This is a genomic window from Microbispora sp. H10949, assembly GCF_014161435.1.
Taxonomy (GTDB): Bacteria; Actinomycetota; Actinomycetes; order Streptosporangiales; family Streptosporangiaceae; genus Microbispora; species Microbispora triticiradicis.
This window is the reverse complement of the sequence record NZ_JABBWZ010000014.1, coordinates 1-57,671: the sequence shown is the minus strand read 5'-3', so window position 1 is coordinate 57,671 and position 57,671 is coordinate 1. Positions and strand designations below refer to the sequence as shown.

46 protein-coding genes and 2 tRNA genes (1 of these 48 running past the window's edge) are annotated in these 57,671 nt (G+C 72.3%); 34 read left to right on the top strand and 14 right to left on the bottom strand.

What is annotated here, in order from left to right; translation table 11 throughout:
* On the bottom strand, window positions 1-97 hold the 5' end (the start) of the coding sequence (locus HHX40_RS30985) for a Uma2 family endonuclease (protein ID WP_182883421.1). 596 nt of this gene lie to the left of the window's left edge; the window shows 97 of its 693 coding nt (coding positions 1-97); its start codon is at window positions 95-97; its stop codon lies off the left edge, out of view.
* Window positions 98-1,418: 1,321 nt separating this feature from the next.
* On the opposite strand from HHX40_RS30985, the gene HHX40_RS30980 reads away from it, so the two are divergent.
* The 4 genes from HHX40_RS30980 (at window position 1,419) to HHX40_RS30965 (ending at window position 7,749) form a co-directional block, all read left to right on the top strand.
* The gene (locus HHX40_RS30980; RefSeq protein ID WP_220499788.1) at window positions 1,419-3,578 is read left to right on the top strand and encodes a hypothetical protein; all 2,160 of its coding nucleotides are present in this window, start codon (window positions 1,419-1,421) and stop codon (window positions 3,576-3,578) included.
* Between the two features lie 148 nt (window positions 3,579-3,726).
* Complete coding sequence (locus HHX40_RS30975; RefSeq protein WP_182883419.1) at window positions 3,727-5,109, top strand: multicopper oxidase domain-containing protein; 1,383 nt, start codon at window positions 3,727-3,729, stop codon at window positions 5,107-5,109.
* 97 nt (window positions 5,110-5,206) lie between these two features.
* Entirely contained in the window at window positions 5,207-5,977 is a 771-nt protein-coding gene (locus HHX40_RS30970) for a YcnI family protein (protein ID WP_182883418.1), read from the top strand.
* Window positions 5,974-7,749, top strand: coding sequence for a copper resistance protein CopC (locus tag HHX40_RS30965; RefSeq protein ID WP_182883417.1), 1,776 nt, complete (start codon window positions 5,974-5,976; stop codon window positions 7,747-7,749). Before HHX40_RS30970 ends, HHX40_RS30965 begins: the two co-directional genes overlap by 4 nt.
* A gap of 43 nt (window positions 7,750-7,792) precedes the next feature.
* Here HHX40_RS30965 and HHX40_RS30960 read toward each other — a convergent pair whose 3' ends face one another.
* The 3 genes from HHX40_RS30960 to HHX40_RS30950 are packed head-to-tail and all read right to left on the bottom strand — an operon-like array spanning window position 7,793 to window position 13,640.
* Complete coding sequence (locus HHX40_RS30960) at window positions 7,793-9,013, bottom strand: type III PLP-dependent enzyme (protein ID WP_259404075.1); 1,221 nt, start codon at window positions 9,011-9,013, stop codon at window positions 7,793-7,795.
* A complete protein-coding gene (locus HHX40_RS37330) occupies window positions 9,010-12,342 on the bottom strand; it encodes an IucA/IucC family protein (RefSeq protein WP_259404074.1) in 3,333 nt (1,110 codons plus the stop codon). The genes HHX40_RS30960 and HHX40_RS37330 overlap by 4 nt, the downstream gene beginning before the upstream one ends.
* Entirely contained in the window at window positions 12,327-13,640 is a 1,314-nt protein-coding gene (locus HHX40_RS30950) for an ATP-grasp domain-containing protein (protein ID WP_182883415.1), read from the bottom strand. Before HHX40_RS30950 ends, HHX40_RS37330 begins: the two co-directional genes overlap by 16 nt.
* 117 nt (window positions 13,641-13,757) lie before the next feature.
* Between HHX40_RS30950 and nudC the strand changes: the two genes are divergently transcribed.
* A complete protein-coding gene (gene nudC / locus HHX40_RS30945; RefSeq protein ID WP_396698595.1) occupies window positions 13,758-14,672 on the top strand; it encodes an NAD(+) diphosphatase in 915 nt (304 codons plus the stop codon).
* 4 nt (window positions 14,673-14,676) lie between these two features.
* Here the strand turns inward: nudC and HHX40_RS30940 are convergent, their stop codons facing one another.
* Complete coding sequence (locus tag HHX40_RS30940) at window positions 14,677-14,916, bottom strand: mycoredoxin (RefSeq protein ID WP_150938033.1); 240 nt, start codon at window positions 14,914-14,916, stop codon at window positions 14,677-14,679.
* A gap of 104 nt (window positions 14,917-15,020) precedes the next feature.
* The gene (locus tag HHX40_RS30935) at window positions 15,021-16,055 is read right to left on the bottom strand and encodes an alpha/beta hydrolase (RefSeq protein ID WP_310738366.1); all 1,035 of its coding nucleotides are present in this window, start codon (window positions 16,053-16,055) and stop codon (window positions 15,021-15,023) included.
* A 139-nt stretch (window positions 16,056-16,194) separates the two neighbouring features.
* On the opposite strand from HHX40_RS30935, the gene HHX40_RS30930 reads away from it, so the two are divergent.
* The 6 genes from HHX40_RS30930 to HHX40_RS30905 all read left to right on the top strand — a co-directional run bounded on the left by HHX40_RS30930 (window position 16,195) and on the right by HHX40_RS30905 (window position 20,932).
* Window positions 16,195-18,261, top strand: a complete 2,067-nt coding sequence (locus HHX40_RS30930; RefSeq protein ID WP_259404073.1) for an ATP-dependent DNA helicase UvrD2 — start codon at window positions 16,195-16,197, stop codon at window positions 18,259-18,261.
* A gap of 14 nt (window positions 18,262-18,275) precedes the next feature.
* Window positions 18,276-19,172: an acyl-CoA thioesterase gene (locus tag HHX40_RS30925; protein ID WP_182883414.1), complete on the top strand. Its 897-nt coding sequence runs from the start codon at window positions 18,276-18,278 to the stop codon at window positions 19,170-19,172.
* A gap of 140 nt (window positions 19,173-19,312) precedes the next feature.
* On the top strand, window positions 19,313-19,621 hold the full coding sequence (locus HHX40_RS30920; protein WP_182875834.1) for a hypothetical protein: 309 nt from the start codon (window positions 19,313-19,315) through the stop codon (window positions 19,619-19,621).
* A 121-nt stretch (window positions 19,622-19,742) separates the two neighbouring features.
* Window positions 19,743-20,006: a WhiB family transcriptional regulator gene (locus HHX40_RS30915; RefSeq protein WP_111697892.1), complete on the top strand. Its 264-nt coding sequence runs from the start codon at window positions 19,743-19,745 to the stop codon at window positions 20,004-20,006.
* A gap of 37 nt (window positions 20,007-20,043) precedes the next feature.
* A complete protein-coding gene (locus HHX40_RS30910; protein WP_111697891.1) occupies window positions 20,044-20,226 on the top strand; it encodes a hypothetical protein in 183 nt (60 codons plus the stop codon).
* 244 nt (window positions 20,227-20,470) lie between these two features.
* On the top strand, window positions 20,471-20,932 hold the full coding sequence (locus HHX40_RS30905) for a hypothetical protein (protein WP_182883413.1): 462 nt from the start codon (window positions 20,471-20,473) through the stop codon (window positions 20,930-20,932).
* On the opposite strand, the gene HHX40_RS30900 is transcribed toward HHX40_RS30905, so the two are convergent.
* The gene (locus HHX40_RS30900) at window positions 20,929-22,272 is read right to left on the bottom strand and encodes an ABC1 kinase family protein (RefSeq protein WP_182883412.1); all 1,344 of its coding nucleotides are present in this window, start codon (window positions 22,270-22,272) and stop codon (window positions 20,929-20,931) included. The two genes, HHX40_RS30905 and HHX40_RS30900, sit on opposite strands and share 4 nt — an antisense overlap.
* A 119-nt stretch (window positions 22,273-22,391) precedes the next feature.
* Window positions 22,392-23,474 carry a ThiF family adenylyltransferase gene (locus tag HHX40_RS30895; protein ID WP_220499786.1) on the bottom strand — a complete coding sequence of 361 codons (1,083 nt, stop codon included), beginning with the start codon at window positions 23,472-23,474 and terminating at the stop codon, window positions 22,392-22,394.
* Window positions 23,475-23,674: 200 nt separating this feature from the next.
* Between HHX40_RS30895 and HHX40_RS30890 the strand changes: the two genes are divergently transcribed.
* Both HHX40_RS30890 and HHX40_RS30885 read left to right on the top strand, forming a co-directional pair.
* On the top strand, window positions 23,675-24,190 hold the full coding sequence (locus tag HHX40_RS30890; protein WP_111697887.1) for a M48 family metallopeptidase: 516 nt from the start codon (window positions 23,675-23,677) through the stop codon (window positions 24,188-24,190).
* Window positions 24,184-24,786, top strand: coding sequence for an NTP transferase domain-containing protein (locus tag HHX40_RS30885; protein WP_259404072.1), 603 nt, complete (start codon window positions 24,184-24,186; stop codon window positions 24,784-24,786). The genes HHX40_RS30890 and HHX40_RS30885 overlap by 7 nt, the downstream gene beginning before the upstream one ends.
* A 52-nt stretch (window positions 24,787-24,838) precedes the next feature.
* On the opposite strand, the gene HHX40_RS30880 is transcribed toward HHX40_RS30885, so the two are convergent.
* The 3 genes from HHX40_RS30880 to HHX40_RS30870 all read right to left on the bottom strand — a co-directional run bounded on the left by HHX40_RS30880 (window position 24,839) and on the right by HHX40_RS30870 (window position 27,787).
* Entirely contained in the window at window positions 24,839-25,840 is a 1,002-nt protein-coding gene (locus tag HHX40_RS30880) for an endonuclease/exonuclease/phosphatase family protein (RefSeq protein ID WP_182883411.1), read from the bottom strand.
* 71 nt (window positions 25,841-25,911) lie between these two features.
* Entirely contained in the window at window positions 25,912-26,454 is a 543-nt protein-coding gene (locus HHX40_RS30875; protein ID WP_111697884.1) for an NUDIX hydrolase, read from the bottom strand.
* A gap of 31 nt (window positions 26,455-26,485) precedes the next feature.
* Complete coding sequence (locus HHX40_RS30870; RefSeq protein ID WP_396788475.1) at window positions 26,486-27,787, bottom strand: zinc-dependent metalloprotease; 1,302 nt, start codon at window positions 27,785-27,787, stop codon at window positions 26,486-26,488.
* Between the two features lie 82 nt (window positions 27,788-27,869).
* On the opposite strand from HHX40_RS30870, the gene HHX40_RS30865 reads away from it, so the two are divergent.
* The 20 genes from HHX40_RS30865 to HHX40_RS30770 all read left to right on the top strand — a co-directional run bounded on the left by HHX40_RS30865 (window position 27,870) and on the right by HHX40_RS30770 (window position 52,282).
* The gene (locus tag HHX40_RS30865) at window positions 27,870-28,940 is read left to right on the top strand and encodes an NAD-dependent epimerase/dehydratase family protein (RefSeq protein WP_310738365.1); all 1,071 of its coding nucleotides are present in this window, start codon (window positions 27,870-27,872) and stop codon (window positions 28,938-28,940) included.
* 55 nt (window positions 28,941-28,995) lie between these two features.
* Window positions 28,996-29,424: a molybdenum cofactor biosynthesis protein MoaE gene (locus HHX40_RS30860; protein ID WP_182883409.1), complete on the top strand. Its 429-nt coding sequence runs from the start codon at window positions 28,996-28,998 to the stop codon at window positions 29,422-29,424.
* Window positions 29,425-29,452: 28 nt separating this feature from the next.
* Window positions 29,453-30,502 carry a PDZ domain-containing protein gene (locus tag HHX40_RS30855; protein WP_182883408.1) on the top strand — a complete coding sequence of 350 codons (1,050 nt, stop codon included), beginning with the start codon at window positions 29,453-29,455 and terminating at the stop codon, window positions 30,500-30,502.
* Between the two features lie 239 nt (window positions 30,503-30,741).
* On the top strand, window positions 30,742-33,720 hold the full coding sequence (locus HHX40_RS30850) for a UPF0182 family protein (protein WP_310738363.1): 2,979 nt from the start codon (window positions 30,742-30,744) through the stop codon (window positions 33,718-33,720).
* 83 nt (window positions 33,721-33,803) lie between these two features.
* A tRNA-Met gene (locus tag HHX40_RS30845) sits at window positions 33,804-33,877 on the top strand.
* 226 nt (window positions 33,878-34,103) lie between these two features.
* A complete protein-coding gene (locus HHX40_RS30840; protein WP_244302381.1) occupies window positions 34,104-35,036 on the top strand; it encodes an alpha/beta hydrolase in 933 nt (310 codons plus the stop codon).
* A gap of 109 nt (window positions 35,037-35,145) precedes the next feature.
* Window positions 35,146-35,655, top strand: coding sequence for a GNAT family N-acetyltransferase (locus HHX40_RS30835; RefSeq protein ID WP_310738362.1), 510 nt, complete (start codon window positions 35,146-35,148; stop codon window positions 35,653-35,655).
* Window positions 35,656-35,899: 244 nt separating this feature from the next.
* Window positions 35,900-35,976 (top strand) — tRNA-Met (locus HHX40_RS30830).
* A 105-nt stretch (window positions 35,977-36,081) separates the two neighbouring features.
* Window positions 36,082-37,611 (top strand): PucR family transcriptional regulator, encoded by a 1,530-nt coding sequence (locus HHX40_RS30825; protein ID WP_182875826.1) that lies wholly within the window; start codon window positions 36,082-36,084, stop codon window positions 37,609-37,611.
* A 112-nt stretch (window positions 37,612-37,723) separates the two neighbouring features.
* The gene (locus tag HHX40_RS30820) at window positions 37,724-38,983 is read left to right on the top strand and encodes an NAD(P)/FAD-dependent oxidoreductase (RefSeq protein WP_182883405.1); all 1,260 of its coding nucleotides are present in this window, start codon (window positions 37,724-37,726) and stop codon (window positions 38,981-38,983) included.
* A gap of 100 nt (window positions 38,984-39,083) precedes the next feature.
* Window positions 39,084-40,151, top strand: a complete 1,068-nt coding sequence (locus HHX40_RS30815; protein ID WP_182883404.1) for a DUF917 domain-containing protein — start codon at window positions 39,084-39,086, stop codon at window positions 40,149-40,151.
* A 67-nt stretch (window positions 40,152-40,218) separates the two neighbouring features.
* Window positions 40,219-41,772, top strand: a complete 1,554-nt coding sequence (locus HHX40_RS30810; protein WP_182883403.1) for a hydantoinase/oxoprolinase N-terminal domain-containing protein — start codon at window positions 40,219-40,221, stop codon at window positions 41,770-41,772.
* A gap of 16 nt (window positions 41,773-41,788) precedes the next feature.
* Window positions 41,789-43,423, top strand: coding sequence for an ABC transporter substrate-binding protein (locus HHX40_RS30805; protein ID WP_182883402.1), 1,635 nt, complete (start codon window positions 41,789-41,791; stop codon window positions 43,421-43,423).
* A 2-nt stretch (window positions 43,424-43,425) separates the two neighbouring features.
* A complete protein-coding gene (locus tag HHX40_RS30800) occupies window positions 43,426-44,442 on the top strand; it encodes an ABC transporter permease (protein ID WP_138462720.1) in 1,017 nt (338 codons plus the stop codon).
* Complete coding sequence (locus HHX40_RS30795; RefSeq protein ID WP_182883401.1) at window positions 44,439-45,296, top strand: ABC transporter permease; 858 nt, start codon at window positions 44,439-44,441, stop codon at window positions 45,294-45,296. Before HHX40_RS30800 ends, HHX40_RS30795 begins: the two co-directional genes overlap by 4 nt.
* Window positions 45,293-46,069 carry an ABC transporter ATP-binding protein gene (locus tag HHX40_RS30790; protein WP_182883400.1) on the top strand — a complete coding sequence of 259 codons (777 nt, stop codon included), beginning with the start codon at window positions 45,293-45,295 and terminating at the stop codon, window positions 46,067-46,069. Before HHX40_RS30795 ends, HHX40_RS30790 begins: the two co-directional genes overlap by 4 nt.
* Window positions 46,066-46,998, top strand: a complete 933-nt coding sequence (locus tag HHX40_RS30785) for an ABC transporter ATP-binding protein (RefSeq protein ID WP_182883399.1) — start codon at window positions 46,066-46,068, stop codon at window positions 46,996-46,998. The genes HHX40_RS30790 and HHX40_RS30785 overlap by 4 nt, the downstream gene beginning before the upstream one ends.
* A gap of 37 nt (window positions 46,999-47,035) precedes the next feature.
* Window positions 47,036-48,475, top strand: coding sequence for a helix-turn-helix domain-containing protein (locus HHX40_RS30780; RefSeq protein WP_182883398.1), 1,440 nt, complete (start codon window positions 47,036-47,038; stop codon window positions 48,473-48,475).
* 43 nt (window positions 48,476-48,518) lie between these two features.
* Window positions 48,519-50,531 carry a hydantoinase/oxoprolinase family protein gene (locus tag HHX40_RS30775; RefSeq protein WP_182883397.1) on the top strand — a complete coding sequence of 671 codons (2,013 nt, stop codon included), beginning with the start codon at window positions 48,519-48,521 and terminating at the stop codon, window positions 50,529-50,531.
* A complete protein-coding gene (locus HHX40_RS30770; RefSeq protein ID WP_182883396.1) occupies window positions 50,528-52,282 on the top strand; it encodes a hydantoinase B/oxoprolinase family protein in 1,755 nt (584 codons plus the stop codon). The genes HHX40_RS30775 and HHX40_RS30770 overlap by 4 nt, the downstream gene beginning before the upstream one ends.
* Here HHX40_RS30770 and HHX40_RS30765 read toward each other — a convergent pair.
* Together HHX40_RS30765 and HHX40_RS30760 are read right to left on the bottom strand one after the other, a co-directional pair.
* Entirely contained in the window at window positions 52,248-52,619 is a 372-nt protein-coding gene (locus tag HHX40_RS30765; RefSeq protein WP_310738361.1) for a DUF742 domain-containing protein, read from the bottom strand. The genes HHX40_RS30770 and HHX40_RS30765 overlap by 35 nt on opposite strands.
* On the bottom strand, window positions 52,616-54,622 hold the full coding sequence (locus HHX40_RS30760) for a nitrate- and nitrite sensing domain-containing protein (RefSeq protein ID WP_182883395.1): 2,007 nt from the start codon (window positions 54,620-54,622) through the stop codon (window positions 52,616-52,618). The genes HHX40_RS30765 and HHX40_RS30760 overlap by 4 nt, the downstream gene beginning before the upstream one ends.
* A gap of 174 nt (window positions 54,623-54,796) precedes the next feature.
* Here HHX40_RS30760 and HHX40_RS30755 point away from each other — a divergent pair, with 174 nt between their 5' ends.
* Window positions 54,797-56,392 carry an ABC transporter substrate-binding protein gene (locus tag HHX40_RS30755; RefSeq protein ID WP_182883394.1) on the top strand — a complete coding sequence of 532 codons (1,596 nt, stop codon included), beginning with the start codon at window positions 54,797-54,799 and terminating at the stop codon, window positions 56,390-56,392.
* Between the two features lie 32 nt (window positions 56,393-56,424).
* Here HHX40_RS30755 and HHX40_RS30750 read toward each other — a convergent pair whose 3' ends face one another.
* The gene (locus HHX40_RS30750; RefSeq protein ID WP_220499785.1) at window positions 56,425-56,817 is read right to left on the bottom strand and encodes a hypothetical protein; all 393 of its coding nucleotides are present in this window, start codon (window positions 56,815-56,817) and stop codon (window positions 56,425-56,427) included.
* Window positions 56,818-57,671 lie beyond the last annotated feature (854 nt).

Genomic DNA, 57,671 nt, shown 5'->3' with positions numbered 1-57,671 from the left:
CCTCCTGGGGCTCGTGCTCGTCGGGGACGGGACCGTCCTGCTTGTGCGGGACGGGGTGGTCGTGTCTGCCGCGACGGCTCGGCTTCGAGACGGCCATGTCGCCATCCTCTCCTACTCCTCCATGTCGATGGTACGGAACGCTCTTGTGTCGACACGGAAGGTAACCGATACGTGATGGCGTGCGTGCCTCAGGAGGCGGGCGAAGTGGAGGAAGCTTCACTCGGGGGAGGAAACCACTCCGGTGATCCGGTTATTGGTCGTGAATGTCATACCGGCAGTTAAGTGATCTTTTCTGAAAGGGATTGTCCTTTTTGTCGGGTCATGATCGGCTATGAATGGCTTATGTCTGTTTTGTGGATGGTGTTCGTGATGGCCGGTGTCGTGGCGGCGGCCGGGTGCTCGGCGCCAGCAGCGGGTCATCGACCGCGATCGTGCCCGGCTCGACGTCATCAGGTCGCTCAACGAGGCCCGCCTCGCCAACTCCGCGAAGGTTCTCGGCCCTCAGCGCAGGTAGTGGCGTAAGCGAACGCAGGGAAGCGACGACCACGCACGGGACACTCCAGATAAGGGAGACGGCTGCGGCGTTTTCAGTATGGGATGAGGTGATCAACCGGGACAGGTACATTCCTGAGGCCGCGAGGACAGGAAATGGGCAGCACGGCGGGGCCGGCACCGGGAGCTCCGGGAAGACGGAGCGCGTCCCGCACCTGTGACGGGCACGTCGAGGTCGACCCGCAGCAGCACGTCCGCGGGTCCGCGCAGGCGCCACAGTTCGGCCGGGCTCTCGACGTGCCACCGGTGTGCTGAGGGGCGCTCACCGGCCCATCGCCTCTTTCACCCATAAGACCACTGAGCGCTTGAGCACATTACGCTCGTTTTTCCAGCTCAGCGCGGTCCTTCTCCCACGCGGCCTTTGGCGTCTCATGAGTTGTGAAGGGTGCCGGTGTGTGTCACGCCGTGCGTCCGGTCGCCGGCAGTGGAGTAATCGGTGGACCCTGGCCGTCGGGTCACCTGACGCCGCTTGTTTCGGGGTTGTTGCGTCTGTTGTATTCGTCCATCAGCCGCCTGAGCGGCGCAAATTCCGCTCTGGTCGGTTCGACCTGAGCTTGGCACTGAACCAACCCCATTCACGGACCCCGCCGCGCCACGTTGAGGCGTTCGTAACCGTGTTGCGCGTGAGCGCCCGTTCACAGCGAGTTAACTGCGCCTAGCCGCGCGTGAAACATCCGGCTGGCGTCATCAATTCCACCCCACTTCAGGAGGAGTGCATGCATTCTCCCCCACGCGGCATTCTCGCCGCCCGACGCCGGGCCAATCGACGACGACTGGCTTGGCTGCTGACCCCCATCCTTGCTCTCGTAACAATTGGGGTCAGTCCTTCCTCATCCCAGGCGCTTCCGATCGGTGTAGGAACGCCGGTGCAATTCACGCTAACCGACAATCAGGGTGCGTGGTTCGACACCGGTGCGACGCTGTTCGGCACGCGGTCGCTCGGCGTCGCCGTGACGCCGCGGACCAAGCTCGCGTCGCTGCCGCTGAACACCGACACGCTGCTCAACGGCGATCTCGGCGGCGGCCTGCTCAACCTGCCGCTGCTCAACGGCGACGCACCGCTGATCGGCCAGCTCGGTGTGAACGTCAACAGCCTGCTCAACCTCGACCAGCTCAACTCGGCGGTCGACGCGGCGGGCGGCGCGCTCGGATTCCTGAACCCGACGATCCAGCGTGCCAAGACGCAGATCAACCAGCTCAGCCAGCAGCTGTCGACGGTGCCGGACAGCAGCGCCACCCCGCTCGGCAGCCTGCCCGTGGGACTCGACCTGATGCGCACGCTCAAGGAGGTCGCCGCGCTGGCGCCCTCGGACCTGAGCCTCGCGCCGAAGGCGAAGTTCGCGGTGGCGGCACCGGCGGCCGCCTCGGCCCACTCGGTGACCAGCCTGATCTGGCCGGTCGGCGCGCAGCCGATCGACCAGAACAGTGCGTTCATCGGCAACGTCGAGGCCAACCTGACCGAACCGGGCCTGTACGCGTGGGCCTGCAAGATCCACCCGTACATGCTCGGTGCTGTGGTCGTGGACGACCCGCTCACGCCCGGCCTGGACTTCGGCAAGAAGCTCAACGTCAACGTCAAGGGCGGCATCGTCGTGCCCAGCTCGGCCGACGTGGTGCAGCAGCTCGTGCAGAAGTTCTTCCGGATCACCACGCCCGACAACTGGCAGGTCTTCAGCAACACGCAGACCAAGAACTGGAACCCCTACTACCCGCCCGCGCCGATCCTGGAGTACGACGCGAACGAGCAGCCGGTGATCATCCCGAGCCTCGACGCGTACTACAACAGCAAGTTCAACGAGGGCGTCACGCTGCCCGCGCTGACCCAGCGGCCGAGCACGCCCGGCGTCGGTGAGCTCTGGGTCGACACCCAGATGGAGCAGTACGCCGGCAAGGTCAAGTCCGGCGCGGCGACCAAGGTCGACGTGCAGAACTGGACCGTAGACCGGAAGGTGGCGCTGCCACAGATCAACCTCAACAACCCGCACAATATGTGGTCGGACCGCAACGGAAAGTACATCTATCAGACGGAATGGTTCTCCGACCGCCTGACCGTGTTCGACCGGACCACGGGCAAGCTCGTGCGAACTATCCAGGTCGGCCCGGACCCATCCCATGTGATGACCCGGACCGATACCGACCAGCTCCACGTCGCCATCAACGCCGGCAACGCGGTGGTCGAACTGAGTCCGGGTGCCACGCAGATCGACAGACGCATCCTGGTGCAGGGTCCCGGCCAGACACCGGCCCACCCGCACGCGCACTGGATGAGCGCCGACGGGCACACCATGGTCACGCCGAACGTCAACCACAACAACTCGACGATCGTCGACGTGCCGTCGGGCTCGATCCAGGAGGTGCAGACCGAGCAGCTGCCCATCGCGACCGGCATGATGCCGGACTCCTCGAAGTACTACGTGGCCAACTTCCTCGGCCAGAGCGTCTCCTGCATCTCGCTGGACGGGCCGGCGTGCCACTCCGACAGCGGCACGAACGTCGGCTACAAGGCCATCAACCTGTGGGCGAACTACGACATGGTGACCGGGGCGACGACCGGGGGCTTCGGCGGACTGCCGATCCAGATCCCGGTCAGCCCTGACGGCAACGTGGCGTTCGTGGCGAATACGCTCACGAGCAACATCGCCGTCATCGACACCAAGACCGACAAGGTCATCAAGTACCTGTCGTGCGACTCCGGCTGTCACGGCATCAACTTCGGTGCCAAGCGCGGCGGCGGCTACTACGCCTACGTGTCGAGCAAGTTCGCCAACACCCTCGCCGTGATCGACCCCGACCCCAACGGCGACGGCAGCCCCGCCGACTCCACAATCGTCGGCAAGATGGTTCTCGACTCGGCCGCGGGCACCAGCGTGGACGACGTCGTGACCGGCTACAACGGCATGGGCGGGCAGGGCGTCTTCCCCTACCCGATCGTCTACAACGGCTGGGTGCAGAACGCCACGCCGGAGATGGCGGACAAGCTCACGTGTGCCCAGCTCAACCCCATTAACCAGGGGGTCTGCGAGTAACTGCGGGCCCGCACTAGCGGGGGAGGGACCGTAAAGCGGACGGTCCCTCCCCCTGACCAGGGCCCCCGATCGCGCACCACCCACGCCGGTCCATTCGGCCGCCGACACGTGGGCGCGTGCATTCCACAGTAGACGAGGAAGTACACCCATGTCTGATACGACCGCGCCGGAGCCCTTCGCGGCCCTCCGGCGTGCCCTCTCCGACGCCTCGCCACCGGTACGGCGGCTGATGCTGATCGGCGTGATCGCGCTCTCGATCCTGGTCCCCGGCGCGGCACTGTTCGCGCCGAAGGCCGCGGGCGCGACGAACCACACGATCGCGATCAAGAACTTCGCGTTCACGCCGGACGTGCTCTCGGTGGCACCCGGCGACACGGTCACGTTCGTCAACCAGGAGACAGACGGTACCGTCCACGCCATCCGCGGCGACTTCACGTCCCCGGACCTGCCGCCCGGGGCGAGCTTCATGGTCACCGTCGCCACCGCCGGCTCGTACAACTACTACTGCAGTTTCCACCCGTACATGACCGGCATCATCAACGCCGGAACGGCACCGCCGTCGCCGTCGCCGTCCCGGTCACCGAGCGCAAGCCCGTCGCCGTCCCGCTCACCGAGCGTGAGCCCGTCGCCGAGCGGCAGCCCGGGCACGAGCCCGAGCCCGAGCGTCACTCCGACGACGACGCCGCCGCCCGGCTCCGCGCCCTGCGACAACCCGGCCCTCGGCGCCGATCAGGGCGATGGCACCCGGCTGGCCGCCTACAACCTGGTCGGCACCGTCAAGGTGTTCAAGCTGTGCATGTCGCAGACCGACTGGGAGGTCTCGCCCGGGGTGGTGAAGCAGGCGTACACGTTCAACGGCATAGTGCCCGGCCCCACCATCAAGGTCAACGAGGGCGACCAGGTGCGGGTCATCGTGCAGAACGACCTGCCGGAGCACACTGCGGTGCACTGGCACGGCATGCAACTGCCGAACGCGCAGGACGGCGTGCCGGACATCACGCAGCCGCACATCATGCCCGGCAACACCTACACGTACGAGTGGACCGCCAAGTCGACCGGCACGCACTGGTACCACTCGCACATGGGTGGCGGCCAGGTCGGCCGGGGCCTCTACGGCGCGCTCCTGGTGACCCCGACGCTGGGCGACATCGCCGCCGACAAGCACTACACCATCGAGATCGGCGACGGTTCCAACGGGTTCACCTTCAACGGCAAGTCGTACCCGGCGACCGTGCCGCTGACGGCGGCGGTCAACCAGAAGGTCCACGTCCGGCTGATCGGCACGGGCCCCGAGATGATCCACCCGATGCACCTGCACGGGGTGCCGTTCCAGGTCGTGGCCCAAGACGGCAACAAGCTCGCCTCACCGTACACCGTGGACACGCTCAACGTCGGCGTCGGACAGACGTACGACATCGTGTTCCAGCCCAAAGAGCCCGGGAAGTGGTTGCTGCACTGCCACATCTTCTCCCACTCCGAGGGACCCAACGGCATGATCGGCCTCGTGACGATCATCAATGTAACGCCGTAATCGCCGGCTGAACCCGCCTCCGAACCCGTGCCGGTCAGCCGTGAGCGCACCTGACCGGCACGGGCTCCACATACCGATACGCGCAAGGAGTCCGCGCATGAAGCCCATCCGTGTCGTCGCCGCGACGCTCGTCGCCGGCGTCGCCGTCCTGCTCGCCCCCACCTCGCCGGCGTGGGCCCACGTCACCGTTTCCCCCTCGGTCGCCACCACCGGCGGCTACGGCACGTTCGCGTTCAAGGTGCCCGACGAGCGCGCGGACGCGAAAACGACCCGCGTCGAGGTCGTCTTCCCGGAGAACGCCCAGCTCACCAGCGTCTCCCTGCGTCCCGTCCCGGGCTGGAAGGCCACTGTCGCCACCCGGCAACTGCCGAACGCCGCGTCCGCCGGGCACGACGACGACGAGGAGGCCGCCAACAAGGCCGTCACGGGCATCGTGTGGGAGGGCGGCGCCATCAAGCCCGGCGAGTTCCAGCTCTTCGAAGTGTCCCTCGGTCCGCTGCCCACCACGCCCGGCCGGCTCGTGTTCAAAGCGCTGCAGACCTACAGCGACGGTGAGGTCGTCCGCTGGATCGACATCCCGGAGGCCGGCGCGCCACGGCCCGAACACCCGGCGCCGATGATCGACGTCAAGCCGGTGGACGCGCAGGCCGCCGCGCCCGCCGCGCCCGCCGCGCCTGCTGCGCCCGCCGCGGCCGCCGTGGCCACCCCCACCGGCGACGGCGTCGCTCGCCTGCTCGGCTGGGCCGGCCTCGCGCTCGGCGCCCTCGCGCTGCTGACGGCGGCCGCGACCGGGCTGCGCCGGCGCACCCCGGCGCCGGCCTCGGCGCCGCTCGCGGAGGCGGACACCGCGGCGCGGCTCTCGCGATGACCCTCACCAGGACGCGCGGCGCGGGGCTCGCCGTCCTCCTCGCAGGGTTCGCCACCGCCGTGTCCCTCGTGGTGGCGAGCCCTGCCTGGGCGCACGCGGAACTGGTCGACGCCGCGCCGGCCAACGGGCAGATCTACCAGGACTCCCCTCGGACGCTGCTGCTGCAGTTCACCGACCCCGTGACCGTGCCGCCGGACGGCCTGCGGCTGTTCGGCCCAGACGGCGCCCGCATCGGCATCGGCGCACCGGTCCACCGCGTGGGCGACGACACGTCGGTGGAGGCTCCGCTGAACGGGAAACTCGCCGACGGCGTCTACACCGTCTCGTGGCGGGTGGTGTCCTCCGACAGCCACCCGGTGCAGGGCGCCTACACGTTCACCGTCGGTACGCCGGGCAGCCGCCCGGCCGCCGTCACGCCCTCGGGCGATCGTTCCGGCGATGCCGCGACGGCGTACGGCGCCGCCCGGTGGGCCGCGTTCGCAGGGTTCGCCGTGCTGCTCGGCACCGCGTTCTACCTGGTGTGGTGCTGGCCGGCCGGTGCGCGGCGACGGCTGGCCCGGCGGGTGTTGTGGGCCGGCTGGGGCGCCAGCCTCGCCGCCGCGATCGCCTCCGGCCTGTTGTACGGGCCGTACGTGGCCGACGGCGATGTGGCGGGCGTCTTCGACCCGCGGCTGCTGTCCACGACGTGGGCCACCGGCCTGGGCCGTGCCCTCGGGATTCGCGTCGCTCTGCTGCTCGCCGCGGCGCCCGCGCTCGTCTGGCTGCTGAACCGCTACCCGGACGCGCCGGACCGCCGCACACGGTGGACGGCCGCGGCGGCGGTGCTCGCGGCCGCCGCGGCGCTCGCCGTGACCTGGAGCATCGCGAACCACAGCGTGTCGGGCGAGGCCGGCGGGTTCGCCGTGCCGGTCGACGTCGTGCACCTCGTCGCCGGCTCGGTCTGGCTCGGGGGGCTCGTCGCGCTCGCCCTGACGCACGTGCCGACCCGCGACGCCGTCACCCTGCGCGTGGCGGTGCCCCGGTTCTCGCACACGGCGCTGGTGTGCGTGGCGCTCATGGTCGCCACCGGCCTGTTCCAGGCATGGCGGCAGGTCGGGTCGCCGCCGACGCTGTTCGCCACCGCGTACGGCCGGGTTCTGCTGGCGAAGGTCGCCCTCGTGGTCGTGCTGGTCGCGTTCGGCGCCGCCGCCCGGGGATGGGTCGCCCGCCACTACGGCGCGGGCGGCAACCGGCGCCGCGGCGGCCCTGACCCGCACCAGCTCTACGCGTTCTACCGGCGGCTGCTGACCGAGACGGCGGTGGGCGCCGTCGTGCTGGGCCTGTCCGCCGCGTTGGTCGCCATGGAGCCGGCCCGCGTGGCGTACGCCGAGCACCGCTCGACGGCGGCGCCCGCGAATACGGCGGTGCCCGCGAATCGAGCGGCGCCGGTGCCGGCCGTGCCCACACCCGTGCCGTTCTCGGCCGGCTCCGGCCCCCACTCGCGCGGTGCGGTGCTGCTCGTGGTATTTCCGCCCAAGGTGGGGCCGGCGCAGCTGCACCTGTCGGTGCTCGACCCGAACGGCGCGCCGCTCAACGTGCCGGAGGTGCACGCCGCCATGACCCTCCCGGACCGGGACCTCGGGCCGATCCCGGTGGAGCTCCAGGGCGCCGGCGGGCACTACATCGGCCAGCTGAACCTGCCGTTCCCGGGTCGCTGGCAGGCCGTTCTCACGGTCCGCACCACGGAGACGGACCAGGCCACGGTTCGCGTCGTGGTCGACGTGAGCGCCTGAAGAACGCGGCCCGCCTCGCCGACTCCGCGAAGGTTCTCGGCCCTCAGCGCAGGTAGTGGAACTCGGGTTTCGGGTGCATGAGGAAGTCGTGGTGGGAGATGTTCCAGGCGTACGCGCCGGCCATTGCGAAGGCGACGACGTCGCCGACGGCGAGTGCGGCGGTGACGCGGCGGGCGAAGACGTCCTTGGGGGTGCAGAGCCGTCCCACGAGGGTTACCGGGCCGTCCTCGCCCTCCCCGCTTCGGGGCAGCACGGCGAACGGCTGGTCGTGTCCCTTCGTCACCGGGGTCCGCAGGTGGTGGGTGCCGCCGGAGAGCACGGCGAAGCGTTCCCCGTGGACTCGCTTCACGTCGAGCACGGTCGTCAGGTACCACCCGCAGTAGGCGGTCAGGGCCCGGCCCGGCTCCACACGCAGCGTCTCGCCCGGGCGGGCGAGCGCCCGCAGGCCCGCGCCGTACGCCGCCCAGTCGAACCGCTCCTCGGGACGGGTGTAGGAGACGGCCATCCCGCCGCCGAGGTTGAACTCCCGCAGGTCCAGGCTTCTGCCGTACGCGAGCACGGCCTCGGCGAGGGTGAGCAGGCCGGGGGCGGCCAGGCCGCTCGCGAGGTGGGCGTGGACGCCCCGCAGCCGCAGCGCCCCCCGCCCCTCCGGCTCGCCCGGGAGGTCGGCTGAGACGTGGCCTGGCCGCGGCTCCGGAAGGCCGTTCGAGAGCCGCCCTGGAAGCGCGCCTCCATTCTGGCCTGAGGTGGCGTCGGCGGGGGTGGGACGGCCGAGCAGGGCGAGGCATTCGGCTATCCCGTCCGGGTCCATGCCGAACGGCGTGGCGCCGCCGCCCATCGCGAGGGCCGCGCCGGTGACGGGCATGTCGAGGTTGACCCGCAGCAGCACGTCCGCGGGGCCGCGCAGGCGGCGCAGTTCGGCCGGGCTCTCGACGTGCCACCGGTGTGCCGAGGGGGCCAGGGCCAGCTCGGCGCCGGTCTTGCCCGGCCCGCCGAAGCTCAGCCGGGCGTCCGGCAGCAGCGCCCTGACGTGCTCGAACTCGCCGCCGGAGGAGACCTCGAACCCGTCCGCGTACGGCGCGAGCGCACGCAGCACCTCGGGGTCGGGGTTGGCCTTGACGGCGTAGCAGAGCTCGGTCCCGGCCAGGGCGGCGCGTACGGCCGCCGCGTGGCGGGCGAGCCCGGCGAGATCGTAGACGTAGGCGGGCACGTCGTCCAGGGCCTCGGCGATCTGCCGCACGCCCGATGGGATGTCCATGCTCATCCGCGCCCCCTGGCGTGGGTCGGTTCGGGCCAGAGCGGGCCGAGGCGGGGCCCGGGCGGCGCGAGCGGGTTGGCGACGTGTACGTATCCGGCCTCCCGGTCGGCTGCCCTCGCCCACCGTACGGTGAGGTTCGCCTTGGCGGGCAGCGGCGCCCCCGCCAGCAGCCGGGTCAGCGGCGCGAGGGCGTCGAAACCGGCAGCGTGACCGGCAGCGTGACCGGCAGCATGGTCGGGCGCGTGGCCGGCGACGTAGCGCTCCAGGGACGTGCGGGCGGCGGCCCACAGGACCCGCAGGAGACGGCCGTCCCCCGCGTCCGCAGTCCGGTCCGTCGCCGCGTCGGCCACTGTGGCGGCGACCTCCGCCAGGTGGTTGACGAAGAGGCAGTAGGCCACCCGGTCCCAGCCGCGCCCGGCGTCGTACGACAGGGAGCCGGCGACCTCGCCCGGCAGGCCGGTCAGGTCGTGGTGGCCGGTGACCAGCTTGGTGCCCTCCAGGTCGCGGAAGACGACCTCGGCGGGCAGGCCGTCCGCGTCGAACCCGACGAGCACGTTCTGCACGTGCGGTTCGAGCACGACGCCGTGCCGGACGTACGCGTCGAGCACCGGGTATGCCACACGCTCGACGTATGCCTCGAACCAGGCGACCGGATCGGCCGCCCGGCGGGCCAGGACGGCCTCCGGCACCCCTTCGCCTCCCGCGGCCAGGGCCGCGGCGAGGACCGGCGTGACTCCCGGTCCGCACACGGCCCACGGCCCGGTACGGACGATCACCGAGAGCCCTTCGAGCAGCCGCGTGCCGAGTGCGGCCGACCGATAGCCGGGCTCGGGTAGCCAGCGCGTGCCGGGAAAGCGTCTGTCCAGCAGTTCGAAGACGGGGGCGAGCCGCCGGGTCAGCTCCACCGCGCCGGCCAGCTCGTACCACGCGTTCTTGCGCACGCAGTTGGTGATCCGCACGTCCAGGCTGAACTTCAGGCACACGCCGGCCCCGGGGTCGTACACGGTCCTGACCGAGGACGTGGGCACGACCATGCGAGGGCCGGGCCCGAGGTCCACGAGCCGCCCGTCCGCGAGCGGCTCCCGCAGCTCGGCGGCCAGCAGGCGGAGCTGCCACGGATGGGCGGGCAGCGGCAGGTAGCCCGGCGGCGCCTCGCCGAAGCCGTCCAGCGCCGTCGTGTCACCCTCCTGGGCCACCAGGTCGGCGCGCACCCCGAGCAGCCGCGGCGCGAACCGCGCGTGCGCCTCGGGCGCGTGGTCCAGCCAGCCGTCGCCCGCGCGGGCCTTCGGCGCGGGGTGGAACGGATGCCCGGCCACGAGGGCCTGCTCGGAGGCGAGCCAGGGGTCGGCGGGCGGGGCGGCCCGCTCGCGGGCGGCCAGGATCGCGGCCGTCGCCTCGCGCCCGGCGCGGACCTGGTCGGCGAACTCCTCGTTGCCGCCGTCGAGATCGTCTTCCACGAGGGCGAGGAGGGAGGGCAGGCCGAGGGGCCGCCACCGCCCCTCCGCCAGGTATTCGGGCGGGCCGTCGAATCGCAGGGCGATGCCCCCGCGTGCGCGTACGCGCACCGGCGTCCCGGCCAATCGGAGCGTCAGATGCGGCCCGGCGGCGCGCACGTCGCCGCGTGGGCCGCCGACCTCACGCAGCCAGCAGCGCAGCAGCGCCCCCAGCGCGGTCTCCTCGGCTGCGAGATCCGAAGCCGTGAGCTCCGCAGCTGTGGGGTCGACGGAGCGGGCGCCTCTCAGATAGTTGGGGCCGGTCGTGCCGTAGAACTTGTTGACGTCCCGGGCCCCGGTGCGTTCCTTGGCGACGAGCGTCCCGGCGACCACCATCGACTTGCCGGTGAGGCGGGCGGCGTCGAGCGTGCGGGCCCGCAGCAGCCGGGCCATCGGGTCGTCCCCGTACGGCTCCAGCGCCGCAGTGAGCGCCCGCCGGACCGGCGCGGCGCCGGAGTGGGGCAGCAGGCCGTGGGCCACCGCCATGGCGGCCAGGTGCAGCGTGATCGTCACGAAGACGTCGGCGAGCGCGTAGGGGTCGTCGGTCAGCATGCGCGCGTCGTCGAACTCCGGCGCGTCCAGCCCGGCGGCCCGCAGCCGCCCGGGGGAGGCGAGCAGCCCGTCGTTGTCCTTGACCAGCAGCCGCATGGGCCCGTCGCCGAACAGCAGGGCCAGGTTCTGCTGGTGGGCCTCCAACGCGACGCCGTACCGTACGAAGAGTGTGACGTTCCAGGCGAACAGCGCCGCGAGGTAATCGTCGAGCAACGCGCGCACGTCGCCGCCGTAGTGCCGCCCGGCCACCTCGTGCGCGACGAGCCGGCCGTCCCCGTCCGGCAGCGGCGCGAGGAGGGCGGCGACCGGGACGATCTCCCCCTCGGGCAGTCCGCGGACCAGCCAGCCCAGGTATTCGTGCCCCGCGTGCCCGTACGTCTGCTCGTCGGCGAGCGTGGCGCGCAGGGCGGGCTCGCGCAGCAGGATCCGGCGCAGCAGCGACTCGGCCAGCGCGCCGTCGAGCAACGTTCCCGGCTTGATCGACCTGCGGTTGCGCAGGCCGAGCGTGCTGGTGGGCAGCGGCACCTTGAGATGGACGCGCGGGCCGGCCTCGACCGTCCGCATCGACAGGGTCGGCCGCACGACCAGGTACGGACGCCGCCCCGGCACCAGCCCGGGAAGCTCGGGCACCGCCCCGGGAAGCCCCGCCACGAGCGGCTCAGCCAGGGGATGCACGGGGAACAGCACGTGCGTACGAGCGAGGCCGGGCGGCAGCCCCACGTCGCCGGGCCGGGGCCACCACGCGGGCGGCTCCGGCCGCGACAGCGTCGCGAGCTCCCGGGGCACCGCCGTCCAGCGCATCGCGAACTCGGGGGCGAACTCCGGCGCGTACGACGGGAGGTCGCCGGGGGAGACGCCGAGGCGGCAGCGGGCCGTCGGATAGAGCGGATGGTCCACCGAGGCGGCCAGCGACTCGTAGCGGATCAGCCCGTCCCGCCCGCGCAGCCGCCGGTCCACCTCGCCGCGCAGCCGGTGCCGGGCCGCCAGGGCCGCGAGCGTCTCGCGGCACTCCCGCGCGAAGGCGGCGACCCCCTCGGCGTCGGCCGGGTCGGCGACCTCCCGCAGCGTGTCCAGCACCTCGGCCAGGCTCAGGCGCTCGTCCGGGGCCGTCGAGAAGTCCTGGAACGGGCTGCCCGGCGTGAGGCCGGCCCGCCGCCCCGAGGCGAGGACGATCGCGACGCCGTCCCGGTCGCGGGTCACCCGGGAGGAGACGCCGCCGTAGTCCTCCCGCAGCAGCGCGTCGAGCACCCGGGCGGCGAGATAGTGCTCCGCGGTCATGCGAGCACCCAAGGGTGCTCCTTCCGGAACGCGTCCACGGCGGCGTCGACGCGCTCCCGGTCCGGGCCGACGGCGCGGAGCAGGCCGAGGTAGTCGCGGTTGGTCCCGGTCACCTCCACGTGATCGCCGACCTCGCGCAGCGCCCGGTGCCACAGCCGTACGCCGTCCCCGGCGTCCGGCGCGGAGAGGTTCGGCGCGGAAAAGCTCAGCGCGGGTAGATCCGGCGGCGCGGCGGTGACCGTGCCGGAGCGCTCGGCCACGAGGCTCACCACGGACCCGTACGCCGGGCGCGGGCCGTCCGTGCCGAACGCGTCGGCGTCGAACGCGTCGAGGTCGAACGCGGAGAGGGGTTCGCCGGCGTGGATCCGCAGGACCCACTCGTGCAGGGGCACACCGAGGAGGTCGGCCAGCAGGAAGTCGCAGTTGTCGCCGATGAGCCGATAGTTGATCTCGATGATCCGCGGGCCGTCGCGGGTGACGGCGTACTCGGTGTGGCACACGCCGAAGCCGACGCCCACGGCGTCCAGCGCGGCGTTCAGGTGGGGGAGATGCCCGGCGTCGGGGGGCCGCCAGTCCAGGCGTTCCTCGATGAATCGCGGCGGCGGGCCGAGCGTGGTGGCGAACCCGCCGAGGACCCGCCGCGCACCCCCGCCGCCGCTGTGCCGGCCGCCGCCGGCCTCACGACCGGCGTCACGATCGGCGCCACGACCGGCGTCACGGACGCCGCCACCGTCACCGAGGGTTTCCAGCGTGCGCACCGGCCCGTCCAGGAACTCCTCGGCCACCAGGACCTCGGCCGGGCGGCGCTCCCGGATCTCCGCCACCGCCGCGCGCAGCGCGTCCGGGCCGTCGACGAGCACGACGTCCTCGCTCGCCACGCCGAGCGCGGGTTTGACCACCACCGGGTACGGCAGGTCGAGCGGGAGGTCGCCGCCGGGAGGGATCCGTACGGACCTGACCGGTTCCACGGCGGCGAGGGCGCGGCGGGTCAGCGCCTTGTTCTTGGCGGTGACGCAGGCCCGCCAGTCCTTGCCCGGCAGGCCGAAGTACTCGGCGGCGAGCGCGGCGGGGGCCTGGAGGTGGTCGGAGTTCGAGAAGATCACGCCGGGCGGGTGATGGGCGGCGACGGCGTCGATCACGGCCCTGGCGTCGCGGACGTCGGCCGCGACGACCTCGCATCCCGGGTACCCGGCATACCGATCAGGTTGGTCGGTGAGTATCGTCACGTCCCAGCCCAGCGCGACCGCGGCGGGAAGGAAACCGCCGGTCACCGAGTCGGTCGGGTTGAGCGTGGTGAGGTACAGCCGCACCGGCCCTCCGATAGGTAAGGCTAACCTAAGTGAGTGCATCCTAGCGCGGTGGCGCGGGGAACGGGCTTGACGGGGAGATTGCCGCGGCGGCGCCAGTGGAAGGATGACGGGGTGGAAATCGCGGACGGACTGCTCGGCCCCCTGCTCCTCGCGCGGAGCGCCATCGACCGGTCGGCGGCCCTGCGCGGCGACGAGGAGTGGCTGCGGCAGGCCTGGGAGGCGGAGAAGACGAGGGTCCTCCTCGTCCAGGACGGCCGCACGCTGATCCGCCGTTTCACCGACGGCGCGGCGCTGGTGCTCACCTCTCCGGCGGAGGCGCCGGAAGGCACGCGTTATCTCCTCGGCGTGGACGAGGACGGCGTGCCCTACTTCGCGGTGAACGCGCCGCTGCCCGAGCCCGCCCAGGGCGCCGGCGACGCGGTGGGCCTGCGGGAGGCCGCGGTGCTGCTCGACGACCGCGACGCGGGGCTGCTCGTCTACGCGGTGGCCCTGGAGGCCTGGCACGCCACCCACGAGTTCTGCCCCAGGTGCGGTGGCCCCACGAACGTGACGGCCTCTGGGCACATGCGGGTGTGCCCGCGTGACGGCAGTCAGCACTTCCCCCGCGTGGACCCCGCAGTGATCATGCTGGTCCACGACGACGAGGGCCGCGTACTGCTGGCGCGCGGCCCGGCGTGGCCGGCGAACCGGATGTCGGTGCTCGCCGGGTTCGTCGAACCCGGCGAGTCGCTGGAGCACGCGGTGGTGCGCGAGGTCCTGGAGGAGGTCGGCATCGCCGTCGTCACCCCCCGCTACCTGGGCAGCCAGCCCTGGCCGTTCCCGCGCAGCCTGATGCTCGGCTTCTTCGCCCGCGCCGTCACGACCGACCTGCGCCCCGACCTGGACGAGATCGCCGAGGCCCGCTGGCTGTCCCGGGAGGAGCTCGCGGCCCAGGTGCGGTCGGGTGAGCTGCTCCTGCCGACCGAGGTCTCGATCGCCCGGCGGATGATCGAGACCTGGTACGGAGGGCCGATCCCCGACACCGGCTGGTAGGTCGTCAGCAGGCGCCCTGGAGGTGCCGCTTGACCTCGGCGACCGAGGGGTTCGTCATGGTGTGGCAGTCGGTGACCACGGTCGGCACGACCTGGTTGCCGTTGTTCACGCTCATGACGAACTCGGCGGCGTCCGGGTGGCGCTCGATGTCGACCTCGCTGTAGGCGATGCCCTCCCGTGTGAGCTGGCTCTTCAGTCGCTTACAGGGGCCGCACCAGCTCGTGGTGTAAACCGTGAGCGCCATCTTCGTCCCTTTCCCGGGCAGCTTCGTGGGCAACGCGTTGCTTGAGCAGTCATGGCAACATCGCGGACGCCCCGGCTGTTCCCGGTTCTGCGCCGGTCCTCCGGTCAGTGGGCCGGCTGCGCCAGCCGGGCGGCGATCCACGCCCGGACGGTCTCGGGAACCCCGGGCTCACGGTAGAGCGGCGCGCTGTGGAAGGTGCCGGCCATCGTCTTGACGGTCATCGGGACCCCGACGTTCTCCAGCGACTCCTTGAGCACCTCGCTCTGGTACGGCGGCACGAACTCGTCGGCCGAGTGGACCGCGAGCATCGGCGCGTCGCCGGGGGTGGCGTGGAACGGCACCTCCATGCTCGACCAGACACGCGGGCACCGGGCCGGGGAGCAGCCTCCGGCCAGCCGTACCGCGGCCCGGCGCAGTTTGCGCTGGTCGAACGTGCCGGCCGCGGTGCCGTCCTCGTACGCCGAGAGCGGCGAGACGGGCGGGGAGATCCCGACGACCCCGCGCAGGCCCGGCCGGCCGTCGCCGTAGGTGCCGACGGCGGCGGCGAGGTGGCCCCCGGCGGAGAACCCGAGGAGCACGTAGCGCCCGGGGTCGGTGTTGAAGAGGGCCGGGTGCCTGCGGACGGCGGCGACCGCGGACAGGACGTCGGTGCGCTGGGCCGGCCACGGCGCGTCGCCGGACAGCCGGTAGTCGAGGTTGACGACGGTGTAGCCCTGCTGGACGTAGTAGCGGGTGACCGACGTCATGTACTTCTTGTCGCCCCCCGACCACCAGCCGCCGTGGACGACGAACACGGCGGGACGCCGCGGGCCGGTGGGATGCCACCACACGTCCATGATCTGGCGGGGGTGCGGGCCGTACGAGTAGGTGTGCATCCTCGCCCCGGCGGGCGGCGTGGGAGACGCCGAAGGCGAGGCGCTCGCGGAGGGCGTGGGCGGCGCCGACGGCGTGGCCGACGCGGACGACACCGGGGAGGCGGACGGAACCGGAGTGGCCGACGGCTGGGGTGCGGGGTTGCCGGCGGGGGCGGCGGCCACGGTGGCGGCCACGGTGGCGGCCCGCGCGCCGGGCGAGGTGAGCATCAGCGCGGCGAGGGCGGCGGCGCCCATGCCCATGGCAGTTCGGACCGCGGTTCCCACGGCGTCATCCTCCCCGATGTCGCGTCCATGTCGCGTCGCTGTCGCGTCGTGCCCCGACCGGTCAATGGGACACGCTCGGTCTGCTGCTGCAAGGATGATGCCAGTAACAACGTCCGCCACGCATGTTGGGAGCGGCTCCTTGGACGTCCTCGACGGTCTGGATCCCGAGCAGCGCGAGGTCGCCCAGGCGGTGCGCGGACCGGTGTGCGTGCTCGCGGGCGCGGGCACCGGCAAGACCCGTGCCATCACCCACCGCATCGCGTACGCCGTGCACACGGGGGTCGTCGATCCGCAGGGGGTGCTCGCGGTCACCTTCACGACCCGTGCGGCGGGCGAGTTGAAGCAGCGGCTGCGCCGGCTCGGCGCGCCGGGGGTGCAGGCCCGCACGTTCCACGCGGCGGCCCTGCGCCAGCTCAGCTACTTCTGGCCCCGGGTGATCGGCGGCGACCCGCCGCAGGTGGTCGAGTCGAAGCTGCCGCTGCTGATCGAGGCGGCCCGGCGGCTGCGCAGGAACCCCGAGCGCGGCGAGTTGCGCGACGTCGCGAGCGAGATCGAGTGGGCGAAGGTCACCCAGGTAGCCCCGGAGGACTACCCGGCCGCCGCCGTCAAGGCGCGGCGCACCCCGCCGATCGCGCCCGAGGAGGTCGCGCGGCTGTACGAGGGCTACGAGAGCGTGCGCCGCCAGCGGAACCTGATCGACTTCGAGACGATCCTGGAGCTCACCGCGGCCGTGATGACCGAGCACCGGGAGGTCGCGGCGCAGATCCGCCAGCAGTACCGCTACTTCGTGGTCGACGAGTTCCAGGACGTCAACCCGCTGCAGAAGCTGCTGCTCGACACGTGGCTCGGCGGGCGCGACGACGTGTGCGTGGTGGGCGACCCCAACCAGACGATCTACTCGTTCACCGGCGCCACGCCCCACTACCTGACGAACTTCGCCGTAGAGCACCCCTCGGCGGCGGTGATCCGGTTGGTGCGCGACTACCGGTCGACGCCGCAGGTGGTCACGCTGGCCAACCGGGTCATGGCCCGCTCGCGGCACCGGCTGGAACTGGTCGCCCAGCGGCCGGACGGCCCCGAACCGGTCTTCACCGAGTACGACGACGAGCAGGCCGAGGCGCTCGGCGTCGCGCTCACCGTCAAGAAGCTGATGGCCGACGGCGTGCCCACCCGCGAGATCGCGGTGCTGTTCCGGGTGAACGCCCAGTCGGAGGCGTACGAGCAGGCGTTCAACGACTCCGGCGTGCCCTACCTGCTGCGCGGGGCGGAGCGGTTCTTCGAGCGCCCCGAGGTGCGTCAGGCCGTGGTGCTGCTGCGCGGCGCCGCGCGGTCGGCGGGAGAGGAGCCGCTGGCGCCCGCCGTGCACGCGATCCTCTCGGGCATCGGGCTCACCGCGGAAACGCCCGGAGGTGGCAAGGCGAGGGAGAAGTGGGAGTCGCTCAAGGCCCTCGCCGACCTCGCCGAGGACATGGCGGCCGAGGGCGCCGACCTGCCCCGCTTCGTCGGCGAACTGGAGCGCAGGGCGGCCGAGCAGCACGCGCCGCCGGTCGAGGGCGTGACGCTCGCCTCGCTGCACGCCGCCAAGGGCCTGGAGTGGGACGCGGTCTTCCTCGTCGGCCTCACCGACGGCATGGTCCCGATCGTCTACGCGGAGACGCCGGACCAGGTCGAGGAGGAACGGCGGCTGCTCTACGTCGGGGTCACCCGGGCCCGCGAGCACCTGCACCTGTCGTGGGCCCTCGCCAGGTCGCCCGGCGGGCGGCGCGCCCGCAGGCCGTCCCGCTTCCTCGACGGCCTCTCCCCGCGTACGGCGAGCGTGAGCCGGGCCGAGCGGCCAAGCGGCGGGGGGAAGGGCAGGCGCGCGGCGGCGGTGCCGTTGCACTGCCGGATCTGCGGCAAGACGCTGTCCGTCGCGGCCGAGCAGAAGCTGGGCCGGTGCGCGACCTGCCCGGCCGACTACGACGAGGCGCTGCTCGAACGGCTCAAGGCGTGGCGGACGACGGCGGCGAAGGAGGCCAAGGTCCCCGCGTACGTCGTCTTCACGGACGTCACCCTGCAGGCCATCGCGGAACGGGTGCCCACCGCCGAGGAGGACCTGCTCGCGATCGCGGGAATCGGGCGCGTCAAACTTGAGCGGTACGGCGACGCGGTCCTGGGGCTGTGCCGCGGCGACGGTAGTGTTACCGGCGAGTATTCCCCCGCCTGAGCTGGAGGCCTCCCGTGAACTCGGCCCTGAAGGAGCTGCTGGACCTGCTCGACCTGGAGCAGATCGAGCTCGACATCTTCCGGGGGCGCAGCCCGGAGGAGCGGTTCCAGCGGGTCTTCGGCGGCCAGGTGGCCGCGCAGGCGCTCGTGGCGGCCGGGCGCACGGTGCCGGGCGACCGGATGGTGCACTCGCTGCACGCCTACTTCATCCGGCCGGGCGACCCCGCCGTGCCGATCGTCTACAACGTGGAGCGGGTGCGGGACGGCCGGTCGTTCACCACCCGGCGCATCACGGCCATCCAGCACGGCAAGGCGATCTTCTCGATGTCGGCGTCGTTCCACGTCGAGGAGCAGGGGGTGAGCCACCAGGCCGCCCGGATGCCGGAGGCGCCGGCCCCCGAGACGCTGCCGACCTTCCAGGAGCGGATGCGCGACGTCTTCGGCGACGAGCCGGGGTGGCGCGACCTGCTGTCGAAGCCGCGCCCGGTCGACGTCCGGTACGTCAACGCGCTGCCCTGGGAGGCGGCCAAGGACCCGAGCCTGGTCACCCCCGAGAACCGCGTCTGGTTCCGGTACGACGCCGACCTGCCCGACGACCCGCTGCTGCACATCGTGCTCGCGGCGTACGCCAGTGACTTCACGCTGGTGGACACCGTGCTGCTGGCGCACGGGCTGGCCTGGGGGTCCTCCGCCGTGTCCGGCGCGTCGCTGGACCACGCCATGTGGTTCCACCGGCCCTTCCGGGCCGACGACTGGCTGCTGTACGCCCAGGAGTCGCCCTGGTCCGGGGCGGCGCGCGGGCTCGCCCGCGGGCAGATGTTCAGCGCCTCGGGGGAGCTCGTCGTCTCCGTGGTCCAGGAGTGCCTGATCCGGGTGTCGCCGGAGCCAGATCCTCGTGTCACGAAGTCGTGAAAATCGCAGGTAGAAAATAGGTTGCCCGGTCTGCCGCGGCGGTTTAGGGTCTTGGACAAGTCAGCCGGACGCTCCTGCCCGGCCGAGACGCACGACGAACAGTAGAGCGCAGAGAAATGGAGGTGAGTCCAGTGAGGAACATGACGACGTCCCGTGTGCTGTGGCTCGTCTCCGCGCGCCCGGCCGCCGTTGTCGCGTCGACTGTCACGCCGGCTGGAACGCCGGTGAAACTGCGGCGTGACGAGGCCGTCGCCGCCCTGGCTCCGGTGAGCGGAGTCGCGGGCTCGGCCGCCTTCGGCGCGTTCGCCGGCCGGACCGGCCACAGCACCCCCACCCACCTTCCGGTGTACGTGAACCGGCCGATGGGTGATGAGCAGATCCGCGCCGCCGCTCGCGGCGGCGCCGCCCAGGGTCCGCACCACGCCTGGAGAGAACCAGTCATACCCTGACCGGTCTCCCTCTCCGGGCCGCGGATCCGCACCAGGATCCGCGGCCCTTTTGTTTGTCGGCCACGAATCCACACCCCGCAACGAGGACACCAGACCAGAAACACTCGAAGAGGTGACGCAGATGGCGGCCCCGGTCATGGACCTGATCGAAGCCGAAATCCCCTGCCGTACCGAGCCCGACCTGTGGTTCGCCGAGTCTCCCGAGGACGTGGAGTTCGCCAAGGCGCTCTGCGGCGGCTGCCCGATCCAGAAGGCCTGCCTGGCCCGCGCGCTGGAGCGCGAGGAGCCGTGGGGCGTCTGGGGCGGAGAGCTCATCCTGCGGGGGGTCGTCGTACCCCGCAAGCGTCCCCGTGGGCGCCCGCGCAAGACCCCTGTCGCCGCCTGAACCGCACGACATCGCATCCGGAAGGAAACCGACCGAAATGAACATCGCCCCCATGACGACCATGTATCTGAATCAAGAACTGGTACACGAGCGAATACGGACCCTCCACCGCGAGGCGGAGCAGGAGCGGCTCGCCGGCCGGGTCAGGAGCGTCGAGAAGGCGCGCCGGGAAGTAGAGCGCGCGTCCCGCCGGCTGCGGTCCGCGCTGGCGCGCGTCTGACGCCGTGACCGGAGCAGAGTGAACAGAGAAGGCCCGGGCCGGGGTGACCGGCCCGGGCCTTCGCCCATATCGGGCATCTAACCCGGCCTGCCGCAAAGGATGGGTCATCGGCCGCGCAGCAGAGCGCCTTCCGCGGGAGGTGCCCCGCGCCGCGGGGTATGAGCCGGACGGCCGCTGACGACGCCGGGCGGAAGCGACGGCATGTGGCGGCCAAGTGGGCAGACGAGCGGCGGACGGGATGCGGATGAGCGACAGAGCGAGACATTTCCGCGGCCCGAGCACCGGTCTGGTCGCCGCCGGTCTGATTGTCGCCGGGCTGCCGTTTCTCGCCGTGCCGCCGGCCGGCGCCGCGCAGCTCCCTCCGGGCCTGCGGACGGTTCGGCACGCCCATGCTCATGCCCGCGCCAACGGCCATGATCACGGCGGTGGGCACGGGCGCGGGGCGACCCAGAGCACCGGCGGCACCGGCACCTCGAGCTCGCCCAGCATCGGCAGCCCCGCACGGCAGGTCGCGACCGGGAGGCGCAACGTGAACGCTCCCGCTGCCAACAGCGCCGTCACGTTCGCCGGTATCCAGCAGGTGTCGAGCGTCAGCGTCTTCACCAACACCGTCAACGGCAACTGCAGGCGGGGCATCGACCGCTGCGTCATCAACCAGACGCTGCGGGCCGTCGAGGGCCGCGGCGGCCGGGCCCACGCCGGCTAGCCGAGGGCGAGAGGGGTGGTTTCAGGGGCTCCGGGGTCGTCGGCGAAGCCGGGGACCCAGCGGACGACCTCGTCCCGGAACCTGGCGGTCGCGCCGAGCTGACACAGCACGCCGACGCCGGCGGCGTGAACGCGGTGGATCAGCACGTAGGACGCGGGTAGGTTGAGCTGGCGGACCACGTTGTTCGGCCGTAGGTCGGCCACGTTCGCCGCCTGCTCGCGCAGCCACTCCCTGCTGAAGGTGAACTCCTCGACGCGGGTGGGCTCGACGTACGGTGCGAGGAACGCCCGCAGGGCGTCGACGTCCACCTCGATGTGCGGGCGGATGAAGCCCTCCGCGCGGAGCCCGTGCACGACGGCGTCCATGTCGCCCTGGTTGAAGATGCGGGTGAGCCTGCCGAAGGCGACCGGGTGGCCACCGGGCATCCGGTTGACGGCGCCGAAGTCCAGCACGCCGAGCCGCCCGTCCTCCATCAGCCGGAAGTTGCCGGGGTGCGGGTCGGCGTGCAGCATCCCCACCCGGGCCGGAGAGCAGAACAGGAAGCGGACGAACAGCAGGCCCGCGTGGTTGCGCTCCTCCTGCGTGCCGTCGGTTATGATCTTGGACAGCGGGGTCCCGGTCATCCACTCGGTGACCAGCACCTGCTCGTTGGCGGCGATGACCGCCGGGACCCGGAAGTCGCGGTCGTCGCGGAACTCCTCGGCGAAGGCCTGCTGGGCCTCGGCCTCCTTGAAGTAGTCGAGCTCCTCGGCCACCCGCTCCTTGAGCTCGGCCAGGACCGGTTTGAGGTCCAGGCCCGGCAGCAGCGCGCCGAACAGCTTGCCCAGCCGCGAGAGCTGGTTGAAGTCGGAGATCAGGGCCTTGCCCGCGCCGGGATACTGGATCTTCACGGCGACCTGGCGGCCGTCGTGCCACACCGCGCGGTGGACCTGCCCGATGGACGCCGCCGCACTCGGCCTGTCGTCGAACTCCAGGAAGTTCTCCCGCCAGTCGTCGCCGAGCTGTTCGGTCAGAACCCGGTGTACGACGGAGGCGGGCAGCGGCGGCGCGGCGTCCTGCAGCTTCGTCAGTGTCGCCCGGTACGGGCCGGCGATCTCGGGCGGCAGCGCCGCCTCGAAGATCGACAGAGCCTGGCCGAGCTTCATGGCGCCGCCCTTGAGCTCGCCGAGGACCTTGAAGACCTGGTCTGCCGTGCGTCGCTGGATCTCCTGGGCGACGATCTCCGCGGAGGCGCCGCCGATCCGCCTGCCCAGTCCGAGCGCGGTACGGCCGGCGAACCCGAGGGGAAGCGTCGCGAGCTTGGCCGAGCGTGTCACGGCACCGTGGGGAACGTCACTCACTCAACCATTCTTAGCGATGGCGGGGCCTTTCGACCACAATTCCCTGTTCGTATCACCCACAGGAGCCCGGGGACGCCAACGGCGGGCGAGGATTCCGTCAGGTGTGTCTTTCATCACATTCATGGCCGATCTTCCTTGTGGAGGCCGGCGACGTCGTCGCCGAGGCAGCCGCAGCCGGGGTGGGCGGCGAGGCGGCGGTGCCGCCAGCGCCAGGCGGGCGACACCTCCGTCAGGCCGCCCGGCACGCTCCCCTCGTCGAGATACGCCAGTGCCTGGCCGGCGGTCTGCGCCGCGACCAGGCAGGACAGGGCGACGTCGCAGGCGATCTCACCGGCGGGGTAACCGCCGAGCCGGGCGCCCACCACCGGCCAGGACGGGTCCCGGTCACGGCGGGCGAGGTCGAGACACCGCAGGCAGGGCGTGAGGCCGGGGACGACGAAGGGGCCCGTCGAGCCGTACCCCTCGAAGGCGCAGGCGAGCAGGTGCGGCACGCCCGAGGCGACGATCTCGCCGACCAGCGTGGCGCTGAGCGGGGTGGTCGGGGCGAGGATCACGAGGTGGGGGCGCGCGCCGCCGTCCGCCAGGCGGGAGGCGGTCCGGCCGGGCCAGGCGTTGACGCCGGGTGAGATCCGCCGGGCCGCCAGCACCGCGGCGTCCTCCCGGGACATGCCGGTGTCGCTCCGGCCGAGACCGCCCGGGACCACGTCGCCCGGCCCGGCCACGGCGGGATCGACCACGCAGATGTGGCCGACGCCGGCGGCGGCGAGCAGGGTGACGATCTGGGCGCCCACCCGGCCGGCGCCGTACACGCGGACCCGGGCCGCTCTCCTCGCGGCGAGACCGCTCACGCCGCCGTCGGAACAGGTGAGCGAGAGCCTGTCCAGGTCGGGGCGGAGCCGGTCCCGCTCGGCCGGCGGCAGGTCGGCGAGCGGGCCGGGCCGGGTCGCGGCGTCCTCGATGAGGCCGTGCGCGGTGAGCCGGGCGACCACCTCGTGGGCGGACGCCTCGTCCAGCCCGCTGCCGGCCACCGCCTGCCCGAGCGTGCGGGTGCCGTCGAGCCCGTCGATCAGGCGGCGCACCGGTGGTTCGACACCGGTGAGGACGACGGCACGCAGCGGGTGGACGCCGAACTGCAGCGTGCGGCCGTCCCGCTCGACCCTGCGCAGGACGGGCTTGAGGCGTGGTCGAATGGTGTGTCCCATAGTCGGCAGACCTTGGCACAGCCGGGCGCGGCCCGGCGCCGGAACGGTCGGGGCTGTGGATAATTACCGGGGTGATCGTGGTTGGTGAACATCCGCAACCCCGTAACTTCCACGCCCGCAAGGTAACGTTCGCCCGATTGACCAGGGAGAACGTGTACCACCCCCTGTGGAAATCGGCGTCTGTCGGCTACCTTTCATATGTGCCCCCCGAGACAGTCGAGGTTCGTCGGAGCGCACGACGGCGGCGAACCGTTTCCGCGTACCGCGATGGCGACAAGACCATCGTGCTGCTTCCGGCCGGTCTGAGCACGACCGACGAGGAGCAGTGGGTACGCCGCATGCTCGACCGGCTTGCGGCCAAGGAGCAGCGAAGACGTCCGAGCGACGACGACCTCCTGGAACGGGCGAGCGAGCTGTCCGCGCGCTACCTGGACGGCAAGGCCGTCCCGGCGAGTGTGCGGTGGGTGGAGAACCAGCTCCACCGGTGGGGTTCGTGCACGCCCGACCACGGCACGATCAGGCTCTCGGTGCGGCTGCGGGGGATGCCGGCCTGGGTCGTCGACTACGTCATCATGCACGAGCTCGTCCATCTGCTCGTACCGAGCCACGGCCCGCGCTTCTGGGCGCTGGTCGAGCGCTACCCTCGCGCGGAACGTGCCAGGGGGTTCCTCGAGGGTTTCTCGATGGCGGCCAACGGTTCGACGGAGGAATGTTGACCCGCGTGGCCGCGGTGCTGGTCACCCCCGGCATGGCCGGCGCGGCTCCGCCCGGCGTGGACCCGGCCGAGTTCCTGACGGCGATGGCCGAGGACACCTACGAGATGATCGCCGGGCTCGAACTCGTGCGGCCGGTGATCCTGTCGGCCGGAGTGCCGGGGCTCGCCGAGATCGCCTGGCCGGGCACGCCGGTCCTGACGATCGGCTCGCCGGCCGGCGCTTTCGCGGCGCTGGCCGCGCTGTACGAGGCCGGGGCGGAGAAAGCGGACGAGGCGGTCGTCGTCAGCGGCGACGCCCCCGACCTGCCGCCGCTGCTGATCGGCAAGCTGTTCCGCGAGCTGGGCCGGGCGGACCTCGCCGTCTGCCCGGCCGAGGGCGGCGGAGCCGTGGCCGTCGCGGCCCGCCTGCCGGTCCCCGGCTGGGCCGCGCCCGATCTCGACGAGCCGGACGTCGTCGCCGCGATGCGCCGCCGGGCGCCGGGGCCGCGCATGGTCGCCACCGGTCCCGGCTGGCACCGCCTGCGGAAGCCGGAGGACGTGGCCCGCCTCGACCCCGGCCTCGAAGGCTGGGACAACACCCGCGCCCTGCTCATGTGACCGCCGGCCGGCCGGGGACCGGTAGCCCGGGCCCGGCCGGAGACCAATGCCGTCACAGGCGTCCGGGCAGGCGGATCTCGGCGAAGAACGCGCGGTGGTCGCTCCCCGGGACGGCGTGGACGCCGGTGTCCACGGCCACCGCCCTCCGGTCGTGCAGCACGTGGTCGATCGTGATCAGCGGCGGGAACCGCCTGTTCGCGGGCCAGGTGGCCGCCAGGCCGTTCCCGGTCGCGCCGGCCGCGTCCACGTACCCGCGCGCGAGGACCGCGCGCAGCGCCGCGTGGTCGAGGCTCGCGTTGAAGTCGCCGGCCAGCACGCGTACGACGCCGGGGGAGGCGGACGGCAGCGCCGCCAGGTCGGCGGCCCACAGGGCCACGTCGCGGACGACAGGCGAGAGGGTGTGCACGTCGACGATCTCGACGGGAGGCCCGGACGGCAGGACGATCCGGGCCCGCGGCATGTTATGGCTGCCCTCGGGCGCGAAGTCCGGCAGCCTGGTCAGCGGGTGCCGCGAGTAGACGCCGCTGCCGGACGCCCCGGGAGCATCCTCCAGCTGCCGGTACGGCAGCAGCCTCCCCAGGCCCGCGTCGTCGAGCGCCTCGACGGCCGCGGGCGTGAGCTCCTGCGTGCTGAGCACGTCCGGCTTGAGCCTGCGGACCAGGCCGACCACGGCCTCGGCGTCGCCGACCCCGTAGAAGAGGTTGGCGGTGAGGATCCGCAGCACCGGCCCGGTGGCGGAGGTGGCCGTCGGCGCCGTTCCGATCGCCCGGGGCAGGACCACGGCGGCCAGCGCGGCCGTCGTCGCGACCGCGGTCACGATCACGGCCCGGCGGCGGCCGGCCAGCGCGGCCAGGACCGCCACCGTCGACGCGGCGGCGACGTACGGCGTGCCGGTCATGAGCGCGACTCCCGCACCGGCGGCGTCGAGACCGGCCAGCCGGGCCACCGCCCACAGGGTGAACGGCGTCACCGTGAGCCATGCCAGCGGAGGGGAGACCCGCAGCCTCCGGCGGGGCGGAACGACGATCTCACCGCCCACGTCCACCTTGGTCATGAACCCGACCCTAATGAACGCCGTCGAAAGCGGGCGTAACGCTGACGTGCGCGTACGGTGCGGAACGGTGCTCAGGCGCGCAGCAGGGCCAGGGAGCGGCGGACCAGCCGCCGGGTGGCCTCGTCGCTCAGCTCCGGGATCTCGTCCACCGGGAACCAGCGGAGGTCGAGCGACTCGTCGCTGATCACCGCCTCGGCTCCCGGCGGCGCGACCGCGCCGTACTCGACGTCCAGGTGCCAGCTGTGCGGCGGGTGGCACCACACCTTGTGCCGGTCGACGGCGAGCGGGCCGTCCAGCAGCACCAGCCCGGGGATGCCCGACTCCTCGGTGGCCTCGCGCAGGGCGGCCTCCCCGAGCGTGGCGTCGGACGCCTCGCAGTGCCCGCCCATCGGCAGCCACATTCCGGCCTTGGCGTGCAGGGTCAGCAGCACCCGCGCGCCGTCGTGCGAGAGGACGGCCGTCGTCGCCGTCAGGTGCGCCGGCACGCACTCGCGCCACATCGCGTCCTCGTGGGCGTCCAGGTGCGCGAGGAAGTCCGCGCGGAGCCGTTCCTCTTCCGGGGTGGGGGCCGTCCACCCGGTCAGCACGGCCCACGCGTCACGGTTCAGGCTCACCGGCGCAGCCTACCGGCCGCCGCCGGTCCCTCTATCGGTCGCGCTCCGGGCCGGGACCGGGTTCGCCGGACCCACCGGACCCACCGGGCTCACCCGATTCCCCGGGCTCTTCCAGGGCGGACAGGTCGAAGGCGGCGCCGCCCTTCACGAACGGCTCGGGGTTGTCGAGGTCGTCGGCCGTGGGCATCAGGTCGGGGTGGCCCCAGACGGCGTCCCGGCCGTCGACGCCGCGCTCGTCGCCGAGCGCCCTCCACAGGGCCGCCGCCTCACGGAGCCGCCTCGGCCGCAGTTCCAGGCCCACCAGCGTCGCGAAGGTCCGCTCGGCCGGTCCGCCCGTGGCGCGGCGGCGCCGTACGGTCTCGGCCAGCGCCGCGGCGGACGGGAGCTTGCCCTCGGCGGCGGCGTCCACCACCGTGGCCACCCAGCCTTCGACCAGCGCCAGCGCGGTCTCCAGGCGGGTGAGGGCGGCCTTCTGCCGCTCGGTCTCCTCGGGCTTGAGCAACTCGCCGCCGCCCAGGACCTCCTGGATCCGCTCCGGGTTGCTGATGTCCAGCCCCTGGAGCTTCTCCTCCAGCGCGGACACGTCGACCGTGATGCCCCGGGCGTACTCCTCGACCGTGCCGAGCAGGTGCGCCCGCAGCCACGGCACGTGCTGGAACAGCCGGTGGTGCGCGGCCTCGCGCAGCGCCAGGTAGAGCCGGATCTCGTCCGAGGGCGTCTCCAGGCCCTTGCTGAAGGCGGCCACGCCGCCCGGCAGCAGGGCGGCGGTGTCGGAGAGCGGCAGGCCGATGTCGGAGGAGCCGACGACCTCCCGGGCGAGCGAGCCGAGGGCCTGGCCGATCTGCTGGCCGACCATCATGCTGCCCATCTGCTTCAGCATGCCCATCAGCGGCCCGGCCACGGCCTGCGCCTCCGGCGGCAGACCGGCGGCGCCGAGCGTGCCGCCCATCGTCTCCACCATCTGGGCGGCGACGGGATCGCACAGCTGCTTCCACACCGGGATCGTCTTCTCGATCCACTCCGACCGGCTCCAGGCCTGGGGCGCCGTCACACCGCCGGGCAGCGGGGTCACCTCGTTCAGCCACAGATCGGCCAGGTTGAGGGCCTCGGCGATCTGCCGCCGCTCGCCCTCCATGACGCTCGGATCACCCTCGGCGACCACGGCGTGCCGTGCGATGTTCTTCGCCATGTCCCAGTTGACGGGCCCGGCCTCCGGCGAGGCCGACAGCATGTCGGCGAACTGCCGCATGGCCGCGGCCATCTGCTCCGGGCTGCCGAACATGGCGAACGGATTGTCGTTGGGGTCGTTTTCGCGACCTGGCAGGTCAGTCACCGCGCCACCTCGTGCAGGATGGAGGAGTCCACATCCGCCACGTTAGCCGCCGTGGGGCGGATCAGTGCAAAGTGAGGACCTCGTGCCTACCTCGAAACGCCTGCGTCCCCCCGTCGTCGCGGTCACGGGCGCCGCCTCCGGTCTCGGCCGTGCGTTCCTCGCGAAAGTGGCCTCGTCTGCGGATTTCCGCCGCGTCGTGGCCATCGACGAGCAGCGCGGAGACGTCCAGGACGTCACCTGGCGAGTCCTCGACATTCGTGATCCGCTCTTGGCGAACCGGATCTCCGACGTGGACGTCCTGGTGCATCTCGGCGCGGACGAGTCGCTCGACACCGACGCCGCCGAGCGCCGGCGCTACAACATCCGGGCCGCCCAGACCGTGCTGACGGCCTGCGCGGCGGCGCGGGTGCGCCGGGTCGTGCTGGTGACGAGCGCGATGGTGTACGGCGCCGCCGCCGACAACCCGGTCCCGCTACAGGAGGACGCCCCGGTGGCGGCGGAGCCCGACACCGGCCTGGTGGGCGACCACCTGGAGATCGAGGCACTGGTACGGCGGTCGCTGCGGGCGCATCCCGGCCTGGAGGTGACCGTGCTGCGGCCCGCCGCCCTGGTGGGGCCGGGCGTCGACACCGTCATCACCCGCCACTTCGAGGCGCCCCGGCTGCTGGTGGTGAAGGGCTGCCTGCCCCGCTGGCAGTTCTGCCACGTCGACGACCTGGTGTCGGCGCTGGAGGCCGCCGCGCTCGGCCGGGTCTCCGGGGTGGTGGCGGTCGGCTCCGAGGGCTGGCTGGAGATGGACCAGGTGGAGGAGATCTCGGGCCTCAAGAGGTTCGAGCTCCCGGCGGGGGTGACGTTCGGCACCGCGCAGCGACTGCACCGGCTCGGCATCACCCCGACCGCGGCCACCGACCTGCACTACGTCGTCTATCCCTGGGTGGTCGACGGCGTGGCGCTGCGGGAGGCGGGCTGGAAGCCGGCCTGGTCCAACGAGACGGCCCTGCGCGAACTGCTCGAACTGGTCGAGGGCAGGCACGCCGTCGTCGGCCGCCGCCTGTCGGGCAAGGAGGCCACGATCACCGCCGCCGGCGCGACCGTGGCGGTCATCGGCACCGCCGCGATCGTCCGCGCCGCCCGCCGCAAGCGCCGTACCTGAGCCCGGCCGGTGGTCCCGGTCCCCGGTCACGTGAGGTTCACGTACTACCCTCGGGATGGTGGACGTCATCCGATTGCTGGGGATCCGGGACACCCCCCTGTCCGTCGACGAGGTGCTGGGCGCCGTCGAGGACCACGCGGCCGGAGGTACGGCGGTCTTCGTCGGGACGGTGCGCGAGCAGGACGGCGGCAGGCCGGTGACGCTCCTGTCGTACTCGGCGCACCCGTCCGCCGAGGAGCACCTGCGCAGGGTCGCGGAGAAGGTGGCCGCCGATCATCAGGTGACGGCGCTGGCGGCGGTCCACCGGGTGGGCGACCTGAGGCTCGGCGAGATCGCCGTGGTCGTGGCCGCCGCCTGCCCGCACCGCGCCGAGGCGTTCGAGGCGTGCCGCAGGCTGATCGACGATCTCAAGCGCGAGGTGCCCATCTGGAAGCACCAGGTGTTCGCCGACGGCGGCGCCGAATGGGTCGGTGCCTGCGAATAGAGCGGTCCGGAACGCATAGAGTTCGTCCATGTCCCGACGCGCTCTGACCCTGCTGGTCGCGGGTTTCCTCACGCTCGCGTTCGCGGTGATCGGCGCCATGGTCCCGGTGCCGTACGTCGTGCTGAGCCCCGGGCCGACGGAGAACACGATCGGGGACGTCAAGGGCAAGCCGGTCATCTCGATCTCGGGGCATGAGACGTACCCGACGCAGGGCAGGCTGAGCATGGTCACCGTCGCCTACCAGGGGGGGCCGGGCAACCGCCTCGACCTGGTCACCGCGCTGCGTGGCTGGCTCGATCCCACGGTCGCGGTGGTGCCGGAGGAGACGCTGTTCCCCACGACCTCCACGCCGAAGGAGGTGGAGGAGCAGAACACCCAGGAGATGACCGACTCGCAGCAGTCGGCCACCGCCGCCGCGCTGAACGCGCTGAAGATCCCCATCGAGAAGACGGTCACGGTCGTCTCGACCAACAAGGGGACGCCCGCCGACGGGAAGCTCAAGCCCGGCGACGAGATCACCGCGGTGGACGGCGCCCCGGCGACCGCGCTGGACTCCGTCGCGGGAGCCGTCCGCAGGCACAAACCAGGCGAGCAGGTGACGTTCACCGTCAAGCGTGGGGGGTCGGAGACGCAGATCCCGGTCTCCACCATCGCCGGCAAGGACGGCACGACGATCGTGGGCGTCCAGATGCGGTCGAGCGGCTACCGGTTTCCCTTCAAGGTCGACATCAGCGTCGGCGACATCGGCGGGCCCAGCGCCGGGCTGATGTTCTCGCTGGGCATCTACGACAAGCTGACCCCGGGCGCGCTCACCGGCGGCATGTCCATCGCCGGCACCGGCACGATCGGCCCGGAGGGGAAGGTCGGCCCCATCGGCGGGATCGAGCAGAAGATGGTCGGCGCGCGGCGGGCGGGCGCCACCGTGTTCCTCGCCCCCGCGGACAACTGCGCCGACGCCGTCAAGGCCGTGCCCGAAGGGCTGCGCCTGGTGCGCGCCGACACCCTCGAAAGCGCGGTCAAGGCCATCGACGCGCTGCGTGACCACTCGGGCGACGTGCCCTCCTGCCCCGCGGGCTGAGCGTGCGGCGGGCGCGTGGGCGGCTGACCTGGCCCTTCCGCTCCCGTCCCGCGTTCGTCGCGTGGCGACGGGGCGCCACCATAACGATCAGATCCGTTACCGCGGGCACGCTCCCCGCGGTGTAGGTTTCCAAGCACGGACCGTTTGCGCCGCGACAATCTGACACCCATCTGAGTTTCCGACAATCCGAGACAAGGGGTTGAGCGTTGAGCTTCCGGAGCCCCGGAGCCGGACGGGCGGTGCGCTTGCCCCGACGGCCGCGCCTGCTGATACCCGTACTGATCGCCGTGGTGGCGATCGTCGTATTACTGCTCGTCTTCGCGGGGATCTACACCGACTACCTCTGGTACGACTCGGTGCACTTCTCCTCGGTGTTCTCCACGATGCTGCTCACGCAGGTGCTGCTGTTCGTCGTGGGCGCCGCCCTGATGCTGGCCATCGTGGGCGGCAACATGGTGCTCGCGCACCGCACCCGCCCGATGTTCGGCCCGGGGATGTTCGGCGCGCCGCAGGGCGCCGACCGCTACCGGGTGGCCCTCGACCCGCACCGGCGGCTGGTCTTCCTGGTCGGCATGGGCGTCCTCGCCCTGTTCACCGGATCGTCCACGGCCGGGCAGTGGAAGACCTGGCTCCTTTTCGCCAACGCCACGCCGTTCGGCCAGAAGGACGACCAGTTCGGGCTCGACCTCTCGTTCTTCATGTTCACGTATCCGTTCCTGCGGATGCTGCTGAACTTCCTGTTCACCGCCGTGATCCTGTCGATCATCGCGGCCACCGCCGTGCACTACCTGTACGGCGGCTTCCGCATCTCCTCGCCCGGAGGGGTGCACGCCACCCGGGCCGCCCGGGTCCACCTGTCGGTGCTGCTCGGCGTGTTCGTCCTGCTCAAGGGCGCGGCGTACTTCCTCGACCGGTACAGCCTGGTCTTCTCCGACCGGGGCAAGGTCTTCGGCGCCTCCTACACCGACGTGCACGCCGTGCTCCCGGCCAAGGGGATCCTCGCGGCCATCTCCATCATCTGCGCGCTGATCTTCTTCGCCGGCGTCATCCGGCCCGGCGGGATGTGGCCGGGAGCGGCGTTCGGGCTCCTCGTCCTGTCCGCCGTGCTGATCGGCACCGTCTATCCCTCGCTGGTCGAGCAGTTCCAGGTGCGGCCGAACCAGCAGAGCAAGGAGCAGGCGTACATCCAGCGCAACATCGACGCGACCCGGAAGGCGTACGGCGTCGATACGGCGAAGGTCACGGAGTACAGCGCCAAGACCGACACCGACGCCTCCGTGCTGCAGACCGAGGCGTCGGCCATCCCCGGGATGCGCCTGCTCGACCCCAGCCTGCTGTCGCCGACCTTCCAGCAGAAGCAGCAGATCCGCGGCTACTACCAGTTCCCCGAGCAGCTCGACATCGACAGATACATGGTCGACGGCAAGCTGCGCGACACCGTCGTGGCGGTCCGGGAGATCGGCCTCCCGCCGGAGGGCCAGCGCAACTGGATCAACAGCCACCTCGTCTACACGCACGGCTTCGGGTTCGTCGCCGCGCCGGGCAACAAGGTGGACAGCAGCGGCCTGCCGGTCTTCAGCGAGAAGGACATCCCGCCGGCCGGCGACCTCGGCGACTACGAGCCCCGCATCTACTTCGGGGAGAACTCGCCCGACTACTCGATCGTCGGCGGTCCCAAGTCGGCCAAGCCGATCGAGCTCGACTACCCCCAGCAGGGGCAGCAGGGCGCCGACCAGCAGAACAAGACGGGCCAGGTCAACAGCACCTACGAGGGCAAGGGCGGCGTCTCGGTCGGGAACTTCTTCCGCCGCCTCCTCTACGCCGTGAAGTACGGCGAGACCAACCTGCTGCTGAACTCGAACATCAACTCCGAGTCGCGCATCCTCTACAACCGTGAGCCGGTGGAGCGCATCCAGCAGGTCGCGCCGTTCCTCACGCTGGACCGCGACCCGTACCCGTCCGTGGTGGACGGCCGCATCGTGTGGATCGTGGACGCGTACACGACCTCCGACTCCTATCCCTACTCCGAGCGCAAGAGCCTGGAGTCGCTGACCACGGACGTGCAGAGCAGCCGGCTCGGCGTGCCGCAGGTGCCCAGGGACGAGATCAACTACATCCGCAACTCGGTGAAGGCCACCGTCGACGCCTACGACGGCACGGTGACGCTCTACGCCTGGGACGAGAAGGACCCCGTCCTCCAGACCTGGCGGAAGGCCTTCGGCGGCGTCGTCAAGCCGGCTTCGGAGATCAGCCAGGATCTGCGCAACCATCTGCGCTACCCGGCCGACCTGTTCAAGGCCCAGCGGGAGATCCTGACCTCCTACCACGTCACCGACGCCAACGCGTTCTTCGGCGCGCAGGACTTCTGGAAGGTCCCCGAGGACCCGGCGACCCAGAAGAGCAAGCAGCCGCCGTACTACGTGACGATGAAGATGCCGGGCAGCGACACCGAGCGGTTCTCGCTGACGTCCACGTTCGTGCCCAACCAGCGGCAGAACATGGCGGCGTTCATGGCGGTCGACGCGACCGCCGCGACGCCGAACCCGCAACTGGAGATCCTCCAGCTACCGAGCACGACCGCGGTGCAGGGACCACCCCAGGCGCAGAACCTGTTCGAGTCGAACCCCACGGTCTCGGAGCGGCTCAACCTGCTGCGCGGCACCGCCGGCGCGACCGACGTGCTGTACGGAAACCTGCTCACGCTGCCGTTCGGCGGTGGCCTGCTCTACGTCGAGCCGGTCTACATCCAGCCGCGTGCGGAGAGCTCGGGCAAGTATCCGACGCTGCGCAAGGTTCTCGTGCTGTTCGGCGAGAAGGTCGGCTTCGGCGACAACCTGAGCGAGGCGTTGCAGCAGGTGTTCGGCGGCACCGTGGCCACGCCGCCGGAGCAGACGCCCGACCAGCAGCCCAACCAGCCGCCGGACCAGGTCGCCCAGCCGCCGGCGAACTCCTCGGCACTCGCGTCCGCGCTCGACCGGGCGGAGCGGGCGTTCGAGGACTCGCAGAAGGCGCTGTCGGACACCCCGCCCGACTGGAAGGCGTACGGCGACGCGCAGAACGCGCTCAAGAAGGCGCTGGACGACCTGGCCAAGCTCAAGGTGGCAACGCCGTCGTCGACGGCGACCCCGGCCCCGAGCGGGAGCGCCGCACCGAGTGCGAGCGCGAGCCCGAGCGGCGGTCCCTCGGCCGCCGCTCCCACTCCGGCGCCGAGCGGCTGAACAGGTGCGGAGCCTCGCGCCCACCGCGGCGCGGGGCTCCGGTTTGCCTCCCGGCCCGCGGCGGGATAGTCTCGTAGAGCCGACGCGGGGTGGAGCAGCTCGGTAGCTCGCTGGGCTCATAACCCAGAGGTCGCAGGTTCAAATCCTGTCCCCGCTACTCAAGTCGAAGGCCCGGTGCCCGGAAACGGACACCGGGCCTTCGCGTTGTGCGGAGTCCGCGAGGTTGATCGTTACCCCGGACGCCCCCGATGGTCATATGTCCCGATTGTTCACATTTGTGTGTTTCGGTTAGCGTATGCGGCGTACTAGACGCTGAGTCGGATGACGCATGCCCTGGGCGGCTTGTCCTCCTGCTGTGGCCGTCGATCGTGAGAACGAGGAGTATCCCCTTGAGCAGTCCCGTCCTGGAACCCGCGGCGCAGGCATTCGTGGAGGCCACCGCGAATCCGCCCTATCTCTTCGACCTCGGGCCGGTGGACGGCCGCAAGACGGTGGACGAGGTGCAGAGCCCGGAGATCGAGGTGCCCGGGACCGAGAAGGAGAGCCTGGGCGCGGTGACGGTCTTCCGGCCCACCGGGGTCGCCGGGCCGCTTCCGGTCGTGCTCTACATCCACGGCGCGGGCTGGGTGTTCGGCAACGACCACACGCACGACCGTCTCGCCCGTGAACTGGCGCTCGGCGTCGGCGCCGCCGTGGTGTTCGTCAACTACAGCCTCTCGCCCGAGGCGCGCTATCCCGTCGCCACCGACGAGAACTACGCCGCCCTGCGCTGGGTGGCCGAGCACGGCGCCGAGCACGGGCTCGACCCGGCCCGCATCGCCGTCGCCGGCGACTCGGTCGGCGGCAACATGACCGCGTCGCTCACCCTGACGGCGAAGGAACGCGGCGACGTGCGACTGGCCGGTCAGGTGTTGTTCTACCCGGTCACCGACGCGAGCTTCGACACGGGCTCCTACCACCAGTTCGCCGAGGGCTACTTCCTCCGGCGGGACGCGATGCAGTGGTTCTGGGACCAGTACACGACCAGCGAGGAGCAGCGGGCCGAGATCACCGCGTCTCCGCTGCGGGCCACCGCCGAGCAGCTCGCCGGTCTGCCGCCCGCCCTCGTCATCACGGCCGAGGCGGACGTGCTGCGCGACGAGGGCGAGGCCTACGCGGCGAAGCTGCGCGAGGCGGGTGTGCCCGTCACCGCGGTCCGTTATCTCGGCGTCATCCACGACTTCGTCATGCTGAACGCCCTGCGCGACACCCACGCCGCCGGGGCGGCCATCGCCCAGGCCGTCGCGTTCCTGCGCGGCGTGCTCGCGCAGCCCTGATCGCCTCGGTCGCGGCTCCGCGCCGCTGAAGCCGAAGGCCCGGTGCCCCGGGAACGGGCACCGGGCCTTCGCGTTGCCAGGAGCACGCGGGATTCTCTAGCGTCGTGGTGTGAGTGGAGTGTTGACGGTCGCCGAAGCCACCCCCGAGGACGGGGACGTGGTCGGCGAGATCCACGCGGAGTCGTGGCAGGCGGTCTACGTGGGGTTCTTCTCCCCGGAGTTCGCCGCGGAGGCGATCAGACATCGGCGTGGCAAATGGCGTGACGTGCTTCTCCAGAAGAGGGACACCGTCCTGCTCGGCGCGCTGGACGGCCGGCCGCTCGCCTTCACCTACTTCGGCTCCTCGCCGGCCCGGCCGGAGGCCGCGGAGATCTTCGGCTGCTACGCCCATCCGGACGGCTGGGGAACCGGTGTCGCCAACGCGCTGATGGCCGCGACCCTGCGCAGGATCGGCGAACAGGGCTTCGGGCGGGTCCACCTCTGGACGCTCCGGGACACCCCGCAGGCGCGCCGTTTCTACCAGAAGAGCGGCTTCACCGAATCGGGCGCGGTCCGCGACCACGACTTCGGCGACGGCAACCCCATCGAGCAGGTCGAGTACGAGTTGTCCCTCCCCTGACCCCGGCCTCCCCCGCCCGGCACCCCGGTGAGCGTGACTCATTGGCTGTCGGTCGGTCGCCGTGGGCGAGTGGTGGGGATCCAGCTTGGACAGGAAGGCGATGGCGGGGCAGGTCTCGACCAGCTCCGCGAGGTCCTGTTCGTGGCGGGCCGAGATCAAGATGATGTGCGGCCGGCCTCCGGCGTCTTCCTCTGGCCCGATTTGCCGCCTGGTCCCGGTGACGGGTATGGTTGAGACACAACGACGCGGGGTGGAGCAGTTCGGTAGCTCGCTGGGCTCATAACCCAGAGGTCGCAGGTTCAAATCCTGTCCCCGCTACCAAGAGTCAAGGGCCTGGTCTTCCGAATCGGAGATCGGGCCTTTGGTCATTTTTGGGCCCAATCCACCACGAACGTTCGAAAACCTTCCACCACGGTGGAGTTGCACATGATCAGGTTGGATCGCTTGGTCAACGTGCTGGGCGGGTACGGCGTACGGCTGTGCGGGCGACCCGAGACGCGTTCGGCACAGTTGCGAAGTGTGGCGATACCGGACGCGACCGACAGCCGGGTCACCGGTGACGTGCTCGTGGCCGTGGGAGCCGGGTCGGTGACCGAGGCGGTGCGGTGGGCGGTCGCGGCGCAGGCGAAGGCGGTCCTGGTGCGCGCCGGAGCCGAAAGCGAGCGTGAGGCCGCCGCGACCGGCGACGCCCAGGGCGTGGCCGTGATGCGGGCCGACCCCGCGGTGCCCTGGAGCCACCTGGTGGGCCTGGTCTACGGCCTGGTGCTGGAAGGGCGGGAGACCGAGTCGGGGCGGGGGCCCACGGACCTGTTCGCGCTGGCCGACAGCCTGGCGGACGTCGTCGGCGGCGCGGTGACCATCGAGGATCGGCTCTCGCGGGTGCTCGCGTACTCCCGCTCCCAGCAGGCGGGCGACCCGGCCCGGCTGGAGACGATCCTGGTGCGGCAGGTTCCGGACCGGCTGCGGGCCCTCTTCCGGTCACGGGGGGTGTTCGCTCGTCTGTCGTCGACGGACGAGCCGATCTTCGTCGAGCCGGACCCGGACCACGGCCTGACCGGACGGATGGTGGTGGCGGTGCGGGCCGGGCGCGAACTGCTCGGCTCGGTGTGGGTGACCTGCGCCGGCCCGCTGACCGGGGCGGCGCACACCGCGCTGGCGAACGGCGCGCGCACGGTGGCGTTGCACCTGCTCCGCTCCCGGGCGAGCGCCGACCTGGAGCGGAAGGTGGAGTCCGACCTGGTCATCCGGCTGCTTGAGGGCACCGCCGACGCTGAGACGGTGGTCAGCCAGCTGGGGCTGGCCCCGCGGGAGATGCGCGTCATCGCGGTCCGCGCGCACACGGCCGAGGACCGGCACGCCATGCTTCTGCTGGCCTTCGACCGGGCCACCGCGGGTTTCGGCTGGTCCAGGCCCGGGCGGAGCGCCCTGCTGGGCGACACGCTCCATACGATCCTGCCGGGCACGCGGGCGTCGGCGGCGCGGGAGTGGGTGGACGCGCTGCGGGCCGCGCTGCCGTCGCGGGTGCGGATGACGGCCGGGATCGGCGGCGTGGCCCAGGCGGCGGAGCTGCCGGCCAGCCGGCAGGAGGCGGAGGAGTGCCTGGCGCTGCATGAGAGAGGCGCACCCCAGGCCGAGCCACCCGCGTACGACGAGTCCTGGGACGACATCCTGCTGCAGCGGTTGCGGGCCGCGGCGCGCGCGGGCCGGACCCCGGCACGCGGGCCGGTGAGTGTGCTGCGACGGCACGACGCCCTCCACGACACCCACTACGTGCCGACGTTGCGGGCATGGCTGGAGGCCCAGGGCGATCTCGCTGTCGCCGCCGAACGGCTCGGCGTACATACCAACACGGTCCGCAACAGGCTGCGCAGGATGAGTGAGGTGACTCTGCTGAACCTGGACGACCCGCGCAAGCGCCTCGCCATGGTCATCACTCTGGCCGCCGAGGACGAATAAGGGTTGTCTGGAACCCACAAGACGGACGTTGCGATTGTGCGGCTGCCACAACGGTTCGCGGCGCCGTACGGGCCACGCTGGGGGAAGTGATCGCCTGGTGTGGAGGTGGGGTATGTCCGGCGCCGAGCGCGTCAACGAGTGGCCGCGGTCGGTGATCGTGGTCGGCGCGGGGATCGTGGGTCTGTCGACCGCGTGGTTCCTGCAGGAACGCGGTGTGGAGGTCACCGTGGTCGACCGCCGGGGCGTTGCGGCCGGCGCGTCCTGGGGCAACGCGGGATGGATCGCGCCGGGCCTGGCCATTCCCCTGAACGAGCCCTCGGTCCTGCGCTACGGCCTGCGTTCGCTGCTGAATCCGGCCGCGCCGCTGCGCATCCCGGCGACCTTCGATCCGGGACTGTGGGCGTTCCTGACCCGCTTCGCCGCCAACTGCCGGTGGTCGTCCTGGACCCGGGCGGTGCGCGCCAACCTGCCGCTCAACGACGAGTGCATCGAGGCGTACGGCGTGCTCGCGGCCAACGGCGTGGCCGCCCCCGTCGAGGACGCGCCGATCACCGCGGGGTTCCGCACGCCGCGCCAAGCCGAGGGCCTGCTCCATGAGCTGCGCAGGATGGCCGAGGCCGGCCAGCCGGTCGACCACACGCCGCTGGACGCCCGGCAGCTGGTAGAGACCGTGCCGCTCGCCTCGGAGGCCCTGACCGCGGGCGTGCGGATCGACGGGCAGCGCTACATCGACCCCGGCCGCTTCGTCCACGCGCTGGGTGAGGCCGTCACGGCCCGGGGCGCCACGGTCGAGATGCATGAGGTCGCCGACGTGCGCAGCGACGGCAAGAAGGTCGTCGTGGTGGCCTGTGACGGCGCCGTCCTGTCCGCCGACGCGGTGGTGCTGGCCACCGGCGCCTGGCTGTCCAGGCTGGCGGGCCGCTGGGGCGTACGCGTCCCCGTGCGGGCCGGCCGCGGCTACTCCTTCACCGTCCCCGTGGACCACCCCGTCCCCGGCCCGATCTACCTGCCGGACGTACGGGTGGCGTGCACGCCCTACCAGGGTGGCCTGCGGGTGGCGGGGACCATGGAGTTCCGCGACCCCGACGCCCCGGCCGTCGAGGCCCGGCTGCGGGCGATCACCGCCTCCGCCCGCCCGCTGCTGCGGGGGGTGCGCTGGGAGGAGCACACGGACGTCTGGGTCGGTCCCCGGCCGGTCACGCCCGACGGACGCCCGCTGGTCGGCGCGACGGACGCCCCGGGGATCTACGTGGCCGGCGGGCACGGCATGTGGGGCCTGGCCCAGGGCCCGGCAACCGGACGGCTCCTCGCCGAGCAGATCACCACGGGCAAGCAGCCGGCCGCTCTGCGGGAGTTCGACCCGCTGCGCTGATAGCAGTTTTTCCGGGTTTGTCGTGGGGCGACAACATTCTGGTGATAGATGTCGCACTGTGACATTGAGGCGGCACCCCCCGGTAGTGAAGGCTCCCCGCATGCAGGCCCGCATCACCTTGGAGGACGTCACCGCCCTGGCCCGGGGTTGCGCCGTGCTCGGCACCGGCGGCGGCGGTGACGTGCGCCCCGGCGCCATCGCCGCCCGGCGCGCGATCCGCGAGCACGGCGAGGTGCCGCTCGTGTCCCTGGACGAACTGCCCGATGACGCCCTCGTGCTGCCGCTGTCGGGCATCGGCGCGCCGACGGTCAGCCACGAGATGATCCACGGCGAGGACGAACCAGTACGGATCGCCGAGGAGATCGAGCGGATCTTCGGCCGGCCGCCGGCCGCCGTGATGTCCTCGGAGATCGGCGGCGGCAACGGGGTCGCGCCGGTCGCCTGGGCGGCGAGGCTCGGCCTGCCGCTGCTCGACGCCGACGCCATGGGCCGGGCGTTCCCCGAGGTCCAGATGGTCTCGATGTACGTGGCGGGCATCCCGGCCGACCTCGTGGTCATGGCCGACGTCGCCGGCAACGTCGTGACGATCCGGCCGGTCGACGGACTGTGGTCGGAGCGGCTCGCGCGGGCCGTCTGCGTGGCGGCGGGGTCGAGCGCGCTGATGGCCGACTACGTGCTGACCGCCCGCGAGTGCGCGGGAGCGGTGATCGAGGGAACGGTGAGCCGGGCGATCGCGGTGGGCCGGGCGACCGAGGGCGCCGCCGACCCGCTCGCCGCCCTCACCGCCGAGCTGGGCGCCGTACGGCTGCTCACCGGCAAGCTGGCCGATCTCGACCGCCGGACCACCGGCGGCTTCGCCCGCGGCACGGCGACGGTCGAGGGCACCGGCGACGACCGGGGCAGGACGCTGATCCTGGAGATCCAGAACGAGAACCTCGTCGCCCTGGAGGACGGCCGGGTCCGGGCCATGGTGCCCGACCTGATCACGGTGGTCGACACCCAGACGGCGACGGCGGTGCAAACCGAGGCGCTGCGGTACGGCCAGCGGGTCACCGTGCTCGCCTGGCCCTGCGATCCCCTGTGGCGTACGCCCAAGGGCCTGGAGACGGCGGGCCCGCGCGCCTTCGGCTACGACCTCGACTACCTGCCGGTGGAGAAGATCGCATGAGTGAGCGAATCGGTGACCGCGGCGCGGTGCGCGCATGCGACTCCGAGCCGTCGGGCGAGGAGGTGGCATGAGCGCGAGCCTGCGTGTCGGGATCGACGTGGGCGGCACCAACACCGACGCGGTGGTGCTGGACGACGACGACCGGGTGCTGGCCACGGCCAAGCGTCCCACCAGCCCCGACGTCACCGAGGGCCTGCGCGCGGCGCTCGACGCGGTCCTCGCCGGGCTGCCCGACCCGCGCCTGGTCACCCGGGTGATGCTCGGCACCACCCACGCGACCAACGCGATCCTGGAGCGGCGGGCGCTCGGCCGGGTCGCCGTGCTGCGTCTCGGCGCTCCCGCGACCACGTCCGTGCCGCCGCTCAGCGAGTGGCCGGACGACCTGCGCGACACCGTGGCGGCCGGGACGGCGATCGTCCGGGGCGGCTACTTCGTCGACGGGAGCGAGATCGCGCCCCTGGACGAGGACGCGGTGCGGAGGTTCGTGGCCGGCACGCCCGCCGACGCGGTCGCCGTCACCGGCGTGTTCAGCCCGGCGAGCGCCGACCAGGAGAACCGGGTCGCCGAGATCATCCGGGCCGAGATCGGCGAGGTGCCGGTGAGCCTCAGCCACGAGATCGGCTCGCTCGGCCTGCTGGAGCGTGAGAACGCGACCGTGCTCAACGCCGCGTTGTACGGCGTGGCGCGTGACGTCACCGCCGCGCTGCGCGAGGCCCTGGAGGCGAGGGGCCTGGAGGTCGAGACGTACTTCGCGCAGAACGACGGCACGCTGATGGCGGTCGGCTACGCCGCCCGCTACCCGGTGCTCACCATCGGCTCGGGCCCGGCCAACTCGCTGCGCGGCGCGGCGTACCTGTCGGGCGTCGCCGACGCGATCGTCGCCGACGTCGGCGGCACCTCGACCGACCTCGGCGTGCTCGTGGGCGGCTTCCCCCGGGAGTCGGCCGCGGCGGTCGAGATCGGCGGCGTCGCGACGAACTTCCGGATGCCCGACATCCTGTCGATCGCGCTCGGCGGCGGCACGATCGTCGGTGCGGAGCCGCGCTCGGTGGGCTACCGCATCGGCGCCGAGGCCCTCGTCTTCGGCGGCTCCACGCCGACCATGACCGACGCGGCCGTGGCGGCCGGGCGGGGCGCGGTCGGCACCCACCCCGTCCCCGGGGAGTGGCGCGACAGGCTGGAGCGGGCCGTACGGGCGGCCGACGAGGCCGTCGCGGACGCGGTGGACCGTGTGGCGCTGGGCCGTTCGCGTTCGGGCCGGGCGGACCGGCCGCTCGTGGCGGTCGGCGGCGGCGCGTTCCTGCTGGCCGAGCGGGTGCCGGGGGCGCGCGAGGTGATCCGGCCGGAGCACGCGGAGGTCGCCAACGCCGTGGGGGCGGCCATCGCGCTCGCCAGCGGGCGGATCGAGACGATCGTCCCCGCTGCGGGGGGCGGGAGCGCCAGGGCTAGATTGATCGACAACGCCAAGGAGGAGGCGGCCGCGAGGGCCGTCGCCGCCGGGGCCGACCCCGAGTCTGTCCAGATCGTCGAGCTCAGCGAGATCCCCCTCAGCTACCTGCCTGAGCCCGCGGTGCGCCTGCACGTCAAGGCCGCCGGCCCTCTCGCCCGGCTGGCCGGATAGGAAAGGAACCCCCTTCATGCGCTGGCACAAGCGTCTTCTCGCGGCGGGAGCCGTGGCCGCAGTGACCCTCTCCGCCGCGGCCTGCGCCGGCGGGCAGGTCCGCGGCGCCGCCGACTCCACCGAGCCCGCCCCCTCGGCGGCGGGCGGGGCCGGGAGCGCGGCCGACAGCACGTTCACGTACGTCCCCAACCTCGACGTCGTCACCGACTGGGACCCCGCGAGCTCGTATTCCAACGAGATCATCGCGATGCAGAACATCTACGAGTCGCTGACCCGGTACAACCCGCAGACGAAGAAGGCCGAGCCGCGCCTGGCCTCGTCGTGGACCTCGTCGCCCGACGGCAAGAAGTGGACCTTCACCCTCCGGCAGGGCGCGACGTTCCACACCGGCAAGCCGGTGGACGCCGCCGCCGCGAAGGCGTCGATCGAGCGCACCATGAAGGAGGGCCAGGGCGCGGCCTACATCTGGAGCGCGGTCAAGAAGATCGAGGCCAAGGACGCCACGACGCTGGAGTTCACGCTCAAGTACCCCACCCCGCTCGACCTGGTCGCCTCGGCCGGCTACGCGGCGTACGTCTACGACACCACGGCGGCCTCCGGCGACCTGAAGAAGTGGTTCGGCGAGGGCCACGACGCGGGCTCCGGGCCGTACACGGTCGAGAGCTGGCAGAAGGGCAAGGAGACCGAGCTCACGCTCAAGGCCTTCGACGGCTACTGGGGCGGCTGGGACGGCGCCCACTACAAGAAGCTCGCCTTCCGCGTCACGCCCGAGCTGACCACCGCCTGGCAGCTCCTGCGGGGCGGCGAGGTGACGTTCGTCCAGCGGCTCAACGCGCAGCTGTTCGGCGAGGCCGCGAACACCGGCACGGTGCAGACCTCGCAGACGCCGTCCTTCCAGAACCTGCTCGTGCTGTTCAACACGGCCGACGGCCCGCTCAAGGACGTGAAGCTGCGCCAGGCTCTGCAGAAGGCGATCGACTACGACGGCCTCGTGGCGGCGCTGAAGGGCGCGGGCGTGGCCGCCAGCGGCCTGGTGCCGGAGGGCCTGCTCGGCCACACCCAGGGCATGACCCCCAAGCAGGACCTCGCGGGCGCCGAGGCGCTGCTCAAGGAGGCCGGCTACGGCCCCGGCGGCAAGCGGCTGGAGCTGTCGCTGACCTACGCCCAGGGCGACAGCGACCAGGAGCTGCTGGTCACGCTGCTCAGCTCGGCGCTCGACAAGCTGAACGTCAAGCTGTCGGCCAAGCCGCTGCAGTGGACCACCCAGTGGGACCAGGGCAAGGCGAAGGACCCCGCCAAGCGGCAGGACGTCTTCGTCATGTACTGGTTCCCCGACTACGCCGACGCCTACTCGTGGTTCGTCAACGTCTTCCACGGTGAGGACGCGGTGCAGTTCAACCTCTCCTACCTGAAGGACGCGGCGGTCGACAAGGAGATCGACGGGCTGCCCGCGCTCACCGCGACCGACCAGTCCGCCGCGGAGAAGGCGTACTCCGGCCTCCAGGAGAAGATCATCAACGAGAAGGCCGCGGTGGCCGTGCCGTACGTGCAGACCTACCAGCGGGCGTTCGCCAAGTCGGTCCAGGGCTACACGGACAACCCGGCCTATCCGAACGTGGTGTTCGCCTACGACCTGAAGCCCGGCGCCTGACCATGCCGGGGTACCTGATCCGCCGGCTCGGCCAGGCCCTCCTGGTCGTGGCCGGCGTGATCGTCCTCACGTTCGCCGTCATGCGCCTGGTCCCCGGCGACCCGGCGGTGGCGTACGCGGGACCCAAGGCGACGGCGGCCGAGCTCGCCGACGCCCGGCGGCGGTTCGGGCTGGACGACCCGCTGCCGGTGCAGCTGTGGAACTACGTGCGCGACCTGCTGGGCGGCGACTGGGGGACCAGCCTGCACACCCGGCGGCCGGTGCGCGACGACCTCTTCCAGGCGTTCCCCGCCTCCCTGGAACTCGTCGGCGCCGCGCTGGTCGTCGCGCTGGCCGCGGGCATCCCGCTGGGGATCGCCGCCGCCCGCTACAAGGGCCGCCTGCCCGACCTGTCCGTACGGCTGTCGTCGATGCTGGCCGTCTCGGTGCCGGTGTTCTGGCTGGCGCTGGCCCTGCAGACGGTCTTCGCCAGCGGCCTCGGCTGGTTTCCCGTCGCGGGGGAGTACGACGCGTCGCTCGACCGGACCAGCCCGCTTCACCTCTACACGAACGTCACCGCCGTGGACGCGCTGATCACCGGCAACTGGCCGATCCTGACGAGCACGCTGTCGCATCTGGTGCTGCCCGCCCTCGTGATCGCGGCGTACCCGGCGGGGGTGGTCGCCCAGATGACCAGGGCCGCGCTCATCGAGGAGTCGTCGCGCGAGCACGCCCGGCTGGAGCGCGCCCTCGGCTTCGGGGAGACCGCCGTGCTCACCCGCTTCTCCCTGCGCCCGGCGCTGAACCCGGTGCTGGCGCTGATCGCCCTCGTCTTCGCGTACTCGATCGTGAACGGCTTCCTCGTGGAGGCCGTCTTCAACTGGCCGGGCCTCGGGCGGTACGCCGCCGACTCGATCCGCTCGCTCGACACGCCCGCCATCGCCGGGGTGACGCTGCTGGTCGCCGTGCTGTACGTCGTCGCCAACCTCGCCGTGGACCTCCTCCAGGGCGTGGTGGACCCGAGGGTGAGGGCGCGATGACCACCCCCGCCCTGCCCGTCTACCGCCGTACGCCGCTGCGGCGCCTGGCCGGGGTGGACCGGCTGGCGGTGGCGGGCGGCGTGCTGCTCGGGATCGTCGTGCTCGCGGCGCTGCTCGCGCCGTGGATCGCCCCCTACCCGGAGGACGGCGGCTCGGCCACGCATCCCCTGGAGTCCCTGCTGCCGCCGGGCGGCGACCATTGGTTCGGCACCGACCAGGTCGGCCGCGACGTGTTCAGCCGGGTCCTGTTCGGCGCCCGCACCTCGCTGTTCATCGCCGTGGCGGTGCTCGCCGTTAGCGGCGCGGCCGGGGTCCTCCTCGGAGTGGTCGCGGGGTACGCCGGCGGCTGGGCCCGCGACGTGATCATGCGGGTGACCGACGTCTTCCTCGCCTTCCCCGCCCTGCTGCTGTCGCTGGCGCTCGCCGTGGTGCTCCAGCCGAGCGTGACCACCGTGATCGTGGCGATCGCGATCACCTGGTGGCCCTGGTACGCCCGGCTCACGGCGTCGGTCGCCGCGTCGGTGGCCACCCGGGGGTTCGTCGACTCCGCGCGCTGCCTCGGCGTGCCCGCGCCGCTCATCGTGCTGCGGCACGTGCTGCCCAACTCGCTCACGCCCGTGCTGGTGCAACTGTCGCTGGACGGCGGCGGGGTCATCCTCACCGCCGCCGCGCTGTCGTATCTGGGCCTCGGGGCCCACGAGCCGACCCCCGAGTGGGGCCTGATGGTCCAGCAGGGCCAGTCGCTCTTCACCACCGACTGGTGGGTGGTGACCTTCCCCGGCCTCGCCATCCTGGTCACCGCGTTCGCGTTCAACGTGCTCGGCGAGGGGCTGAGGGCGAGGCTGGCCCGATGAACCTGATCAGCGTCAGGGATCTCGTCGTCCGGATCGGCGACCGGGTCATCGCGTCGGTCCCCGAGCTCGACGTCGCCGCAGGGGAGTGCGTGGCGATCGTCGGCGAGAGCGGGTCGGGCAAGACGACGACCCTGCTCAGCACGCTCGGCCTCGTCCACGGCGCCGACGTCGCGGGGAGGATCCGCGTCGGGGAGGTCGACGTGCTCACGGCGAGCCCGGCGCGGCTGCGGGAGATCCGCGGTTCGCGGGCCGCCCTGGTCGTGCAGAGCCCGCAGGCCGCGCTCAACCCCACCATGCGCCTCGGCACGCTGATGCGCCGCGCGCTCGCCCGGCACGGGGTGAAGGGCGCGGCGGCGCGGGAACGGGCCGAGGAGGCCGTCCGCGCGGTGCTGCTCGACCCGGAGATCCTGCGCCGCCATCCCCACCAGGTGTCCGGCGGCCAGGCGCAGCGCTTCGTCATCGCGCTGGCCCTCGCGCTCGGCGCGCAGGTCCTGCTGGCCGACGAGCCGACCAGCGCGCTGGACGTCACCGTGCAGGCGGAGGTGGTCGCGGTGCTGCGGCGGCTGCGCGACGAGCGCGGCCTCGCCGTGCTGCTGGTCTCCCACGACCTCGCGCTGGTCTCCACGATCGCCGACCGGGTCGTGGTGATGCGCGACGGCGCGGTGGTGGAGAGCGGCCACGCGGCCGAGGTGTTCGCCCGGCCGCGCGACCCCTACACCCGCGAGCTGATCGCCGCCGTCCCCCGGCTGCCCGAGCCTGAGGAGGGGTCGTGACGTTGCTCGCCGCCGAGGGGGTCACCCTCGCGTACGGCACGACGGCGGTGGTCCACGACGTGAGCCTCGCCGTGGACGAGGGCGGGGTGGGCCTGATCGGGGAGAGCGGCTCGGGCAAGACCACGCTCGCCCGCGCGCTGCTCGGTCTCCTGCGTCCGCGCTCCGGCGTCGTCCGGTACGGCTCCCGCGACCTGGCCGCGCTCGGCCGCGCGGGCCGGGCGGAGTTCCGCCGGGCCGTGCAGCCGGTCTTCCAGGACGGCAGCGAGGCGCTCGACCCCCGCATGACCGCGGGGGCGTCGATCGCCGAGGCGCTGACCACCCATCACCGCGTGCCCCGGGACGAGCGGCGGGACCGCGTGGCCGCGCTCCTCGCCGGCGTGGGGCTCGATCCCGCGCTGGCCGGCCGCAGGCCGCACGAGATGTCCGGCGGCCAGCGGCAGCGGGTGGCCATCGCCCGCGCCCTCGCCGTGGAGCCCCGGCTGCTGGTGCTCGACGAGCCGACGAGCGCGCTCGACGTCACCGTGCAGGCCCGGATCCTCGAACTGCTGGAGGGCCTCGCCGCCGACCGCGGGCTGGGTTATCTGCTCATCACCCACAATCTCGGCGTCGTGGGGCGGCTGTGCCGCACGTCGTCGGTGCTCTTCGCCGGGCGGGTGGTCGAGTCGGGCCCGACCGCGGACCTCCTCACCCGGCCGGCCCACCCGTACACCCGGGCGCTGCGCGACGCGGTGCCGCGCCTCGGCGGCGAGCCGCCGCGTACGGCCGGGCGGACGGAGGCGGCGCCGGCCCCCACCGGCTGCCCGTTCCGGCTGCGCTGCCCCTGGGCGGCGGACCGCTGCCGGGACGAGGCCCCGGAGCTTCGCGAGCTGGCAGGACGTAAGGTGGCGTGTCACCGCGCGGAGGAGGTGCTGACCACCCCGGCCTCCTAGGTCGCGCGCGTCCCCCGCGACGGAGGAGAGGCACCCGATGCGCCGCGTCAGTGACCTGCTGAGGACCCCCGCGGGCCGGAGGCTGACGCTCGTCGCCGGACCCTGGGACGCCCGGGAGGTCGACAGCGTCGTCCTCGTCGACGAGATGCGCGAACTCGCCGCGGCGGCCCCCGGGGCCCTTGCGATCCTGTCCCGCCACGCCATGCGGTCGTGCGACGTGGCCGGCGCGCTGCGCCTGGCCGGAGGCCGCGGGCTGGCCGGGATCGTGCTGCCCGGCCCCTCGGGCACCTCCCCGGAGATGGTGGAGGTGGCCCGGCGGGAGAGGGTCGCCCTGCTCGCCGGGGCCTCCGACCACTCCCTCTCGGACACCGTGCTCGGCCTCAGCGCCGCCGTGCGCGCCGACCCCGGGCTGCTGCTGCGCCGTACGCGGGAGGCGATCGACGGGCTCGGCGCGATGGAGGGCGCGGGCGAGGACGACATCCTGCGCGCGGCCTCCGCCTCGGTCGGGGTCGCCTACCGGGCGTCCGGCCTGGCCGCGCCGGGGGCGAACGCCACCGTGATCCGGATCGGCGGACGGCCGGACGGCTACGTGTGCTGGGACGGCGAGGACCCCGCGGCGGCGATCGTCGCCCAGGTCGTCGCCACCACGCTCGGCCGGGTGCGGGCCGCCGCCCGCGAGACGGAGGCGGCCCGCGAGCGCGCGCTGCTGGCCCTGCTCGGAGCCAGGGACGGCGGAGCCGCCGCCCGCCGCGCCCGGCACGCCGGCGTGCCCGTCGAGGGCTGGCACGTGGCGGTGTTCCTGCGCGACCCCGCCGCCGGGGTGGCCGATGCCGTGCTCCGCGAAGTGCGCAGGACGGCCGGCGCGACCCTGCCCGGCCTGCTGGGCCTCGGCGAGGCCGCCGACCTGGCCGCGCCGCCGCTGGTCACCCGCTGGCAGGACGGCGTGCTCGTGGTCCTCACCACCGACGAGCGGACGACCGCCCGCGCGCCCGCAGAAGGGCCGCCGGGCCTGGGCACGGACCTGGGTGCGGGAGTGGGGACCTGTCAGGCGGGGCCCGACGGGCTGCGCCGTACGGCGTCGCAGGCCCGCGCCGCCGCCGCCCGCGCGGAGGCGGGGCAGGCCGTGGCGTTCGACCGGCTGGGGGTGCACGCGCTCCTCGCGGAGCTGGGCGGCAGCGAGAGCGCCCTGATGGCCGCCCGCGACCTGCTCGCCCCACTGGAGCGTCTCGGCGCCCTCAGCGCCCACGCGGTGCCCACGCTCAAGGCGTACCTGGACTGCTGGGGCTCCCGGACCAGGGCGGCGGAGCTGCTCAGCCTGCACCCCAACGCGGTGGCCCACCGGATCAGGCGCATCGCCGAGACCCTCGACGCCGACCTGTCCGATCCGCAGACCCGGTTCGCGCTCCAGCTCGCCTGCCACGTGGTGCTCGACCACGACTGTCTCCCGGGGACAACAACGTCGATCACGTCGTCGTGAGGACACATCGACGCGGCGTGCGCCTCGTCCTACCGTGCCGGGCATGACCACCGTGATCGGAGTGGACGTCGGCGGCACCTTCACCGACCTCGTCCTGCACGACGCCGCGACCGGCGAGATCAGGGTCGCCAAGCGGCCCACGACGCCGGCGGCGCCGGAGCGCGGGGTGCTCGCCGCGGTCGACGCGGCGGTGCCGCCGGACCTGCTCGCCCGCTGCCGCCACTTCGTGCACGGCACCACCGTCGGCCTGAACGCGCTGCTCGAACGGCGCGGCGCGACCGTCGGCCTGATCACCACGGCCGGGTTCCGCGACGTGCTGGAGATCCGCCGCGGTGACCGCGACGACCCCTACGACCTGTTCTGGACCCCGCCGCCGCCGCTCGTGCCCCGCCGGCTGCGCCTGGAGGTGACCGAACGGGTGGCCGCCGACGGCTCGGTCGTACGGGATCTGGAGCCGGAGGACGTGCGCCGGGCCGCGGAGGTGTTCGCCGCCGAGGGCGTGGACGCCGTCGCGATCGTGCTGGTGAACTCCTACGCGAACGCCGCGCACGAGACGAGGGCCGCCGAGCTGCTCGCGCGGGCCGGGTTCGCGGGGCCGGTCTCGCTGTCGCACGAGGTCTCGGGGGAGTACCGGGAGTACGAGCGCACCTGCACCACGGTCGTGGACGCGTTCGTCCGGCACCGGATGGGCCCCTACCTGCACGACCTCGACCGTGAGCTGCGGGCCAGGGGCTTCGCCGGCGACCTGCTCGTCACCCGCTCCGGCGGCGGGGCGCTGACGCTGGCCGAGGCCGCGGCGCGGCCGTTCGAGACGATCCTGTCCGGCCCGGTGGCCGGGGCCGCCGCGACCGCCCGCCTCGCCGCCTCCCTCGGCCCCTCCCTCGGCATCGGCACGGCCGTGGCCGCCGACGTGGGCGGCACCAGCTTCGACACCGCGCTCGTCGAGGACGGGCGGCTGCCGCTGCTCTACCAGGGGGAGGTCGTCGGCCTGCCGCTGCAGAGCCCCTGGGTGGACGTGCGGTCGGTGGGCGCGGGCGGCGGGTCCGTGGCATACGCCGACGCGGGCGGCCTGCTGCGGGTCGGCCCGCGCAGCGCGGGCGCCGACCCCGGGCCCGCCTGTTACGGGCGCGGCGGGACCGAGCCGACGGTCACCGACGCGGCCCTGCACCTCGGCATGATCCCGCGCGGGCACATCTCGGGCGGCATCGAGCTGTCCGAGGAAGCGGCCGCCCGCGCGCTCGCGCCGCTGGCGGGCCCGACCGGCATCGACGGCGTGGACGCCGTCGCGGTGGGCGTGATCAGGATCGCCGCCGCGCACATGGCCCAGGCCGTGCGCGGCGTGACCGTGGAGCGGGGCGTGGACCCGCGTGGCGCGGCCGTCGTCGCCTTCGGCGGCGCCGGGCCGGTGTTCGGCTGCCTGCTCGCCGACGAACTCGACGTGGACGTCGTCGTCGTGCCGCCCAACGCGGGCAACTTCTCCGCCGTCGGCCTGGTGCAGGCCGACGTCGTCCGCTCGGCCGCCCGCACACTGGTGCGCCCCCTGGACGACGCGGCGCTGCCGGTGATCGAACGGCTGGCGGAGACGCTCTTCGAACGGCTCGCGCAGCCGGGGGCCGTCCGGGAGGTCGACCTCGACCTGCGCCACCGGGGACAGGAGCACACGCTGACGATCCCGGTGCGGCCGGCGGAAGACGACGTGGCGGCCGTGTCCGCCCGGTTCTCCGAGGCCTACCACCGGGCCTTCGGCCACACGCTGCCCGATCCGCTGGAGGTCGTCACCGTACGGGCGACCAGCCGGGTCGTGCTCGACGACGCCCGCCCCCTGGTGCCGGCCCCGCCGTCGGGCGAGGGCGGACGGGGGACGACGCGGCTGTGGTCGTTCCGCCGGGAGTCCTTCGCCGAGGCTCCGGTCGTCCGCCGGGAGGACCTGCGCGGCGTGACCGAGGGCCCCCTGCTGGTGGTGGAGCCGACCGCGACCACCTACGTGGACGCCGGCTTCGCCGTGGAGACGCACGAGAGCGGCAGCCTCGTCATCACAAGGAAGGACCGGCGATGACAGTCGTCCGCACCCGCTACGCGGAGGTCCACCCCGGGCTGGGCGACGGCGCCGACCCGGTCACCACGGAGATCATCCGGCAGGGCCTCAACGCGGCGGCCGACCAGATGAAGCAGTCGCTGATCCGCACCGCGTTCTCGCCGATCATCTACGAGGCGCTGGACTTCGCGGTCGCCTTCTACGACGCGGACATGTGCATGCTGGCGCAGGCCCCGACGCTGCCCGCGTTCATGGGCACGCTCGGCTTCTGCGTCCGGGAGGCCGTCGAGGGCGTCGGCGGGCCCGCCGCCCTCAGCCCGGGCGACGTCATCCTCTACAACGACCCGTACGGCACGGGCTCGCATCCCCAGGACGCGGCGATGGTGGTGCCGATCTTCCACGAGGACGTGCTGGCCGGCTACTCCGTGATCAAGGCTCACTGGCTCGACATCGGCGGCAAGGACCCCTACTGCACCGACACGATCGACGTCCACCAGGAGGGCACGATCTTCCCCGGGGTCAAGCTGTACGACGCGGGGCGCCTCGTCAGCGACGTCTACCGGATGATCCTCGCCAACAGCCGGATGCCCGAAATGGTCATCGGGGACATCAATGCGATGGTCGCCGGGGCGCGGACCGGGGCCGAGGCCCTCGGCGCGCTCGTGCGGAGGCACGGCCTCGGCACCTTCCGCCGGTGCGTGGCCCGGATGTACGCGCATGGCGAGGCGCTGGTGCGCGGCTGGTTCGAGCGCCTCCCGGACGGCGTCTACCAGGCGTCCAGCGTCATCGACTCCGACGGCGTCACCGGCAGGCCGATCCCGTTCGGCGTCGAGGTCGTCGTGGCCGGCTCGTCGGTGACGGTCGACCTGACCGGCTGCCCCGACCAGGTGGGCGGGCCGGTCAACTGCCCGCTGCCCTCGACGGTGGCGGCGGTGCGGATCGCGGTGTCCTTCCTCGCGGGGGCGGGCGAGCAGCCCAACGAGGGCCACTTCCGCCCGCTGGAGCTGCTCACCCGGCCCGGCTCGCTGTTCCACCCCCTGCGGCCCGCGCCCTGCTTCATGTACGGCATCCCCTCCGACCACGCCATCGAGCTGATCATCAGGGCGCTCGCCGACGCCGTGCCGGGATCGGTGCCCGCCGCGAGCGGCGGGGACATCAACGCCCTCGTGTGGTGGGGCAACCGCGAGGCCACCGGCGAGCCGTGGGCGGACGGCGCGCCGCACCCGGTGGGCCAGGGCGCCTCACGGTCGGCCGACGGCGCGAGCGCGCTGATGTACATCTCCGAGTCGGCCACCCGCTTCACCCCGGCCGAGGTCTGGGAGGCGCGCAACCCCTGGCGGATCGAACGGCTCGCGCTGGCCGAGGACTCCGGCGGCCCGGGCCGCCACCGCGGCGGGCTCGGGCTCGACCTGTCCTTCCGGGTGCTGGAGGACCAGTACCTCACCGCGGGCCTGGCCAGGACCGCGCTCGCGCCCTGGGGCCTGGAGGGCGGCCTGCCGGGCCGGCCGAACCGGCTGACCGTGGAGTATCCCGACGGGCGGGCCGAGGAGTTCTCGCTGAAGACGCGGATCTTCCTGCCCAGGGGCGCGGTCGTGCACCTGCGCACCGGCTCGGGCGGCGGGTACGGCCCGCCGGAGGAGCGCGACCCGGAGGCCGTGCGCGCGGACCTGCGGGAGGGCTACATCACCCCCGGGCACGCCCGGCGCCACTACCCCCACGCGGTCGGAGAGCCGGGGATCACAGGGCCTGCAGTCCGCCGATCACCTCGGTGAGGAGCTTCTCGGTCGGGAAGCGCGCGACGTTGGCGGGCGGGCGCACCTCCACGAGCCCCTGCTCGTGGAGGTCGCCCACGAGCACCCGTACGACGCCGAGCGGCAGGTCGATGGCCACGGCGATGTCCGCCAGCGACGCCGCACGCGCGCACAGGCTGAGGATCATCCACTGCTCGGGACCGAGGCTGACCGGCGTCGGCCCGCCGATCGCGGTCACGATCGCGATGATGTCGATGTCCTTGTTGGACGGCCGGACGCGCCCGCGAGTCAGGGCGTAGGCCGGGACGACGGGTCCCGCGTCCTCGTCCAGCCACTGGTCCTGCATGCGGTCGCTCACCTCGGGTCCTCCTGGCCGGCGTGCTTGTCGTTCTTGGGCCCCCGGTTGAACGAGGCGAGAATGATGTCCTCCGGGGTGACCTCCTCCGTCTGCAGGCGGGTGAGGTCGTCGTCCTTCGGATAGACCATGAGCGCGGATGGGATCAGCACGATGGCGGTCGTTCCTCCGTATGGCGAGGGCCGAAGGGTCACGCGGATGTCCCGCCGGGCGGCGAGGCGCGCGACGACGAACAGCCCCATGCGGTCGGTGTCCGCGATGTCGAACTCCGGGGCGTTCGCCAGGCGCCCGTTCAGCTCCGCGAGGCGTTCCTTGGTCAGCCCGAGCCCGCGGTCCTCGATCTCCACGGCGAAGCCGGTGCCCACGATCTCGCCGCGTACCGCGACCGGCGTGTGCGGCGGGGAGTAGACCGTGGCGTTCTCGATCAGCTCGGCGATCAGGTGGATGACGTCGGCCACCGCGGACCCGTCGAGCCCGTGATCCTCCATCGGCAGCACGTTCACCCGGGCGTAGTCCTCCACCTCGGCCGCGGCGCCGCGCACGACGTCGTACATCGGGACGGGCTTGCGCCAGGCGCGGCCCGGGGCCGAGCCGGACAGGATGATCAGGCCCTCCGCGTGGCGGCGCATGCGGGTCGTCAGGTGGTCGAGCCGGAAGAGCTCCTCCAGCATGTCCGGTTCGGTCGCGTGCCGCTGCATGCCGTGGAGCTGGGTCCGCTGCCGGTGCAGCAGCGTCTGGCTGCGCCGGGCGAGGTTGAGGAAGACCTGGCTGACCCCGCGCTGCAGGCGCGCCTGGCCGATGGCGGCCTCCACCGCGGCCTCCTGCACGGTCGAGAAGGCCCGCCCCACGTCCTGGATCTCGGCGGTCCCGCCCATGGTCCGGATCGGCGGCGCCTCCGACGCCACGTCGACGTCGTCGCCGCTCCTGAGCTTGGCCAGCACCTGGGGCAGCCGCTGGTTGGCGAGGTCGAGCGCGGCCTGCCGCAGCCCGGCCAGCTCGCGGGCGAGACGGCCGCCGACGCGCATCGAGATGAGGATCGAGGCGACGACCGCGAGGAGGCCGAAGCCGCCGGCCAGCACGGCCCGCCGCAGGATCGAGTCGGCGATCGGCGCGGCGCGCCGGGCGAGCAGCGACGCCGCCTCGGTCTGCGCCTTCTGGAACGACTCGGCGAGGTCGTCGGAGGTCGACTGCCAGACCCGCTGCGTACGCGGCGAGATCCGCGGCGCGCTGATGATCTGCTCCTCCTGGAGCCGCAACCGCTGGTAGAGGGGCGTGGTGATCAGGTTCACGTGGAGCTGCCGCAGGCTGGTGTCCAGCTCGGGCAGCGCCTGGTCGATGAGGAACCGCCGGTTGCCCACGAGCTGGGTGAACAGCTTGCGCTCCTCGTCGGTGAGCCCGCCCGACGCGGCCGCGGCCAGCGCCTGCTCCCGGGTCAGCAGCTCCTTGGCGTACCCCAGCGAGATCACGACCCGCGACTGCTGGTAGATCGGGATGTCGTTGATCAGGGCGAGGCTGTAGTGCATCCGGTAGATCGCGTCGCTGACGAGGTTGTAGGTCTCGATGGCGTGCAGCCGCTCCGACAGCCCCTCGTCCACCTCGGCGCGGATCTCGTCCACCCGGGCCAGCCCCAGCAGCATCTCGTCCACCTGCGCGCGCATGGCGGTGGTGGTGGCCGAGCGGGACTCCCGGGAGAGCGCCAGGGTGCGCACCCGCTCCCTGGCGGCGTTGGTGCGCTGGCGCTGGAGGCCCAGCGCGGTGCGGTCGCTCTCGCTCCGCGAACCGAGGGAGCGGGCCGTCGCCAGCCGCTCCGCCTGCAGTTCGACGATCAGGGAGTCGGCGGGCTGCCGCAGCGTGGACCACAGCGTGTTGTACGTGCGCAGGCTCAGGCTCTCCTCGATGGTCACACCGGCGGTGACCGCCCACAGCGTGACCAGAGAGAACAGGGGGACGAGCAGCAGGCCGATGATCCGGGACCTGATCGGCCGGTCACGCCCGCGCGCACTCATGGCACCTCGCCACGTGAGGTACAAGCCTCACATTAAACACTTTTGCGACAGAGATAGAGGTTAGCAGTGAGATAGCCAGCACGCCGCCCTGGTGATCAATTGCCGGAAATATCACGTCCAATCGTGATCTTGCAGTAGGTTCGATCATGATAGACACGGAAAGGACCCGCCCGCATGCGCCGTTTCCTCGTCCTGGGAGTGATGGCGGTGCTGGCCCTCACGGGGTGCGGCGGGGGTGAGCCCGCCGCGATCTCAGCCGCGGGGCTGCCCTCGGCGAAGGACTCGACCTTCGTCTACCTGCACCATCTCGACATCGTCACCGACTGGGACCCCGCCAGCTCCTACTCCAACGAGATCGTCGCGATGGAGAACATCTACGACTCGCTGACGATGTACAACCCCCGGACGAGGCGGGCCGGCCCGCGCCTGGCCGTGGCCTGGACGTCGTCGGCCGACGGCAAGATCTGGACCTTCACGTTGCGCGACGGCGTGGTCTTCCACACCGGCCGGCCGGTGGACGCGGCGGCGGTCAAGGCGTCCGTCGAGCGCACCAAGCGGCTGGGCGCCGGAGCGGCCTACATCTGGGACTCCGTCCAGCAGATCGTCGTGCGGGACCCGCTCACCGTGGAGTTCCGGCTCAAGTACGCCGCCCCGCTCGACATCATCGCCTCCTCCGGCTACGCCGCGTTCGTCTACGACACCCACGCGGCGGGCTCGGGCGACCTCGGGAAGTGGTTCCAGGCCGGCCGCGACGCCGGCTCGGGGCCGTACACCGTGGCGAGCTGGAAGAAGGGCAGGGAGAGGGAGCTGGTCCTGCGGGCCTTCGACGGCTACTGGGGCGGCTGGGACGGCCCGCACTACCGGAACGTCGAGTTCCGCGTCACCCCCGACCCCGCCAGGGCGTACCGGATGCTGTTGCGGGGCGAGGCGAGCTATGTGCAGCGGCTGAACACCGAGCTGTTCCTGCGGGCCAAGGCGACCGCGGGCGTGCGGACGATCCAGGTGCCGTCGTTCCAGAACATGCTCGTGCTGTTCAACACCGCCTCCGGCCCGCTGGCCGACGTACGGCTGCGCAAGGCGGTGCAGAAGGCCATCGACTACGACGGCCTGATCGCCCGGATGAGGGGAGCGGCCGCCCCCGCCTCCGGCCTGGTGCCCGAGGGCCTGCTCGGCCACGTGCCCGGGCGGCGGGCCCGGCAGGATCTGGCCGGCGCCGCCGAGCTGCTCGCCCAGGCGGGGTACGGCCCCGGCAGCGCGCCGCTGCGCCTCACCCTGACCTACGCCGAGGGCGACGACGACGAGGCCCTGCTCGTACGCCTGCTCACCCAGGCGCTCAAGCCGCTGAACGTCCAGGTCCAGGCCAAGGCGATGCAGTGGAACGACCAGTGGAGCCGGGGCAAGGCCACCGATCCCGCCAAACGCCAGGACATCTTCGTCATGTACTGGTATCCCGACTACGCCGACGCCTATTCGTGGTTCCTGAACGTCTTCCACAGCGCCGAGCCGGTGTCCTTCAACCTCACCTACCTGAAGGACAAGAACCTCGACGAGCGGATCGACACCCTGCCGTCACTCGTGACGAGCGACCGCGTGGCGGCGGAGAAGGCGTACGCCGACCTCCAGAAGAGGCTCGTCGAGCAGGAGGCGGTGGTCGCCGTGCCGTGGGTGTCCACCTATCAGCGGGCCTACCTGGGCAACGTCCAGGGCTACACCGACAACCCGGCCTACTCCAACGTCGTCTTCGTGCACGACCTCATCCCAGGAGGGTGAGCGGCGGCGCGCAGGGATGCACGGCGGGTGACTCAGCTCCGGAGGCGGCGGCTGACGCCTCCGCAGTGGGGACCCCGGGGCGCGCGGGGCCGCGGGGGAACCGGCTCGTCGAGGTGGGCGAGCATGGCCTGCGCGCCCGCGGCGTCCGCCAGGATCCGCGGCGCCTGCTCCCCGTCGGGAAGCTGCCCGTGCCTGGCCAGCTCGTGCTCCAGGAAGGTCAGCGGCGCCTGGTCTCCGACGACGTCGGCGGCGACGGTGGCGCGAGCGGCGGTGAGCAGCCCGAGATAGTGCGAACGCAGGATCGCCTCGCGCGTGCGGAGCTGCTCCAGATCGTCGAGCAGGCTGTGCGCGAGCTCGAGCAGGTCGCCCGCGCGGGCCGGCTCGGCCGCGATGTGGGCACGGATGTCGTCGAACTCCGACCGCATGATGATGGCCACCTCCAGCGGCGGAAGTCCGGGCGGCCGGGTTGGCGCCGAACGGAGACTTCCGCGTCTTGTACGTACCGCGGGGCGATTGCGGGCGGCTTGACGTTTGGTTGACCGGGTAGGCGACGTCCTCGCGGGACCGTCACCGGACGAGGAGCGACGGGTGCGTCCGGAGCGTTGTCCCGCACGTCGCACCTCCCCGATCCTCCGCGCCACACCGGCGTGATCGCCGCAGCGCTAAGTAGATGCCTGAGGACCGGATCTGGTTGTCCGCGCGCGCCCCCGCGTTTCGAGAGATCCGGTACGGGCCGGATCTCGTGCCCGGCAACCCACCCCTCGACCTGCGGGAATAGGTCCGGCCCCGGGAGCGTTCTTCTCGGGCTGGGTCATGGTGCTGCCGGAGCCTGGTAATCTTCTGATGTCGGCGCGGTCCGGCGCACTCCTCTTCGATCACCTGGGTGGTTGTGTTGTGTGTGCGCGGCCGGTTGGCCGGCGTCTCCTGTGGCTTCTGGGTCTTCGCACCGGTGGTTTTGCGCCGGGGTGAGGGTTCGGGTAAGTTAGAGGGGTTGCCCCGGAAACGGGGCGGTCGAATTCCTGTCGGTTGGCGGGTTTCGGGTCAAGTCGGTTCTGAACAGGGCGGATTTGACACGGAATGGCTGATCGGGAAGGATTAAGACCACAAGCGAAACGAAACGCCCCGGAGCGTGGGACCCGGTTGACGGGTTTCGGGTGATGGTGGTCGCGTCCGTTTCTTGAGAACTCAACAGTGTGCTAAAAGCCAGTGCATGAATCATGCATGACCCCGTCACCGTTGATTGGTGGCGGATTCCTTTGACGGTGCCTTTCCTTAGCCG

Excerpts from the sequence above, each read along its gene's own strand:
- HHX40_RS30965 (WP_182883417.1), top strand. The coding sequence starts at position 5,974 with ATGACCCTCACCAGGACGCGCGGCGCGGGGCTCGCCGTCCTCCTCGCA.
- HHX40_RS30975 (WP_182883419.1), top strand. The coding sequence starts at position 3,727 with ATGTCTGATACGACCGCGCCGGAGCCCTTCGCGGCCCTCCGGCGTGCC.
- HHX40_RS30920 (WP_182875834.1), top strand. The coding sequence starts at position 19,313 with ATGACGACGTCCCGTGTGCTGTGGCTCGTCTCCGCGCGCCCGGCCGCC.
- HHX40_RS30770 (WP_182883396.1), top strand. The coding sequence starts at position 50,528 with ATGACAGTCGTCCGCACCCGCTACGCGGAGGTCCACCCCGGGCTGGGC.
- HHX40_RS30750 (WP_220499785.1), bottom strand. The coding sequence starts at position 56,817 with ATGCGGTCGGAGTTCGACGACATCCGTGCCCACATCGCGGCCGAGCCG.
- HHX40_RS30815 (WP_182883404.1), top strand. The coding sequence starts at position 39,084 with ATGCAGGCCCGCATCACCTTGGAGGACGTCACCGCCCTGGCCCGGGGT.
- HHX40_RS30820 (WP_182883405.1), top strand. The coding sequence starts at position 37,724 with ATGTCCGGCGCCGAGCGCGTCAACGAGTGGCCGCGGTCGGTGATCGTG.
- HHX40_RS30895 (WP_220499786.1), bottom strand. The coding sequence starts at position 23,474 with ATGGGACACACCATTCGACCACGCCTCAAGCCCGTCCTGCGCAGGGTC.
- HHX40_RS30905 (WP_182883413.1), top strand. The coding sequence starts at position 20,471 with ATGAGCGACAGAGCGAGACATTTCCGCGGCCCGAGCACCGGTCTGGTC.
- HHX40_RS30775 (WP_182883397.1), top strand. The coding sequence starts at position 48,519 with ATGACCACCGTGATCGGAGTGGACGTCGGCGGCACCTTCACCGACCTC.
- HHX40_RS30760 (WP_182883395.1), bottom strand. The coding sequence starts at position 54,622 with ATGAGTGCGCGCGGGCGTGACCGGCCGATCAGGTCCCGGATCATCGGC.
- HHX40_RS30970 (WP_182883418.1), top strand. The coding sequence starts at position 5,207 with ATGAAGCCCATCCGTGTCGTCGCCGCGACGCTCGTCGCCGGCGTCGCC.
- HHX40_RS30790 (WP_182883400.1), top strand. The coding sequence starts at position 45,293 with ATGAACCTGATCAGCGTCAGGGATCTCGTCGTCCGGATCGGCGACCGG.
- HHX40_RS30755 (WP_182883394.1), top strand. The coding sequence starts at position 54,797 with ATGCGCCGTTTCCTCGTCCTGGGAGTGATGGCGGTGCTGGCCCTCACG.
- HHX40_RS30855 (WP_182883408.1), top strand. The coding sequence starts at position 29,453 with ATGTCCCGACGCGCTCTGACCCTGCTGGTCGCGGGTTTCCTCACGCTC.
- HHX40_RS30910 (WP_111697891.1), top strand. The coding sequence starts at position 20,044 with ATGAACATCGCCCCCATGACGACCATGTATCTGAATCAAGAACTGGTA.
- HHX40_RS30780 (WP_182883398.1), top strand. The coding sequence starts at position 47,036 with ATGCGCCGCGTCAGTGACCTGCTGAGGACCCCCGCGGGCCGGAGGCTG.
- HHX40_RS30825 (WP_182875826.1), top strand. The coding sequence starts at position 36,082 with ATGATCAGGTTGGATCGCTTGGTCAACGTGCTGGGCGGGTACGGCGTA.
- HHX40_RS30880 (WP_182883411.1), bottom strand. The coding sequence starts at position 25,840 with ATGACCAAGGTGGACGTGGGCGGTGAGATCGTCGTTCCGCCCCGCCGG.
- HHX40_RS30795 (WP_182883401.1), top strand. The coding sequence starts at position 44,439 with ATGACCACCCCCGCCCTGCCCGTCTACCGCCGTACGCCGCTGCGGCGC.
- HHX40_RS30800 (WP_138462720.1), top strand. The coding sequence starts at position 43,426 with ATGCCGGGGTACCTGATCCGCCGGCTCGGCCAGGCCCTCCTGGTCGTG.
- HHX40_RS30860 (WP_182883409.1), top strand. The coding sequence starts at position 28,996 with ATGGTGGACGTCATCCGATTGCTGGGGATCCGGGACACCCCCCTGTCC.
- HHX40_RS30915 (WP_111697892.1), top strand. The coding sequence starts at position 19,743 with ATGGCGGCCCCGGTCATGGACCTGATCGAAGCCGAAATCCCCTGCCGT.
- HHX40_RS30885 (WP_259404072.1), top strand. The coding sequence starts at position 24,184 with ATGTTGACCCGCGTGGCCGCGGTGCTGGTCACCCCCGGCATGGCCGGC.
- HHX40_RS30805 (WP_182883402.1), top strand. The coding sequence starts at position 41,789 with ATGCGCTGGCACAAGCGTCTTCTCGCGGCGGGAGCCGTGGCCGCAGTG.
- HHX40_RS30810 (WP_182883403.1), top strand. The coding sequence starts at position 40,219 with ATGAGCGCGAGCCTGCGTGTCGGGATCGACGTGGGCGGCACCAACACC.
- HHX40_RS30960 (WP_259404075.1), bottom strand. The coding sequence starts at position 9,013 with ATGAGCATGGACATCCCATCGGGCGTGCGGCAGATCGCCGAGGCCCTG.
- HHX40_RS30940 (WP_150938033.1), bottom strand. The coding sequence starts at position 14,916 with ATGGCGCTCACGGTTTACACCACGAGCTGGTGCGGCCCCTGTAAGCGA.